Genomic DNA, 57,671 nt, shown 5'->3' with positions numbered 1-57,671 from the left:
GCTTTTGTTGAACTGACCGAAAACATCTCTGACTTGATTCCATTTTCATTGATGATTAATAGCTCTCCTGGCTCAACATCGCGAATATATTCGGCGCCAATTACGTCAAACGCACACGTTTCCGAAGCGACCACATAAGCATCGCCAAGGCAGCCAAGTGAAAGCGGCCGTAATCCATGAGGATCGAGTGCTACCATTAATTCGGTTTCGGTCAAAATCAAATACGCATAGGCTCCTTTTAGCATCGAAAGAGCGTTTTTCACCTTGTCGTTCATGTTCGGAAATCCGCTTCTTCTGATTAAGTGGGCAAGTACCTCTGTATCTGAGCTTGTTTGAAAAATGCTGCCCTGCGCTTCAAGCTGATGTTTTAAAGAATTCGCATTCACTAGATTGCCATTATGGGCAAGTGCAAGACTCCCTGTTTGGGAATGAAACAGGAGGGGCTGGACATTCTCGTAACCCCCGCCGCCTGCTGTTGCATAGCGGACATGACCAATCGCTGTGTTGCCAGTTAACTCTGCCATTCTATCAGCAGTAAAAACTTCTGTAACCAGTCCTTCGCCCTTGACCACTTTCAGTGTATTGCCGTCATTAACGACAATGCCGGTTCCTTCCTGGCCTCGGTGCTGCAGTGCATGCAGCGCGTAATAAGTTAGCTGAGCTGCATCCTTATGGCCCCAAACACCAAAGACTCCGCACTCCTCGTTTAATCCCTTGATTTCAGCAAGCATGGGATTGCCCCCTTCCAGGCAGCTTTTAATTCTTCCACAGACGACTCAAGGACTGTTTGCTCTCCAGATATCACGCTCATTGTTCCTGTATTATTCACTTCGCCGATCAAGGCGGCTTCTACTAAACTTTCAAACTCAGCTTGATGTTCCTTTTTCACAGATAAAAGGAAGCGGGACTGCGTTTCACTGAATAAGGCAGAAACTAGGTTTCCAGCGACATTCACTTTCGCCCCAAGCTGTGGATTTTCAAACAGACATTCTGCTAAAGCAACGGAAAGGCCGCCTTCTGACAAGTCATGAGCAGACTGAACCACTCCAGCACGAATCGCTGCAAGAACTTGCTGTTGTCTGTCTTTTTCGATTTGAATATTTAATTCCGGTGCCTTTCCAAAAACCTGGCCATTGTTAAGGAGCTTTTGCAGCTCGCTGCCGCCAAATTCATCCTTAGTTTCTCCGACTAAATAAATCAGGTCACCACTGTTTTTAAAGTGCTGGGTTGTAATATGATCAAGGTCTTCGATTAGTCCAACCATCCCAATAACAGGTGTCGGATAAATCGCAGTACCGCTTGTTTCGTTATATAAAGAGACGTTTCCGCCGATAACTGGTGTTTCTAATACCCGGCAGGCTTCACTTATACCGTCTGCCGCTTTTTCAATCTGCCAAAATACTTCCGGCTTTTCCGGGTTACCGAAATTAAGGTTATCGGTAATCGCTAGTGGTTCCGCGCCAGAACAAATGATATTTCTTGCTGCTTCCGCCACAGCAATTTGCCCGCCTGTTTCCGGGTCTAAATAGACGAAGCGGGAATTACAGTCAGTTGTCATTGCCAGTGCTTTGCGGGTGCCGCGAATTCTTACTACGGAAGCGTCCGATCCCGGAGCGATGACTGTATTGGTGCGAACCATATAATCGTATTGTTGATAAACCCATTCCTTGCTGGCTACAGTTGGCTGGCTTAATAGTTTTACCAGTGTTTCTTGTAAGTTTTCTACTTGTGGAATTTCGTTCTCCATCGCCTGGAATTCTGCGAAATATGCAGGCTCCATGGATGGCATGTTGTAAACAGGCGCGTCCTCCGCTAAGGAATCGACCGGAACGTCGGCTACTACTTCACCGTGATGAATCAAGCGCAGTTTCTTGTCATCCGTTACCTTTCCAATTGCAACAGCCTCTAAATCATATTTTTCAAAAAGCTCGACGATTTCCTGCTCACGGCCTACTTTCACGACCACCAACATGCGTTCCTGTGATTCTGACAACATCATTTCATAGGCAGTCATGCCAGTTTCCCGCTGCGGAACAAGGTCAAGGTTCATCTCGATACCCATTCCGGCTTTGCTGGCCATTTCAGCAGAGGAGCTTGTAAGTCCCGCTGCACCCATATCTTGAATGCCAACAAGGGCATCGGAATGAATCAACTCAAGACAAGCTTCTAGAAGGAGTTTTTCCATAAACGGGTCACCGACTTGAACTGCTGGGCGGTCTTTATCTGATTCCTCGGTTAATTCTACAGAAGCAAAGGTTGCCCCGTGAATGCCATCGCGGCCGGTTTTCGCGCCGACATACATAACGGTGTTTCCAGCACCGTGCGCTTGGCCTTTTTTAATATCTTTGTGGTCGATAAGGCCAACACACATTGCGTTAACGAGCGGGTTGCCCTCATAGCAATCCTCGAATTGGATCTCGCCGCCAACAGTTGGAATTCCGATACAGTTTCCATAACCGGCAATCCCGGCAACGACTTCTTTAAAAAGGTATTTGACTCTGGAAGAAGAATCCAGCTCGCCAAAACGAAGCGAGTTTAATAGGGCAATTGGGCGTGCTCCCATCGAAAATACATCGCGGATAATACCGCCTACCCCAGTTGCTGCGCCTTGATACGGTTCAATTGCAGATGGATGGTTGTGGCTTTCAATCTTAAATACAACCGCCTGACCGTCGCCAATATCAACGATCCCTGCACCCTCGCCAGGTCCTTGAAGAACCTTTGGGCCACTGATTGGGAACTTTTTCAATACAGGCTTTGAGGTTTTGTAGCTGCAATGCTCAGACCACATGACGGAGAAAAGGCCTGTTTCGGTATAATTCGGTGTCCGGCCCAGGATGTTTTCAACCAAGGCAAATTCGTCATCGGATAAACCCATTTGCTGATATAGTTTTTCTGCTTTAATCTGTTCTGGATTTGGTTCAAGCGTTAACAACATGTACTTCCCTCCAAGCCTTTACGATTGATTGGAACATTTTCAGACCATCCGCGCTTCCAAGCAAGCTGTCAACAGCACGTTCTGGATGCGGCATCATTCCGAGCACGTTTCCTTTTTCATTGATGATTCCGGCAATATCAGCGAGACTTCCGTTCGGGTTTTGCTGATAGGTAAAGACGATTTGGTTGTTTGCCTTTAATTGTTCGAGTGTTGCTTCGTCACAATAATAATTTCCCTCGCCGTGGGCGACTGGAATAGTGATGGTTTGCCCTTGTTCGTATTCACCTGTAAACATTGATTCGTTATTTTCTACCTTTAATTCGACTGGTTTGCATATAAATGAAAGACTTTCGTTTCGTCTCATCGCCCCAGGCAGCAGGCCAGCTTCTAAAAGTATTTGAAAACCATTGCATACTCCCATTACCGGCTTTCCAGCCTCGGCAGCCTTGATGACTTCCTTCATAACCTTACTGAAACGGGCAATCGCACCTGTGCGGAGGTAATCTCCATAGGAGAAACCGCCTGGGAGGAGAATTCCGTCAAATTCATCTAAGTTGTCTGTATCATGCCAAACGTATTCGACTTCCTCACCGAGTTCGTCTTTTACGGCATGGTACATATCGATATCACAGTTGGATCCCGGAAAAACGATGACCGCAAATTTCACTGTGCGACACACTCCTCTACTTCGTATCGGTAGTCTTCGATAACCGGATTGGCGAGCAGTTTGCTGCAAATTTCGTTGATAACTTCATCGATATCGCGTTCTGATTTTTCAAGTGTCAGTTCCATATATTTGCCGATGCGGACATCCGCAACTTCCGGGTAACTTAAAGAGTGAAGGGAATGGGTAACGGCCTTTCCCTGCGGGTCCAATACGCTTTCTCTTAATGTGACGAATACCTTAACTTTATACATGCTGATGTCCTCCAAGTCTTTTAAGAATAGTTTCATAGGCTTCGGTTAAGCTTCCTAAATCACGGCGGAATACGTCTTTATCAAGCTTTTCGTTTGTCTTCTGATCCCATAGGCGGCAGGTGTCAGGGGAAATTTCGTCGGCTAATAAAATTTGCCCATCTTGGTCTTTGCCAAATTCAAGCTTAAAGTCGATAAGATTAACGCCAAGATTATCGAAAAAGTTTATTAACACTTCGTTGATTTGCAGTGCTTTATCTCGTAAAATACTGATTTCTTCAACTGTTGCGGCTTTCAGTTCGAGGATGTGGCTTTTTGTGACAAGCGGGTCACCCAAGTCATCGTTTTTTAAATAAAATTCCACGATTGGCGCTGATAGCGGGCGGCCTTCTTCGACTCCCAAACGTTTTGAGAAGGATCCTGCAGCTGTATTGCGGACGACGACCTCAAGCGGGATAATGGAGACTTTTTTAACTAATTGCTCGGTTTCGGATACGCGTTTGATGAAATGCGAGTCTATTCCTTGTTCTTTAAGTTTTATAAATAGCAAACTAGTAATCTCGTTATTCAAACGGCCTTTACCGGTGATGTCAGCCTTCTTTTGTCCATTAAAAGCGGTGGCAGAGTCTTTATACTCGATTAAAACAATTTGCGGGTCTTCAGTTGAATAGATACGCTTCGCTTTTCCTTCATATAGCATTTCTTTCATCTTGGGTCGCTCCTTATTTTTCAATATTAGGAATCTTCAGTATAGGTAAAGGGGCATAACCATGTTAGTGATGCCCCTGTTTAATTTTTTTCGTGTTAACTTGCTGCCTTACGCATTTAATCCTAATCGATCAAAAATGGTATCCACATGCTGTAGATGGTAGCTGTAATCAAAGCAATCGGCGATTTCCTCAGCAGACAGCTTTGAGGTAATTTTTTCTTCCGCTTCGACTAAGCTGCGGAATGGAACCTGCTTTTCCCATGCTTCCATTGCCTTTGGCTGGACAGTGTCGTAAGCCGCTTCGCGGGATAAGCCTTTATCAATCAGTGCTAGCAGCACGCGCTGAGAGTAAATCAAGCCAAGCGTACGATCCATATTGCGCTTCATGTTTTCCGGATAAACCGTTAAATTCTTAATGATATTTCCAAAACGGTTCAACATATAATTCAACGCAATTGTGGCATCCGGCAGGATAATCCGCTCAGCCGAAGAATGGGAGATATCGCGCTCATGCCATAGTGGAACATTCTCATAAGCCGTCATCATGTAGCCACGAATAACGCGGGCCATCCCTGTCATATTCTCGGAACCAATCGGGTTACGCTTATGCGGCATCGCCGATGACCCTTTTTGTCCTTTTGCGAAAAACTCTTCTACCTCACGCGTTTCACTTTTTTGTAAGCCGCGCACTTCTACGGCAAATTTTTCAATCGAAGTGGCAATTAACGCCAGTGTCGACATGTAATGAGCATGACGGTCACGCTGCAAGGTCTGTGTAGAAATCGGCGCCCGTTGAATCCCTAATTTTTCACAAACGTACTGTTCGACAAACGGATCGATGTTGGCATACGTTCCAACTGCACCGGAGATTTTCCCAAACTCTACACCTTGGGAAGCCTGCTTAAAACGCTCCAGGTTCCGCTTCATTTCTTCATACCAAAGGGCAAGCTTTAAGCCAAACGTTGTTGGCTCCGCATGTACGCCGTGTGTCCGGCCCATCATAACCGTATATTTATGTTCAATCGCCTTATTTCGCAAAATCTCAATAAAGTTTTCGATGTCCTTAAATAAAATCGCATTGGCTTGCTTTAAAACATAGGAAAGGGCTGTATCAACCACATCCGTAGAAGTTAAGCCGTAATGCACCCATTTACGCTCTTCGCCTAGTGTTTCAGATACGGCACGGGTAAAGGCAACAACATCATGTCTTGTTTCTTCTTCAATTTCCTTAATCCGGCCAATATTAAAGGAAGCATTTTCGCGCAGTTTTTGAACATCCTCTTTCGGAATCTCACCTAACTCGGCCCACGCTTCACATGCGAGAATTTCCACCTCAAGCCAAGCGTTGAAGCGGTTCTCCTCCGTCCAAATGGCTCCCATTTCTGGTCTCGTATAACGATCAATCATCTTTTATCCTCCGATCTTCACTGTGGCAGCCGCCCAAATGCTGCTCTTTTGGATTTCGTCAAGGGCATCTTCTACATTATCACGCAAAATAGTAACATGGCCCATTTTTCGCTTCACCTTTGGTTCTTTTTTTCCGTACAAGTGAACCTTCCAATCGTTCATGGCCGGAATTTCTTGATATAAGCTTTCAAGATGCTCCCCTAATAGGTTGACCATTACAACTGGTTTTAATAGCTCAGTGCTTCCTAATGGCCAGCTGCATATCGCGCGGATATGCTGCTCAAATTGCGATGTCTGGCAGGCCTCAATGGAGTAGTGCCCGGAATTGTGCGGCCGCGGTGCCAATTCGTTAATGTAAATTTCACCATCAGCAGTCACAAACATCTCCACCGCAAGCGTTCCTACCAATCCTAGGTAGTCGGCAATCTGTTTCGCCTTTTGAATCGCCAGGGCTTTTGTTGCCTCCGAGATCCGTGCCGGAACAATCGTCTGATGCAATATATTGTCTACGTGAATGTTTTCCGCTACTGGTAAAATCGCTGTTTCCCCATCCAGTCTGCGCGTCACAATCACGGAAATTTCTTTTTCAAATGGGACCCATTGCTCTAGCACACATTCGCCATGATTAATAAGGGCTTCCCCTTTTTCTAAATCACTATGTTCCTTTATGACCAGCTGGCCTTTTCCGTCATAGCCGCCTCTTGCCGTTTTTAATACAGCAGGATAGCCCACGGCTTCAATTTTTAAAAATAAATCTTCCACACTATAAATCTCTCCGTATGGAGCGACTTCAGCCCCTGCGTTCCGAATCGCCGCCTTCTCTGTGATTCGGTTCTGGGTAATGGTCAATAGCTTTGGTCCCTGCGGAACATAGGCTTGTTCGCAAAGCCAGCTTAATGTATCTGCATCAATATTTTCAAATTCATACGTGATCACGTCACTTACCGCAGCTAACCGGCCGATTGCCTCGCGGTCATCATAAGCGCCGATGACTTCCACATCTGCCACTTGCCCGCAAGGAGAGTCCGCTGTCGGCTCTAAAACGGCAATCCGAAAGCCTTGAGCTTTAGCCGCCAACGCCATCATTCTGCCAAGCTGGCCGCCGCCAATAATACCGATTGTCGCCCCTGGTAATATAACTTTATTATTCAAGTTCATCACTGCTTTCTAACACTGCGTTTTTAGTCGCTTCCCGCCTTGCTTCCAATTTGCCCGCTAACTCCACGTCAGTGGCAGCGAGAATTTGTGCCGCCAAAAGCCCGGCATTCATGGCGCCAGCCTTGCCAATTGCAACCGTCGCAACCGGTACACCGCCTGGCATTTGCACGATTGACAGCAAAGAATCGAGTCCGTTTAAAGCCTTCGTCTGGACAGGAACACCGATGACAGGAAGAGTTGTTTTCGCAGCCACCATGCCAGGCAAATGCGCTGCCCCGCCTGCTCCAGCGATAATTACCTTTAAGCCTTTTTGTCTGGCATCTTCTGCGTATGAAAACATCAAATCTGGTGTCCGATGTGCAGAAACGACTTTCTTTTCATATGGGATTTCAAGCTCTTCCAAAATATCGCATGCATGCTTCATAGTTTCCCAGTCCGACTTGCTTCCCATAATTACGCCGACCAAGTTCTTCATTCCGCTGGTCCCCCTATAAAACTTTTTTAGAAAAATAAAATACCCGGACAAATGGTATCTCTAGAAGAGAAAGCCATTTGTCCGGGCATGGAAAATCAAGAACACAAATCTAAGGGGGATGCCCCTTATGTGCCGAACATATTGACTTTCCCTCATAGTCCAATAATTTACGGTTATTGGGTAGAGACTTATGGGCCATATTCCCATTGATATATGAGGGTAAGAATAATTTCGTAATTTCTAAACTTATCTTACCAAGCATTTTAGTAGGCTGTCAACCAATAATCGAACATTATTTTTAAATATTACTGTAATGTTCGTGTTTTACTCGATAATTCTTGCCTCAAAGATAATTTTTCTCCCGGCTGGCTCGTAAACGGTTTCATTGCCTTTCTTGACCTCTTGAAAAATAGGTTTCTCTATTCGGCTTACAGGCGTATACCCCTGCACCTTTATCCGATTTAAACATTCCTCAATACTCTCATTATCCTGTACCTCAAATTGCATCTTCTTTTTGCTCATTTAAATAATTTACCTCGTTTCACGGATTTGACCCAGAAACCGCCATAAATAGTTTTTGGCTCATAGGCAATGATGAAGGCTTTTGGATCAATATTTTTAATCGCATCATATAATCTTAACTCAAACTTTCTTGGAGTGAGAATCTGCAAGGCCATTCGGTTTCCTTCCAGCCCATGCGCCTCCCAGTCGGTCACGCCATAGCCCTTTTCCCTCAAAATCTTCGGCAAATTCTTATCATATTCCGCTGTGATGACATTGACGGTAATATAGCCGAGAGCCAACTTCTCTTCAATTTTCATACCGACAATAACGCCAATCCCATAACCGACTGCATAGGCAACCAGGTTCTGAATCTCATTTAAATTGTTTAAAACCAGACCCAGCCCCATCACATAAATGACTACCTCAATCATGCTAAGGAACGCGGCCAAATACCTCTGCCCTTTTAAAGTTAGAATCATCCTAATAGTAAAAAAAGACACATATACAATATTAATGATAAGGATAATTGCAACCATAACATAACTATTCTCCAACATTGAATGCCCTCCTAAACCGTGCTTCCCCTACTTTAACATATTCATCTATCAAGGTCAGTCAGAAGGGATGTTCGCTTTTTCCCCCGCAAGCCGGTTCGCTGCCTGTTTAATGAACAGCGTATCCTCCGCAAGCATGATGTCATGGTCAAAAAGTGTTTGGGCAATAATCCTTCTTGCCTTAATGCCGGCTTCCCAATAAAAAGCGTCATCGACCAGTCCGGTGATGGTATACTCAATCCCATGATAGTTAGCGTTGATCGCTGTAATGCCAAAAACACTAAAGGGCTCTACAATACAATTTTCTCCGTCCATCTTTAAACAGTCTTGATTAACTTCATTTATTTTTTCACATGCCAGCTCCAAGACCGATAAAACCTCTTCGGGATTCTCCCGATAGCTGATTACCACGTTTTCAATCACGCGCATTTGTTCAATATTATAATTATGAATTTGTTTGATTTCCCCATTGCTGATTGTTAACAGCTTCCCGCTCCACTCTCGGATTTTAATAAACCTAAGGCCAATTTCCTCAACCGTTCCACTGAAAGTGTTATTGATTGTAATAAAATCTCCTTTATGGAGCTGTTTTTCATAAATTAAAAAAGTGCCCGAGAGAAGGTCCCTAATCAGGCTTTGCGCACCAATACCAACAATGACCCCGACCACCCCCGCGCCGGCGAGAAATCTCCCAAAATTATCGACATATTGAGAGAGCGCGTAAAAAATAACCCCAATCGTCGCCAAATACCTAGTAAAGGAGCGGACCATACTCGCAATCGTCTCCTCTTTCCGCTCCTCAATAAAATGCGTCTGCTGAAAAAACTTATGAATAACCCGATTAATCACAAACACACCCAACCAAGCAATCACAGCCGCAAAAAAAATACTCGTCAATCTATACTCATGAAGCCAATCAAACCATGCCATCGTTCCACCTCCAGTGAAGCATGGGGACGGTTCTTATGCATCACTTCATCCCGCCTATCCTTATTCTTTACAAAGAATCGCAGGATTTACTATTTTTAGGGGAAAATATTGAAACATGGGGAAACACAGGTGATGCATGGGGACGGTTCTTGTGCATCAAAAAAGGTGAAAATGAAACATAAGAACCGGCCCTTTGTATCAGATTTAATGGGGTGATTTCGTGATTAGAACCGTTCTGCTAGCCATTTTGCTTTCTTTTACATTCCTAAGTGATGCTTTTGCCGCTGTTCAGGAAAAAGCAGCTTTTATTCGCCAAGATGATTTATGGGTAAAAATTAATAATAAAGAAGGACGGTTAACCAACGGTGAATATGTAAGGTATCCAAAGTGGTCCTATGACGGACAATGGCTTGCCTATTTAAAGGCCGTTAAACAGGATGGAAATATCGTTTATGATGGCGAGCTTTGGCTCTATAATCTTCATACTAATAAACATTTTATGATGGCTTCAAAAGTTAACAAAAACTTTCAATGGTCCGGCCGTGAAAATAACCTAGCTTATCTCGTCAACAAGACTCTTTATGTAGTAGATACTAAACCTTTTAAATCCTTGCTGGCTTCGATGCTGGCTCAAGGAGTGGAGAACTTTTCTTGGCTTCCTAATGGGGATGGTTTATTGATCTCCGCCAAAAAAAGTGAACAGCTTCATTCTGATATTATTTTATCCATGGTTATGTTAGAGGTGGACAGGCAAAGGCCGATTGTAAAGAACCTGTTTACAATACCAGTTGGGGAGGATGAATACTTTGTCAGCACAAGTTCGTTTAAATGGTCATCTGATAAGGGCTGGATTAGCTTTTTATTAATTCCAACTGCTTCCATGTCGGCAGATGCGAATACACTTTGTCTGCTGTCTGCTGACGGGGCGGTTTTTAAAAAAGTGGATGAGATGCTGAATTATGCGGAATGGATGCAGTGGGCGCCCGCCGGAACTAATTTAGCTTATATTGGCGGAGTCGGAAGGGAAGCGACTTATAATAAGCATTTGTTGCTGGTAAGGCCTACTCCTTTGAAAAAAGAGCTTATAACCCCAGCTAAGGGATATGCTGACCGGGATTTAGTTTGGAAAAATGAAACGGTAGTGGTTGTTTCCCGATCAGCCGAAAGTAAGGAGGGCAGACTGGATGAACGGCCTCTTCCTCAGTTATTAGAGGTAAATCTCCTTACCGAGAAACAAAAGCAAATTACCTTTCCTCCAAAAAACAAAGGTGATTTTGTACCAATGGTTAGAAAGGAGCAGCTTTTTTGGATAAGGACTGACCGACAGAAAGCAAACGTACTTACTTCCCACTTTAATAAAAGAGAAAAACATTGGATAAAAAACATTACGGTCCCAGACAGTTATTATGAAAAGTGGAATTGGGATGAGGTATTTGATTTATATACTGGGGTGATGCGTGGGGACGGTTCTCATGCATCATTCAATCCTAAATAGCCAACAAAAAAAGACAACCATTTTCAGGTTGTCTTTTTTTGTTGGCCCGGCAGCGTCCTACTCTCACAGGGACTTGCGTCCCAACTACCATCGGCGCTGAGAAGCTTAACTTCCGTGTTCGGGATGGGAACGGGTGTGACCTTCTCGCCATTGCTACCGGACCTATTGAATTAGAGGTTTCATTCCCTCAAAACTAGATAACGCAGAAGAAGTTTAGTAAAAACGAGTTCACCTTACTTAATTATGACTTGGTTAAGTCCTCGATCGATTAGTATCAGTCAGCTCCACACGTCACCGCGCTTCCACCTCTGACCTATCAACCTGATCATCTTTCAGGGATCTTACTAGCTTGACGCTATGGGAAATCTCATCTCGAGGGGGGCTTCATGCTTAGATGCTTTCAGCACTTATCCCGTCCGCACATAGCTACCCAGCGATGCCTTTGGCAAGACAACTGGTACACCAGCGGTGCGTCCATCCCGGTCCTCTCGTACTAAGGACAGCTCCTCTCAAATTTCCTGCGCCCACGACGGATAGGGACCGAACTGTCTCACGACGTTCTGAACCCAGCTCGCGTACCGCTTTAATGGGCGAACAGCCCAACCCTTGGGACCGACTACAGCCCCAGGATGCGATGAGCCGACATCGAGGTGCCAAACCTCCCCGTCGATGTGGACTCTTGGGGGAGATAAGCCTGTTATCCCCAGGGTAGCTTTTATCCGTTGAGCGATGGCCCTTCCATGCGGAACCACCGGATCACTAAGCCCGACTTTCGTCCCTGCTCGACTTGTAGGTCTCGCAGTCAAGCTCCCTTGTGCCTTTACACTCTGCGAATGATTTCCAACCATTCTGAGGGAACCTTTGGGCGCCTCCGTTACACTTTAGGAGGCGACCGCCCCAGTCAAACTGCCCACCTGACACTGTCTCCCACCCCGATGAGGGGTGCGGGTTAGAATTTCAATACAGCCAGGGTAGTATCCCACCGACGCCTCCACCGAAGCTGGCGCTCCGGCTTCTCAGGCTCCTACCTATCCTGTACAAGCTGTACCAAAATTCAATATCAGGCTACAGTAAAGCTCCATGGGGTCTTTCCGTCCTGTCGCGGGTAACCTGCATCTTCACAGGTACTATAATTTCACCGAGTCTCTCGTTGAGACAGTGCCCAGATCGTTACGCCTTTCGTGCGGGTCGGAACTTACCCGACAAGGAATTTCGCTACCTTAGGACCGTTATAGTTACGGCCGCCGTTTACTGGGGCTTCGATTCAGAGCTTCGCTTGCGCTAACCCCTCCTCTTAACCTTCCAGCACCGGGCAGGCGTCAGCCCCTATACTTCGCCTTGCGGCTTTGCAGAGACCTGTGTTTTTGCTAAACAGTCGCCTGGGCCTATTCACTGCGGCTCTTCGGGGCTATTCACCCCAAAAAGCACCCCTTCTCCCGAAGTTACGGGGTCATTTTGCCGAGTTCCTTAACGAGAGTTCTCTCGCTCACCTTAGGATTCTCTCCTCGCCTACCTGTGTCGGTTTGCGGTACGGGCACCTTTTATCTCGCTAGAGGCTTTTCTTGGCAGTGTGGAATCAGGAACTTCGGTACTATAATTCCCTCGGCATCACAGCTCAGCCTTAAGGTGAACGGATTTTCCTATTCACCAGCCTAACTGCTTGCACGCACATATCCAGCAGTGCGCTTACCCTATCCTCCTGCGTCCCCCCATCACTCAAACGATAAAGAGGTGGTACAGGAATATCAACCTGTTGTCCATCGCCTACGCCTTTCGGCCTCGGCTTAGGTCCCGACTAACCCTGAGCGGACGAGCCTTCCTCAGGAAACCTTAGGCATACGGTGGATGAGATTCTCACTCATCTTTCGCTACTCATACCGGCATTCTCACTTCTAAGCGCTCCACCAGTCCTTACGGTCTAGCTTCAACGCCCTTAGAACGCTCTCCTACCGCGGACACCACAAGGTGTCCACCCACAGCTTCGGTGATACGTTTAGCCCCGGTACATTTTCGGCGCAGAGTCACTCGACCAGTGAGCTATTACGCACTCTTTAAATGGTGGCTGCTTCTAAGCCAACATCCTGGTTGTCTAAGCAACTCCACATCCTTTTCCACTTAACGTATACTTTGGGACCTTAGCTGGTGGTCTGGGCTGTTTCCCTTTTGACTACGGATCTTATCACTCGCAGTCTGACTCCCACGGATAAGTCATTGGCATTCGGAGTTTGTCTGAATTCGGTAACCCGATGAGGGCCCCTAGTCCAAACAGTGCTCTACCTCCAAGACTCTAACTACGTGAGGCTAGCCCTAAAGCTATTTCGGAGAGAACCAGCTATCTCCAAGTTCGATTGGAATTTCTCCGCTACCCACACCTCATCCCCGCACTTTTCAACGTGCGTGGGTTCGGGCCTCCATCCAGTGTTACCTGGACTTCACCCTGGACATGGGTAGATCACCTGGTTTCGGGTCTACGACTACATACTAATTCGCCCTATTCAGACTCGCTTTCGCTGCGGCTCCGTCTCTTCAACTTAACCTCGCATGCAATCGTAACTCGCCGGTTCATTCTACAAAAGGCACGCCATCACCCATGAACGGGCTCTGACTACTTGTAGGCACACGGTTTCAGGATCTCTTTCACTCCCCTTCCGGGGTGCTTTTCACCTTTCCCTCACGGTACTGGTTCACTATCGGTCACTAGGGAGTATTTAGCCTTGGGAGATGGTCCTCCCTGCTTCCGACCGGATTTCACGTGTCCGGCCGTACTCAGGATCCACTCAGGAGGGAACGAAGTTTCAACTACAGGGCTTTTACCTTCTATGGCCGGCCTTTCCAGACCGCTTCATCTACCCCGTTCCTTTGTAACTCCATGTTGAGTGTCCTACAACCCCGAAAGGCAAGCCTTTCGGTTTGGGCTGTTCCCGTTTCGCTCGCCGCTACTCAGGGAATCGCGTTTGCTTTCTCTTCCTCCGGGTACTTAGATGTTTCAGTTCCCCGGGTCTGCCTTCAATACCCTATGTATTCAGGTAAAGATACTGCTCCATTACGAACAGTGGGTTTCCCCATTCGGAAATCTCCGGATCGGCGCTTACTTACAGCTCCCCGAAGCATATCGGTGTTAGTCCCGTCCTTCATCGGCTCCTAGTGCCAAGGCATTCACCGTGCGCCCTTTCTAACTTAACCTAAAAGGTTTTACTTACTCTTAAAAATAAGAGAGAAAAACTAAAATGGCGATTACTCGGTTCTTACTTGGTTACTTCTTCTTTTACGATTATCTAGTTTTCAAGGAACAAAAAGTTTTGAGAGATAATTCCCTCAAAACTAAACAAACAAGAAACAATCAAACAAACATGTATTGTCTGGCTCATATGTCCAGCTTATATCCTTAGAAAGGAGGTGATCCAGCCGCACCTTCCGATACGGCTACCTTGTTACGACTTCACCCCAATCATCTGTCCCACCTTAGGCGGCTGGCTCCTTACGGTTACCCCACCGACTTCGGGTGTTACAAACTCTCGTGGTGTGACGGGCGGTGTGTACAAGGCCCGGGAACGTATTCACCGCGGCATGCTGATCCGCGATTACTAGCGATTCCGGCTTCATGCAGGCGAGTTGCAGCCTGCAATCCGAACTGAGAATGGTTTTATGGGATTGGCTCCACCTCGCGGCTTCGCTGCCCTTTGTACCATCCATTGTAGCACGTGTGTAGCCCAGGTCATAAGGGGCATGATGATTTGACGTCATCCCCACCTTCCTCCGGTTTGTCACCGGCAGTCACCTTAGAGTGCCCAACTGAATGCTGGCAACTAAGATCAAGGGTTGCGCTCGTTGCGGGACTTAACCCAACATCTCACGACACGAGCTGACGACAACCATGCACCACCTGTCACTCTGTCCCCCGAAGGGGAAATTCCTATCTCTAGGAGTGTCAGAGGATGTCAAGACCTGGTAAGGTTCTTCGCGTTGCTTCGAATTAAACCACATGCTCCACCGCTTGTGCGGGCCCCCGTCAATTCCTTTGAGTTTCAGCCTTGCGGCCGTACTCCCCAGGCGGAGTGCTTAATGCGTTAGCTGCAGCACTAAAGGGCGGAAACCCTCTAACACTTAGCACTCATCGTTTACGGCGTGGACTACCAGGGTATCTAATCCTGTTTGCTCCCCACGCTTTCGCGCCTCAGCGTCAGTTACAGACCAGAAAGCCGCCTTCGCCACTGGTGTTCCTCCACATCTCTACGCATTTCACCGCTACACGTGGAATTCCGCTTTCCTCTTCTGCACTCAAGTCCCCCAGTTTCCAATGACCCTCCACGGTTGAGCCGTGGGCTTTCACATCAGACTTAAAGGACCGCCTGCGCGCGCTTTACGCCCAATAATTCCGGACAACGCTTGCCACCTACGTATTACCGCGGCTGCTGGCACGTAGTTAGCCGTGGCTTTCTGGTCAGGTACCGTCAAGGTACCGGCAGTTACTCCGATACTTGTTCTTCCCTGACAACAGAGCTTTACGACCCGAAGGCCTTCATCGCTCACGCGGCGTTGCTCCATCAGACTTTCGTCCATTGTGGAAGATTCCCTACTGCTGCCTCCCGTAGGAGTCTGGGCCGTGTCTCAGTCCCAGTGTGGCCGATCACCCTCTCAGGTCGGCTACGCATCGTCGCCTTGGTGAGCCGTTACCTCACCAACTAGCTAATGCGCCGCGGGCCCATCTGTAAGTGTCAGCCGAAACCGACTTTCAACCTTCCCTCATGCGAGGGAAGAAATTATCCGGTATTAGCTCCGGTTTCCCGAAGTTATCCCAGTCTTACAGGCAGGTTGCCCACGTGTTACTCACCCGTCCGCCGCTAACCACCGGGAGCAAGCTCCCAGTGATTCGCTCGACTTGCATGTATTAGGCACGCCGCCAGCGTTCGTCCTGAGCCAGGATCAAACTCTCCAATAAAGTTGAGTTGATTAGCTCAAAAATGTTACGTTGGCTTCATTTCAAAAGAAATGAATAATTATTGTTTGTTGACGTTTTTGTTTGTTTAGTTTTCAAAGAACTATTTTTTAAAATCGCCTCGTCAGAAGCAACTCTATTAATATATCACATCGTTCTTTCTAAGTCAACAACTTTTTTGAAGTACTCACTATCAATTTGTTGTTAACTCGTCGGTAACGACTGCTTTAATATACTATCACCCTGGATTAAATTCGTCAACTGTTTATATAGATTTTTTTCAAAAAAATAACCGGCCCTTATAAAGAGCCGGTAACTTATTACATTACTTTGTTATTTTAATAATACCTTCTTGCTTTATGTCTACAAGCCCCTGCTTTTCAATAACTACTTTTTCGCCTTCAGTTAAATTAGTAAAGACGATTGGTGTAATCGTTGATTTGGCATGCTCCTTAATATAAGCAATATCAAACTTTAACAGCGGCTGGCCTTTTGTAACACGGTCATTTTCAGACACCAATGTTTCAAAGCCTTCACCCTTCAGGTTAACCGTGTCGATACCTACGTGAACAAGAATTTCACGGCCGTTATCAGAAAGAATGCCTAGGGCGTGCTTTGTTGGGAACAAGTTAACAATTTTACCGTCGACAGGAGATACAACCATGCCTTCCTCAGGAACAATTGCAAAGCCATCACCCATCATTTTACCTGCAAATACCTGATCCGGCACTTCAGTGATTGGTTTGATTTCTCCTTTAATAGGAGAAACAAAAACATCTTCACCCTTATGTTCAGATTGAAGCGCTTCAGGGTTTACCTCTTCAATTTGCTGCTGCACGCCTTTTTCCGGCGCATTGGCAACGGTTGTACGCGGACGCTTTCCTTCCATTATATCCTTCATTTGGCCCTTAATTGTTTCAGAACGCGGGCCGAAGATAGCTTGAATATTGTTTCCGACCTCAAGGACACCCGCTGCCCCAAGCCGCTTCAATTCATTTTTGTCGACATCTTTAATATCATTAACAGATACACGAAGGCGGGTAATACATGCGTCTAAGTGAGCAATATTTGCTTTGCCGCCCATGGCCTCTAATATATTAGAGGCTAAATCGCCTGAGCTTGCTTTGCCAGTCGGCGCCTGGTTTTCTTCTTCCTCCAGTTCGCGGCCTGGTGTTTTCAAATTAAACGTGCGAATCGCGAAACGGAAACCAAAGTAATAAATAACAGCAAACACAAGACCGACAGGAATAACAAGCCAAGCATGCGTTTGCGGGTTAATCAACCCGAATAGAATGTAGTCAATTAAACCTCCCGAGAAAGTCATCCCGATTTTTACATTTAACAGGTGCATCGTCATAAATGACAATCCAGCAAAAATGGCATGGATTCCAAACAAAATTGGTGCAACAAATAGGAATGAGAATTCAATCGGTTCAGTGATACCCGTTAAGAAAGAAGTTAAGGCAGCAGATGCCATTAAGCCCCCGACAAATACTTTCTTCTCTGGTCTTGCTTCATGATAGATAGCAAGCGCTGCAGCTGGAAGACCGAACATCATGAACGGGAATTTACCTGTCATAAACGTACCGGCAGTCAGATTCTTCACGTGGTCTGAAATCTGAGCCATAAAGATCCGCTGGTCACCGTGAACTACCTCACCTGCATGAGTTGTATAGCTGCCAAACTCATACCAGAATGGAGCGTAGAAAATATGATGCAGTCCAAAAGGAATTAATGAACGCTCAATAACCCCAAAGACAAACGCCGAAAGCGTTAAGTTTGCATTTACCATGTTATTAGAGAACGCATTCAATCCGTGCTGGATTGGAGGCCAAATAACCAACATGATTAAACCTAAAATGATAGCTGTTCCTGCCGTAATAATCGGAACAAACCGTTTACCGGCAAAGAATCCCAAATAAGAAGGCAACTCAATTTCATAGAACTTATTATATAATCCTGCGGCGATAATACCAACGATAATCCCGCCAAATACACCTGTCTGGAGGGTAGGAATTCCGAGGACACTAACATAGCTTGTGCCATTAATATCCTTTGCATCAATTCCTAAAACTGTCCCCATTGTGACATTCATAATCAAGTAGCCAATAATCGCTGCAAGTCCAGCTGTACCTTCTCCGCCAGCTAATCCGACAGCAACCCCGACAGCAAATAACAACGGCAGGTTACCAAAGACAATATCTCCGGCATTTTTCATTACATTAGCAACCATTCTGACCCCTTCATTATCTAAGAAAGGTGCCAAATTTAATAAGGCCGGGTTAACAAGCGCTGCACCTAACGCCAGCAGGATCCCTGCAGCCGGCAGTAATGCAACCGGTAACATTAATGCTTTACCGACTTTTTGTAAGACGCCAAAAGCTCTCTTAAACATATTTAAACCTCCTGAAATTATATTCTAGCTCATTAAATGAATGCTTTTTATAAAAAAGACGCAAAAAAGGCATGAGCAAAAGACCAATTGAATGAAGATATGGGTATAGAGTTCCCATACATCCTCATTTCAATCAATTTTTTACTCATGCCTGATCGAATCAGTAACACGTAAATTGATGACTATTTAAATTTGTTTTGCAGCCGCTGCAAATGCATCGTCAGATAGACAGCTTCTGCATCGAACACTTTCATTTTTAAAGCTTGCTGCATTACCTTAATGAGCTTCCAAGCAAGATTATAGCACACCGGATATTCATCCTTCAATAGGGAAGCGATTTTTTCTGGCTCTTCCACTTTTTCCCCATTTCTGACACGTTCTATCGTAAAACGAAGATGGCGGACCAGCCTCATATAATCAATGCTTTCCTTATCAATTTCAACCAGTAACTGCTCTTCCACCATATCCACTAATCTGCTGATCAACTGGGAATGCTGATTAACCTCAGAAAGATTCTTATTCGTTATGGCACTATGAATGTGGAGAGCAATAAAACCAATCTCCCCCACCGAAAGTTCAATACCAGTTTTATCTTTAATCAATTCCACGACTTCCTTCGCCACCTCATATTCATGACGATAGAGCGCTTTCGTTTCAACCAAAAATGGATTGCCCATTTCCATCCCTTGCGAGACACGCGTTAGCGCAAACATTAAGTGATCGGTTAAAGCAACATGAATATGTTCATTTAGCTCTGAACGAGTACGCTGCTTTATTAGGTTAATGGCGGAAATGATTACTTCATGAACATTTTGGTCAATAAAAGGAAGAAGTTTAATATAGTTTTCCTGCTCTTTTTCATTTTTAAGAACAAATAGCTTTTCAACTTTTTCCGTATCAATAAAATCGCCATGTTTACGGTTAAAGCCAATGCCTTTGCCGATAATGACAACTTCCTTGTAGGCAGGGTGTTCAGCAATCAATACATTATTATTTAAAGCCTTATTTATCTGAAGTTTTGCCATACCCTTAATCCTCATTTCGAATAAAAACAATCAGTATTACCATACTAAAAGACGCCCCACAGGAAGTCAACGACAAAAAAGGAACTGTGAAAAATATCCACAGCTCCTTTATAAAGGATTTATTTTAAGAAAATAAAATACAGTAAAAAGATAACAAAGAAAAAGTACATAATCGGATGAATTTCTTTTGCTCTGCCCTTTACCAGCATTGTAATCGGATAGAAGATGAAACCAATCGCGATTCCAGTTGCGATACTGTAAGAAAGCGGCATTGCAATGATGGTTAAAAACGCCGGAACGGCAATTTCAAACTTAGTCCAGTCAATTTTTCCTAAAGAAGAAACCATCAGTACCCCCACAATAATTAATGCAGGAGCAGTAACCGGTGCTGTAATGACTGATAATACCGGGAAGAAGAATAATGATAAAAGAAATAATGCAGCAGTTACCAGTGACGCAAATCCTGTTCTGGCACCGGCAGCAACACCCGCTGTTGATTCGATATACGAGGTGGTTGTTGATGTTCCAAGGACAGCACCGACAGTTGAAGCAACAGAGTCAGAAACCAAGGCTCTTCCTGCATTTGGAAGTTTACCGTCCTTCATTAATCCTGCCTGACCGGCAACCGCAACAAGTGTCCCTGCGTTATCAAAGAAATCCACAAACAAGAAGGTAAGGATAATACCCAGCATAGCTGTTGTATAAAACGAACTGTCTCCAAAGGAAGAAAACGCAGCACCAAAGGTTGGTGAGATACTTGGTACATGGCCAATAACTTTGTCAGGAACTTTAATTTCGCCAAAAATCATTCCTACGATTACCGTGATGATCATTCCGTAGAATACCGCACCACTAATTCCTCTTGTCATCATGATAACTGTTACTAAGATACCAAAAATGGCCAATAATGTCCCTGGGGCTGACAAATCTCCCAGACCAACAAGTGTTGCATCATTGTTCACGATAATTCCAGCACTCTGTAATCCGACAAAGGTAATAAATAAACCGATACCAGCACCAACTGCATGTTTCAATTCAATTGGAATGGCATTAATAATTTTCTCCCGAAGACCTGTCAGCGTCAGTAAAAAGAAGAATACTCCGGAAATGAATACAGCACCCAAAGCATGCTGCCAAGGAATTCCGCTTCCTAGTACCACTGTATAAGCGAAGAAAGCATTTAATCCCATCCCCGGTGCTAACGCTAGCGGATATTTACCAAGAAGACCCATAATAATCGAACCTAATGCCGATGCTAATGCTGTAGCTACAAACACTGCTCCATAATCCATTCTCATTGCATCAGGAAGATCTTTAACAGATGCAAGTGACAGCGTTAATGGGTTAACAACCAAAATATAAGCCATTGCTAAAAACGTAGTCAGCCCGCCCATAAATTCGCGGCGATAATTTGTGCCTACTTTTTCAAACTCAAAGTACTTTTGCATTTTTATTCCCCCTGTTTTTTCCCTTTATTTTATGCAAAAAAACGTTCCGGCATTCTACCGGAACGTTGACTCTTGGCAGGTGAAAACAGAGAAAAGAATAAAAATGCCTCTCTATTAAACACTGCCTCGTAGTCAAGCCATTTACGGTGGCTCGGTAGAAACTTTTGGGCCATATCCCCAATATTATACGACGCAATTCGACAATATCTTCATTTGACTTTTTTATTTTAACAGCGTTTTTTATGTTTGTAAACAATAAAAACGAACGATACTAAAAAATATTTTTAGTATCGTTCGTTTTTTTACTTCCTCTTATTCCCATTCAATTGTTGCAGGTGGTTTGCTGGTGATGTCATAGACAACGCGGTTGATGTGCGGGACCTCGTTTACGATTCTTGTCGAAATGACTTCAAGGACATCCCACGGAATCCGTGCCCAGTCAGAAGTCATACCGTCAATCGAGGTGACTGCGCGAATCCCGATTGTATAATCATACGTACGGGTATCTCCCATGACACCGACGCTGCGGATATCCGGAAGCACGGTGAAGTATTGCCAAATATCGCGGTCAAGCCCTGCCTTTTTAATTTCCTCGCGGAGAATCCAATCTGATTCGCGGACGATTTCTAATTTATCTTCCGAGATTTCACCAAGGACACGAATACCAAGGCCCGGTCCCGGGAATGGCTGTCTCCAGACAATTTCATCTGGAATTCCCAGCTCGGTACCTAAGGCACGTACCTCATCTTTAAATAAAGTGTTTAATGGTTCGATTAATTTAAATTGCATGTCCTCAGGAAGCCCGCCAACATTATGGTGGGATTTAATCGTTTGCGCTGTTGCTGTACCGCTCTCGATAATATCAGTATAAAGCGTTCCTTGTGCTAAGAATTCAATGCCCTCAAGCTTGGCCGATTCATCATCGAACACATAAATAAATTCATTGCCGATAATTTTCCGTTTTTTCTCAGGGTCAGAAACACCTGCTAACTTTGATAAGAAACGGTCTTTAGCATCAACCTTGATAACATTCATATGGAAACCTTCAGTGAAAGTCTTCATAACGCTGTCTGCTTCGTTTTTCCGTAATAAGCCGTGGTCGACAAAAATACAGGTTAACTGGTCGCCAATAGCTTTATGAATTAATACGGCTACAACCGAAGAGTCTACCCCTCCGCTAAGCGCGCAAAGAACCTTTTTATCTCCAACAGTTGCGCGGATTTTTTCCATTTCCATTTCAATGAAGTTCTCCATTGACCAATCGCCGCTGCAGTCGCAAACGTTGAATACGAAATTCTTCAAAAGGTCATTTCCGTAAACTGAATGGCGCACTTCCGGATGAAACTGAACTGCATAAAGTCTTCTGTCAGCATCGCTCATCGATGTAATCGGACAGGACGGGCTTGTTGCATCAATAGTAAACCCTGCCGGTGCTTCTACAACAAGGTCACCATGGCTCATCCAGACAACCTGCTCTTCCGGCAGACCGCCAAATAGAGCTGATTGGTTCTCTACCTTCATTGTAGCTTTTCCATATTCACGATGCTTCGCTTGTTCAACCTTGCCGTTAAAATGAACAGTCATTAACTGCATTCCGTAGCAAATCCCAAGAATCGGCAGACCCATTTCAAAAATTTCTTCGTCACAACGGAAGGAATTTTCATCATACACGCTATTCGGGCCACCGGAAAAAATGATTCCCTTCGGATTCATCTTGCGGATTTCTTCTGCTGTAATTGTATGCGGATGAAGTTCGCTGTAGATACCAAACTCACGAATTCGGCGTGTGATTAATTGATTATACTGACTCCCAAAGTCTAACACGACAATCATATCTTGCTTTCCAGACAACATGCCCACCCCTATTTTTATAAAATTTAATTTAGTTTTCCCGTTTTTTCACAAAAAAATAAAAAAACTAGAATTCCCGCCCATAAGAAAAAGGAAGGCAGAATTCTAGTTTTCTCGTAAAAGATTATACTAAACCAATTCTGCCTTCATAGTCAGGCCATTTACGGCAGCCCGGTAGAGACTCTCGAACCCTATCATCGAGGATATATGAAGGTTTACACCTATTAAATTACACCATATTGTAACAATAGGTTGATTTTTTGGTCAAGCGATTGTCTTTTTAATTAAATTTTCCCACAATTCCCGCGCTTCCTTCCAGCTTCCCTCGGGCAGGCTTTGATTGTATATATACTGCTCATAACGATGCGTTAAGCGCGTCATTTCCCTCGTCGAGAAGAACGTGTCGATATAGCGGGCATAGTTACGAAGTGTTTGATTTTCCTTACGTTTTAACCCGTAACGATCGAGCTGACTTAGTAAAATCAAGTAGGCTGCACCAATGGTTTCATCCTTTTTCCTAAAACGGTACCGCAGCATGACGAGATAAGGGAACCATTTGCCGCGAATTCGATACAAAAGCGCAATAACAGCTGCAGCAAGCACGCCGCCAAACACAATCCATTTCCACTCATTTTTAAAGAACAACTGAATATTTCTCCAGATATCCCTGATATCAAAAGAGTTATCCTTCTTTACATTTGCTGTTTCTTCGAGCGGCTTCTTTTCCGGTTTTTTAACAGGTGCAGGCGCAGGGGTTTGCGTATTTGTGGAAGTCTGCCCTGATGTAAAGTTAATGTTAATACTGTTTGAGAATCCTTTTGTCGGTTCAAAGGGAATCCAGCCTTGAGTCGGGATAAATACCTCTACCCAGGAATGAGCATTATTATTAGTGATTGTGTAAAGCTCCTTCGTTTCGTCATCCCGGCTGTATTCTAGGAACTCTCCTCCCGTAAATCCCTTTACCCAGCGGGTTGGAATGCCAATCGAGCGGAGCATGACGGCCATTGAGCTGGAAAAATTATCGCAGTACCCTGTTTTCGTATCGAATAAAAATTGGTCCACATAATCGTCTTTTCCCCCTGGGATCGAAACATTTTTCTGGTCATAGGTGTATTCTGTATTTCCAAAATACCGCTCGACCGCTCTTGCCTTATCGAACCAATTCGTTTCGGAAGCGGTGACCTCTTCTGTTAATTGTTTGATTCTTGGCGGCAGTTCTTCCGGAATCTGGGTATACCTTTTGTAGAACTCTTCGTTCATCACAGCCGGGTCATAGCCTGTCGTTTTTCTTAAATCTACGGCTTTGTATTTAGGCACTTTAAAATCAACGGTATAATCCACATTGCCGATATTTCTGATTTTCTCCGTATTTGTATCAATTTGAATCGGATACTGTTCAGGCAGCTTTGGTTGGAAATCGATGAACTTTTGAATTCCGGCCGGATAAACAACAAAAGAAACAAACTTCCCAGCTGGATTGACTTTAGCTGTTTCATTTGTTGTTTCCACATTACTTGGTATAGATAATACCGGCACTAAATCAGTCTGTCTAAAATCAATGGTTGTCGATCCCGATGCAAGCCAGCCCTTTCCGGTATACACATCCTTCGTTTCAACCTTCCAATAGTTCTTGCCATTCGACTCAACCGTAAAAACAGTGGTATCATCCCCAATAAACGGACCGCCCAATCGGGAGTCATTCGTTCCATAGCCAATCCGGCTGATACCGCCGATGCCATCTCCGCCTCCCTTGTTACCCGCCGCTTTTAAATAAGGAACCGGGTCAGGCCAAATCGGCGCTGCCTTCGGAGCAGCAATTCCAACAATCACACTTAAGGCAACCATAATAACAAGCGGCACCATCCATTTTTTCATAAATGCGGAGTCGCTGTTGATATTTTCTCTTCTGTTGATGCGAAAAAAAGTCAGCATGCCCATCACAGCAAATCCAGCTGCCACAGTCCGGACGATGGCAAATTTGGCATCATAGATGGTAAACGTATCGAGAACCGTGATATACAGTAACGTCATAAAGAAAAAGATAAAAATCCGCTGCTGCCTTAGTAGCCAATAATGGATGAGGTAGACCATGATCCACATTAGAATAAAAAGCAGCAGGGTGCGGAATTCGTTTGATAATTCGTTCCAGTTTCTCGCCACAATGAACCATAAGTTATTAATGATATCTTCGGAAAAGGACCCTAACCAACCGGAGTGAAAAAAACCTCCCTCGTAGTGGAACCGATTAATCGAAAAAAGAATGAAAGCAATCTTAATCAACCATTGCCAAAACCATCTCATTTGCAGATAGGACAGGGCAAAAGCAATAATCAAAAAAACAATAAATGTTTCGATATGGTCCGTATCTGTTAATTGTTCCACCGGCCTAAGCCATTCCCATAGAAGCAAAAATCCAAAGGTATATAAAAGAAGGGTTGGGAAATCTCTTTTCATTAATATAACGTCACCTCCGAGAAGGCAGCTTCGAATTGACCGTCATGAACCAATATCACTCGGACGCCGCGGGCGTTTGCAACTCCAATGAGCGCTCGTTCATTGCCGTCGGGCGCTTCATGTTCACCTTTGATAAGAAAAAGGGTAATCGCCCCTTTTCTTTGGCCGTGAAAGCTGGCTTTTTCAATCAAAGACTTGGTTAACTGGGCTGTGACGAGCATGAATGAAACGGTTTGCTGAATAAATAGGCCATCTGCTTCAATGACCTTTTCTAGGGGTGAAAAGCTTTTTGCCTCGATTTTGGCGAGATGATAGAAAAGCTGCTGCAGCTGCTGTTCCCCGCCTCTGATTGGAAACGAAGCTCGTTCCTTGCTGATGGTAAGAAGGCCTGTTTGCGCCCCTTTTTTCAAAACAGCCCTTAGTAAAGAGGCCGTGAACGAAACTACTGCTTCAAAGCGTTTATCCGGTACACAGTCCATCACCACAAATACATCATGAGACTGCCTCTGTTCAAACTCCTTTGTCATAATCTCATTCCGCTTGGCAGTTGCCTTCCAGTTAATCCAGGAAAATCGGTCGCCCGGCTGGTAGTCCCTGACGCCGACCGCCATGGTCGTATCGCGCTGGACCCGTTCGCGGGATGCTGTCAAACCTTGGTCATACTGATGCTCAAAGGGACGGTAAAGGAGCTCGGTATAGGCCGGATAGACAATGATTTTCCCTTCAGCTGGGTGTGTTTTTTCCTTTTCAAATAAGCCGAGCGGGTCGCCGGCCCTAAGGGTAAAAGTTTGAAAAAAATGCTCGCCGCGCGGCAATTTATCGATGGTATATTCATAGGTAAACTCTTTTTTAAACCCGGGAAACAGAATGGCCTTCGGGGAACTGGCTTTATCGGCATATTCTAATGATTGGTCCAGGTTATCTTGGACGATTAAATAAAATAACGGAAAACCTTTCGACCTTTTTATCTGGACGGTTACTTTTAACGGCTCCCCGGCATTGTAATTCGTTTTGGGCAGAACCCTTTTGACTTCCAATTCGTTCAAAGAATAGAAGGAAAGTGCAACGCAATAAATCGCAAACGGCAGGAAGCTGTAAAACAGAAACCAGCTGACAAATCCCCCTTGGAACATTGCATATGAGAAGGTCAGGAAGATCAAGAAAAATAACAGGATAAACTTCCAAGCCCTTTTAGTGAATTTCCATAGTTTTTTCATTTTACTTCACAAGCCTTTGGACAGGAACGGGAACTCTGTTAACTACACGGTTCACTACTTCCTCCGAGGTGATCCCTTCAAATTTAGCTTCCGACTTTAAAATAATCCGGTGCGACAGGACGTATGGCGCTAAATATTGAATATCATCCGGCAGCACATAGTCACGTCCAAAAATAAAGGCATAGGCTTGCGCAGCTTTCATCAGAGCAATGGATCCCCTTGGGCTTGCGCCGAGGTATACACTTCCATACCCCCTTGTCCGGTTAACGATTTCCACGATATAACGCTTGATCGTATCATCGACAAAAACCTCTTTGACCTCTTGTTGTAGCGCCCGCAGGCCCTCCAGATCAATAACAGGCTGAAGGTCCTCGATTGGCGGCACCTTTTGAGCCCGGTTCAATACCTCAATTTCTTCCTGAATGTCCGGGTAGCCCATCTTCATTTTTAATAAAAAGCGGTCAAGCTGTGCTTCCGGAAGCGGATATGTACCTTCATATTCTATTGGGTTTTGCGTCGCCATGACGAAAAACGGTTTTTGGAGTTTGTGGGTCACTCCGTCAATCGTGACACTCGCTTCCTCCATGCCTTCAAGTAGTGCCGACTGCGTCTTCGGCGAAGTCCGGTTAATCTCATCCGCGAGGATAATATTACCCATCAGCGGGCCAGGGCGAAATTGAAACTCCATTTCCTTTGGGTTATAAATGGACACCCCGGTTACATCTGATGGCAGCAGGTCCGGGGTGAACTGAATTCTCCGAAAGTTAGCATTAACTGATTTAGCTAAGGCACGGACCATCATCGTTTTTCCGACACCAGGCACGTCTTCAAGCAGAACATGGCCTCCTGCCAGCAGCGCGACAAGGCTTAGTTCCGCGACATTTCTTTTTCCAATCATAACCTTTTCAATGTTCGCGAGAATTTTATCTATTGTGGGATTCCATTGTTCATGGGCCAAGGCTGACTCCTCCTTATTTTAAAAACCAAATAATTACATTCCATCTATGTATTCGATTTTTCTCCGAAAAATTCCTGTGAAAAAGACACAGATATTTCAACTATTAGACGGATGATAAGGAGGAAATGTTTCTTACCTTTCTGTTAAATTGTAAGTGTACGTTTTAACAAGTTTATACACATAACTCTGGCCTGCTGTTTCTGTATCGGGGTTGTATTTTTCACCGTTTACAATGTTATTAGAGACAATTCGAATCCCCAAAAACGGGACTTGGAAGCTTTCTGCAACTTGGGCTGATGATGCTGCTTCCATTTCTTCCACAGAGGTGCCGAATAGGCTGTTCAGCCAATTAATTCGGTCCACTTCATTATTCCATACATCCGATGAACCGATTGTACCTTCGACAACTTTTCCTTTGTGATACTGGTTACTTACTTTCATAGCATTAACAAGCAATGCTTGGTCCCCTTCGAAGTAGCGGATTTGCCCCGCCTTCACCTCTTCTTCACTTTCCTCTGAAGCGGTTAAGTCCATAGGCATCCACCTAGTCGGGGTAATCCCTTGATTTTTCCCTCTTATTTCTGTTTTAAACGAGCCGATATTGGTCACTCTTTTACCGACAACAATATCAAATACATGTATATTGGGAACATGGCCGCCTGACGTACCTTGATTAATAATGGCAATCGGGTGATATTTGACGATGGCAATGGCCGTAGCCGCCGCGGCATTTTCCATTCCTTTTCCTGTTTTTGAAACGATAACCGGATAACGGTTGATTTCGCCTTTGTAAAAAACAAACGATCCATACTTTTCTTTTTTAACTTTTTCTAATCCCTGAATTAACTGGTCAACCTCGACCGGCATGGCCCCTTGTATAACTATCGGCCTTTGTGCTGATTTTGCGTGTACTTCTATTTCGCACATTAAAAATAGGTTTAACAAAAATAAGGCTGATGGAATTATTTTTTGAACAATCACTTCTGGCATCTCCTTTTCATAAAATCAACAAAATAACAAAAAGACTACCTCCTTATTATCAGGAAGTAGTCTTAGATTAATGAATTATAATGCCTTTTTTTCAGGAGATGATGTTCTTTCTATATTCTTACTAGTATTTGAGGTATGAATTAATTCGCTTTTAAGCCCTTTAAAGGTCGAATAACACATGACTAACATTAAAATAGCTAGCGGAATGGATGTTGCGACCAAAGCAGATTGCAGCCCCTTTAATCCACCAGTTAAGATAAGAACAGAAGATACTGCGGCAATGATGACGCCCCAAATAATCTTGGTGAACTGTGTGGGATTTGGATTACCATTTTCACTGATCATTCCCAATACAAAAATAGCGGAATCTGCAGATGTAATAAAGAAAATAATGACGAGTACCATTGCCAGGACAGATAAGAATGAGCTCATTGGGAAGAAATCAAAAAACTTAAATAAGGCAGATGTTACATCTGTTGAGACAGCTTCAGCAATTGCTGTTTTACCATGATTTTGAATAAGATCAAGGGCTGATCCACCCATAACAGCAAACCACAAAAAGGAGCCGAGAACCGGAATAAAGACAGCACCCATCATAAATTCTTTAATAGTTCTTCCTTTTGAAATCCTCGCTACAAAGCTTCCTACAAGCGGAGCCCAGGCAATCCACCAGCCAAAATAGAACAGCGTCCAACTACCAATCCATTCACCTTTCCCCGCATTATACGGCTCCATGCGAAAGGACATGCCGATAAAGTTTTGGGCATAATCCCCAATTCCTTGTAAAAAGATTTTAAAAATGGATTGTGTAGGTCCAAGAATCAACATAAATCCTAATAAAGCGAACGCTAGCAGCATATTAAGATTGGACAAGTGTTTAATACCGGCCTGCAATCCAGAAACCGATGATGAAAGATAAAGAATCGTTGTAATAGCAATGATGATAACCTGAATATAAAAACCTACTGGAATACCCCAAAGATAATTCATCCCGCTGTTTACTTGCAATGTTCCAAAACCTAGGGAAGTGGCAATTCCAATAACAATTGATAAGGTTACAATAATATCAATGAATTTACCGAAAGAACCCTTAATCTTGTCACCAACTAATGGATAAAAAACAGAACTTAAAGATGATGGCAATTTCTTTCTAAACTGGAAAAATGCTAAAGAAACACCTACAACGGCATAGCATGCCCACGCGGAAACTCCCCAGTGCAGATAAACAATTTGCATAGCCAGCTTTGCTGACTGCTCAGAAGATGCTTTTCCAAACGGAGGATCAATATAATAGGAGACAGGTTCAGCAACACCCCAAAAGACAAGGCTGATACCAATCGATGCACTGAAAAGCATGGCGATCCATGTGGCTGTTTTATATTCCGGACGATCGGAATCATCACCTAATCGGATATGACCAAATTTTGAAATGGCAATATACATACAAAATGCAAAGAAAACAAACACACTTCCAAGAATAAACCAGCCTAAGTTGTTATAAATAAAGCCTAGTGATGAATTTGAGAAGTTCTCCAGTTGCTTCGGAGCAAAAATACCAACGCTGATTAACAACAGACTCAGAACTAATGAAATATGGAAAACAGCTTTCTTACTGCTCATCTGAACACCCCTTTAATGTAAATAAATAGTAAATAACGTGTAAGCGATTTCGATTCTCAATATAAAAAAATCGGTTTGGATAATTGAATATTCTAACAAATAGAATGATAGATCCACCTTTGCTGGGACAGGTTTCACTCTATTAAAACTATCAACATTTAGGGCGAGGCGGGACTGTTTATATAAAGTTCCCACCTTCGCACCAGTATTCAACATTATTTTACCATTAACGATAATCCAAGTAAGTTGACAATACTTGCCACCCTGTCCCCAACTTCAGATGTCGAAGCTCTCCCCTTCATATCAGGCGTTAAAGTCTTACCTTCGACCAGCAGTTCCTCGATGGCGCCAAGAACCAATTTGCCATAGTTCTCATAGCCTAAATGGTCAAGCAGCTGACTCGCTGACCAAATCGTTGCCAGCGGATTAGCCAATCCTTTACCTGCAATATCCGGTGCAGAACCATGAATTGGCTCAAACATCGATGGGAAGTTTCTTTCTGGATTAATGTTTGCACCGGCAGCCAGTCCAATTCCGCCAGCTAAAGCTGCACCTAAATCTGTTAAGATATCACCAAATAAATTTGAAGTAACCACTACCTCAAATCGTTTCGGATCGGTAATCATCAGCATCGCTGCTGCATCAACGAGATAGGAAGCCGTTTTCACATCCGGGTAGTCTTTGCTGACTTCCTCAAATACTTGGTCCCAGAAAACCATCGAATAGTTTAAGGCATTTCCCTTACTGATACTAGTTAGAGATTTACCTTCTTTTCTTGCTGTTTCAAAAGCGTAGCGGATCACCCGTTCAGTGCCTTTGCGGGAAAACACTCCGGTTTGCAGCACGACTTCATTTTCTTGGCCCTTAAATAACCAATCACCAGCCCCGGCATACTCCCCTTCACTGTTTTCACGGATAAACAGCATGTCCACATCTCTCCGATTAATATCTTTCAATGGACATGAGGCGCCATTGATTAACTTAATTGGACGGATATTGATGTATTGGTCAAAGCTTTTTCTGATTTTCAACAACAAGTCCCATAAGGAAATATGGTCAGGTACACCCGGAAATCCGACTGCACCTAGAAAAATGGCATCAAAGCCCTTTAGCTTTTCAATTCCATCCTCATCCATCATGACACCGTGTTTAGAATAATACTCACAGCCCCATGGAAAATATGTGTACTCGAACTTTAGGCTGCCGTCTAACTCTGCAATTTTATTTAAAACCTTTATTCCTTCCTGCAATACCTCGGGGCCGATTCCATCCCCGGGTATTACAGCAATTTTATATGTGCTCATTATTTGTCTCCTCGGTTCCAAACAACTAATTTCAATTCTGTCATTTCCTCAACTGCATATTTGATCCCTTCGCGTCCAGTTCCGCTTTCCTTCACACCGCCATATGGCATATGGTCTACCCGGAAAGTAGGAATGTCGTTGATCATCACAGCCCCGACTTCTAGCGTTTCGCTTGCAAGCAAAGCCTTATCAACATTTTTTGTATAAACCCCAGCCTGGAGCCCGTATCTTGAATCATTTACATATTCAATTGCTTCTTCAACGGAACCTACCTTATTCACAATCACAACCGGAGCAAATACTTCCTGGCAAGACACCTTTTGTTTCGGGTCAACATTGGTTATAATAGTCGGCTCTAAAACCCCATCTTCTGTAAGCTTACCGCCAGCTGCTATCTCTGCGCCATTTTGCTTCGCTTCTTCAATCCAGTATGCCGCGCGCTCTGTTTCTTTTTTGGAAATTAACGCTGATATATACGTATCAGGGTTTAACGGGTCACCTATTTTTAATAGTTTTGCCGCCGCCGCAAACTTTTCAACAAATTGATCATACACATCTTCATGGGCATACACACGCTGTAAAGAAATACATACTTGGCCTTGGTTGGAGAAAGCCCCCATCACACAGCGGTCGATGATTTGATCAATATTTGTGTCTCTATCCAAAATAACTGCTGCATTAGAGCCAAGTTCTAAAGTTGTTCTTTTCAACCCCGCCTTATTGCGAATCGCAATTCCAACTGCCGGGCTGCCGGTAAATGTAATCATCGCAACTCTGTCATCGCGGATGATCGCTTCCCCTACAACCGAACCAGAACCTGTTACCACATTTAATACACCGTCCGGAAGGCCTGCCTCTTTGAAAAGCTCTGCAATGTAAAGAGCGGATAATGGTGTTTGCGAAGCCGGCTTTAACACAATGGAATTGCCTGATGCAATCGCTGGTCCTACCTTATGGGCCACTAGATTCATAGGGAAGTTGAACGGCGTAATCGCACCGATCACCCCAATAGGCTTGCGGAGAGTATAACCGATTCTTCCTACACCGCCGGGAGAGGCGTCAAAAGGAAGAGTTTCCCCGTGAATTCTTTTTGCCTCTTCCGCTGCAAATTTATAGGTTTCGATTGTTCTTGAAACCTCTCCTCTCGCAAAAGAAATCGGCTTAGCTGACTCACTTGAAATAACTTCTGCCGCTTGCTCTAACCTTTCTTCTAATAGTTTTACGACATTCTCCAAAATGGCTGCCCGCTGATAAGACGGCATTTTTGAAATTACTCGAAATCCGGCTTGAGCTGATTTTATGGCGTCCTTTGTCAGTTTTTCATCTGCCATCGCAATCTCCGCAATCAGTTCTCCAGAATATGGGGAGTAAAGAGGGGCATATTCTGCCGCCTCTACATCTGCTCCATTAATAAACAAATGCTTTTTCTCAGCTGCTGTCACCTTACTCATCGTCCTAACGCCTCCAACACCATGTCGTGGAATTGTACAATTGCTTTTTCGGAGGAAGAATAAACTCCTTGGTTAAAGGCACGGGAACGGAATCCAATCTGCTCCAACTCTACTAACTCCACATCTTCTTGTCTTACTTGCTCGGCAAATGTGACAAGGTCCTGTTCTTCTTGGGATAAATTCTCATCCCTGAAATAGTAAGTGTATACTCCTAAAGTTGTTTCGTGGTCAATCGGAACCATTTGAATGGTTGCCATATTGGCAGGTCCTGGATAGATCGTTACCATAAGGTTTGGCCATAACCAGTAGAACTCCCCGCCTTGGAATTCTGCTTCATTTAAGTCAGTTGTCCCCATTGTTTTATCCGGTTTAACCACTGATGCTTGAACGGAATAGTTTTGGCAAGTAACAATTTGATAGTTTTTCATATCAAGTGTTGCTACAAAGCTAGGGTGTGCAACATGGCAGTGGTCACACTCTAAATAGTTATCGATAAACGCCTTCCAGTTTGCTTTAATCACACGTGTTTTTTGGTTAATTCTCTTAAGTTCGCCTAAGAATGGGAACTTTGCTAGACGATCGAAGAAATCGCCGTACACTTCAGCTAAAGGTGCAGCATGATCATCAAGATTAACGAAAATGAGTCCCTCTCCAATTTCCATTCTTACAGATCGTAAGCAGCGGTCGCTGACACAATGGGCATCTTCGCCAGTGAAGTTTGGTGCCTTATTCAACTGCCCATCTAAATGGAATGTCCAGCCGTGGTAGCCGCAGGCAAAAATTTTCTTGGTTCCAGCGTCTTCTTTTTCAAGTTTTGTTGCACGGTGCGGGCAGACATTGTAGAATGCACGAACCACTTCGTCTTTGCCGCGGGTAACAAGAATTGGCTCGCCTGCAACTTCACAGGTAAAGAACTGGCCGACTTTCTCAACTTGGCTTACATGACCGACTAACTGCCATGACTTAGCGAACACATCATTCATTTCCTGCTGATACACCTTTGGGTCTGTGTATAAATCATAAGTTAATGTTCTTTCATAGACTTTGTTCGACTTGTTTACGACTGGATTATAAGTAGCCATACTAATTCTCTCCTTTTATTCTTAAAATTTTTTATTAACAAGATAAATTGCTATGAATCTTCCAGATTACTAGATTGAGTCAGAAACAATTCATCTTACTTGTTCCCCAAAACGGGTGAATGCAGAATAAACCGTTTACAAAGGAACGAATAATTTGTTAAATTGTATTAGTGTGATTTAAATCACTTATCTTTTCTTAATGCAAGGATCGTGCCAATTATGAAAAACGCGTAATAATTAGGAAAAGTGTCAATTTTAATTCACATCTCAGCCTGAAATCGAGTTGTTTCCAACTCATTCGAATCATAACCAACTCAAACCAAGTAAGGAGCTGTCCTCCTATGCTAGATGATATACAAATACCCGAAATAACAGGTGAAACATTAAGAAAGATCTTAGACCATTCCTCTGACGAAATATTTGTCATTGACCGGGATCAAAGGATTATTTTTGTTAATAGTGTTTGCGAAAAGCATTACGGTTTAAAGCCGGAGGATGTGGTTGGAAAACTAAATGCGGAATTATTTGATATGGGGTATTGGAAGCCCTCGATTGTTCCTTTGGTATTTAAGGAAAAAAAGCCAGTAACCATCCGGCAGTCCACCTATATTGGGGCTGAGCTATTAACGACGGCAGTTCCCATATTAAACGAGGATAATGAAATTGAACTAATTGTCACTACCTCACAAGAGATGCAAACGTTTAAGCAGATTAAAAAAGAAAGAGAAAATCATCCAGCAGAATCTTCTCACTCCACTCCAATCACGAATTGTCAAAAAATGAAGGACATTCTGAAGGTCTGTGAAAAAATTGCGAAGGTAGATTCCACCATATTAATTCAGGGGGAATCCGGAACAGGAAAAGGCGTGCTGGCTCAGTACATTCATGACATAAGCAAGCGGAAAAACAAAACATTTCTGAAGCTTAACTGTGCAGCCCTGCCTGAAGACCTGCTCGAATCAGAGCTTTTCGGTTATGCCGAAGGAGCTTTTACCGGTGCCAGCAAGCATGGGAAAAAGGGATTACTGGAGATAGCGGATCAAGGGACATTGTTTCTGGACGAAATTGGTGAGCTTCCTTTGTCGCTGCAAGCAAAATTATTGCAGGTCATCCAGGACAAACAATATCTGCCGATTGGCGGTTACGAAATGAAAAAAGTGGATGTCCGGATTATTGCCGCAACAAACCGAGATTTAGTTGAAATGGTGGGGAAGAAAGATTTTCGCGAGGATTTATTTTACCGTTTAAATATCATCGATATTCACCTTCCACCGCTAAGGGAGCGCAGAGAAGACATTATTCCTCTGACTTATAATTTTTTATATAAATTTAATAAAAAATATGAGATGAATAAAATTATCTCTCAAGAATGCATGAATATCTTTTATGGATACTCTTGGCCAGGCAATATCCGCCAGCTTGAAAATGTAATGGAAAGGCTAGTTGTCACCAGCGACTCTACCATCCAGAGATATGACCTGCCTGAGCTCATTTCGCAAAACATCCAGCCGCAAACTCAGTACAGCCTTCCCGCAAAACTTGACGATGCCATTGAGCAGGTAAAGAAAACGTTAATTGCCCAGTCGTATAAAAAATATAAGAGTTCGAGAAAAGTAGCAAAGGATTTAAATATCAGCCAGACCAGGGCAGTAAAGCTAATCAGCCAGTATTGCGGAGAAGTTGAGGAGTAATTGATAGAGGATTTATTCAAAAAAAGGTTGCGGGAGTTCTCCCGCGACCTTTTTCGTAGCCAATAGGCATTATTCTGCTAAGCCATGGTTTTCTAGAGCGGCCTCAAGCTGCAATTTTTTTCTGTACACAATTCTAGACAGTGATACGCTCACTTCATATAGAACAAGCAATGGGACAATCACCAGAACATCCGAGAGGAAATCTGGCGGAGTGATAAGAACGGATACGACAATCAGTCCAAAATAGGATAGTTTCCTCGCCTTGGCCAGCCTAACCGGATTGAGAATCCCTAGTCTTGTTAAAAACATGACAACAAGCGGCATTTCAAACAGAAATCCAAACGGAAGTGTAAGGTTGATCATGAACCTGAAATATTTTTCCGCGGTGAACATCGTTTCAAATTGTCCAGCTGACAGTTTGGTTAAAAATCCGAGAACGATTGGAAAAAGCACAAAATACCCGAATGAGATCCCCGCTATAAACAACAGGAATAGCCCAGGTATGAACCTTAAGGTTATTAACCTTTCTTCACGATGCAGTGCGGGTGCAACAAAGCGCCAAATCTGGTAGGCAGCAACCGGAATGGCTGCCGCGATTGCAAATACGGCTGCAATCATCATGTAGACCCAAAGGATGTCACTTGGACCAAGGACTGCCAGTTTTCCATCGAGATCTTTTACAAGCCATATATATATATCCTGCGCAAAAATAAAACTGGTGATAAGAAAAGCAATAAATGCTAGCAACGTGATAATCAGCCGCCGCCGAAGCTCCTCTAAATGATCTCCCAGATGCAGCTCTTTGTTTTCCATCCTTTGAACCCTCCTATTTTTCACACAGAAAGAGAGCGGACGTGTAGCCTCGCCTGCTCTCTTTCCATTAGTTTTCTTTTTTTACAGCTGAAAGCGCGGGTTTTTTCGCTTCCTCTTTGTTGTCATCAGATACTAATTCCTTTGCCGCACTTTTGAATTCGGTTAATGTCCGACCAAATGCCCGGCCGATTTCCGGCAGCTTGGATGGCCCAAATATGATCAGAGCGATGACAAGCACTAAAATTAATCCTGGAATACCGATATTGGACAGCATTTTGAATCATCTCCTTTTTACGTAAATGGCAGCCACCAGTTTGTTGCAAATAACTATGTGCCATTCATCCATTTTTCTGTTTGATTTAATTAGGAACGGCTTCTTTTTTGCGCTTTTTCTCCAATTGAATTTCATGCGCACGGGCGTGGGCACGGTGGCGGTCTTCTTCCACTTCTGCAGACATTTGGACACCCATAGGCACCGTAGTGGTTGCTATTTCCTTAAGCCCGTTCTCGTCTTTCTCATAAACAAATGATGCTCTTGTTGAAATATCTGCTCCCAGCTCGGTCACGAACGGAACGACACGATAATCGGTGCGCCATTGTTCTGGAGTAACCTGGCATCGAACGTAACCGCGGTAATTATTAAAGAATTTGATGTGCGGGTTGTCCGCTAAAGTTTTCGCCGTATCGGCACGCAAATCGGAGCCGTTTCCACCGGAAGTAATCGAAGTCCCGACAAACTCGGCGCCAAAAATTGGAGCATCAGGATTGTTATAATCAGTAGTCAGGTTGCTAGCCCAGCTTGCATGAACGTCTCCTGTAAGAACAATTACGTTATGCATGTTCTTGCCGGCAATAAAATCTGTCACACGTTGGCGTTGGGCCGGATAGCCGTCCCATGAATCCATGCTGAACTTCGGCGGAGTACTTGCAGATTTGCGCTGTGCAAAGAAAATCTGCTGAGCAAGTACGTTCCAATGAGATTTCGAGTTTCCTAGATTGTCAAACAGCCATTGTTCCTGTTGAGCACCAAGAAGAGTCCGTTTTGGATCTAAGGATTCAGGTGTATGAGCTTTCGATCCATCGCCATTCGCCTGGTCATCACGGTACTGGCGTGTATCAAGGACAAAGAAGTTTGCCAAATCACCATAAGCGAAATCCCGGTATAATTGCATGCCGCCTTCTTGAGGCAACTGCGACCTGCGAAGCGGCATATGCTCGTAATAAGCCTGATAAGCAGCGGCACGACGCTTGATAAATGCTTCAACAGATTGTCCTTTTTCAGGGGTAATATTTGCGTAATTGTTTTCCACTTCATGGTCATCCCATGTCACCACCCAAGGGAAGGCAGCATGCGCAGCTCTGAGGTGTTCATCGGAACGATACTGGGTATAGCGGTTGCGGTAGTCTTCAAGAGTGATTATTTCGTCACCTTGATGGGCACGGACATTACCCGTAGGCGAAAGATATTCATTTGTGCCGTATTCATATATGTAATCTCCGAGATGGAACACAAGATCTAGGTCCTCTTTGGCCAAATGCTTGTAGGCCGTATAATAGCCGTGTTCAAACTGCTGGCAGGAAGCGAATGCGAATGTCATGCTTGCTACACTGGCACCTGCTGCAGGAAGTGTCTTTGTTTTTCCAACAGGGCTTAGTTCATTTCCACACTTGAAACGGTAATAATAAACCGTTTTGGCCTTTAGGCCGCTCACTTCAACGTGAACAGAGTGTCCGAGACTAGGTGAAGCATGTTCTGTTCCCCGCCCGATGACGTTGCGGAAATTTTCATCAGTAGCAAGCTCCCAATTGACCGGAACGACATGAGACGGCATTCCTCCGCCATTCAATGGATCCGGAGCCAGTCTTGTCCACAAAACGACGCTGTCTGACAGGGGATCGCCAGAAGCAACACCAAGGGTAAATGGATAGACACTGAAATTTGGAGCAGCTTCTACCTTAAATCCGCCCAATGAATTAGCAATGGCCAGTCCCAGGGACACCCCCGCTATCTTGCCGGCTCCATGAAGGAAACTGCGGCGGTCAATATTTTTCTTCATACTATCTTCCGTAAACTTCCTTACTAGTTCGTCCAATGCTCTCTCATTTGTCATGATTTTTCTCCTCTCAGGATTAAAATTCTGAACCACAAATTTGATTATATTTGGCATTTGTTAATGGTGTATAAAGATATGTAAATAGATGGATATTCCGGCGAAGCCCCCCATTTTATAATAATTAGACTTTCAGATGATAAATGGCTGGATGTTCCTCAATAAATGGGGTTATCTCTTTAATCAACGGGAAATTATCCTAATTTTTCATAGTCCTATTTTCTTGGTTTTTTTTATTTTATTTTCAAAAGAAATTTACAAACAAAAATATGTATTGATCGACATGAGGCAGAAGTTAGTAAATTAACAAAAAATAAAAATTATTTTCTCTATTGTGATAAAATGTTTACATTGATTGTTTAGGAGGTAAACCAATGAAAAGAAATAAGTTAGTTGTAGTAGGTGTGGGCCATGTCGGCTCATATGTTCTGGCAGATGCCATGAAATTAGGATTATTTGCGGAAATTGCAGTCATTGATAGCGATAAGGATGTTGCTTTTGGCGAAGCGCTTGACCAAGCGCATGCAACCTCTCTTACCTATATGTCGAATACAACGGTCCGTTCCGGTGATTATTCCGAATGTGCCGATGCGGACGTGATTATCTGCGCTGCCGGCCCGAGCATGCTGAAAAGCGAAGATGATAAGATGCCGGACAGAGCCCAATTGGCAGCTGTTAATGCAGAGGTCATTCGTGAAGTCATGACGGGAATCACGAAATATACAAGAGACGCCATCATTATTTTGATTACAAATCCGTTAGATACTATGGTCTACATAGCAGAAAATGAATTCGGCTATCCGAAGGGACGGGTATTTGGAACCGGCACGATGCTTGATTCTGCCCGCCTTCGTAAAATCATTGCCGACAATTATGACATCGATCCAAAAAGCGTAACAGGTTATATGATGGGTGAACACGGCCATACCGCTTTCCCTGTGTTAAGCCGCTTAAATGTGCAAGGATTTGGCGAAAAAGAATTAGACCAAGTTTTTCAAGGTAAAGAACCATTAAGTCGTGAGAGAGTTAAGCAGCAGGTGGTAAAAGCAGCCTTTGATGTGTTAAATGGTAAAGGGTGGACCAATGCCGGTGTTGCCCAGGCCGCAGTTACACTAGCTAAGGCGGTTATGCTGGATGAACGCAGTGTGTATCCTGTTTGCACAACCTTACACGGACAATATGGCTATGATGGCGATGTTGCCTTAAGTATGCCATGCATCGTCGGCAGAAATGGTGTGGAGCAGCAATTGGAAATTTCAATTGATTCTCAAGAAATGGAATGGCTGCATCAATCGGCTGAGTATATTAAAGAGGCGATGAAAGTAGCAAAGACGGGTAAAAATTCGTAATAACAATAATAAAACCACTTCCTTGTTGATGATGGGAAGTGGTTTTTTCAATTGATTATTTAGTATAGTAACGCTTTCTTTGTTTTTCCTTTGAAGCGGCATTATAATTATTTAATTTTGTAAAACGTTTCTTCTTTTTTACGTACTTTTCATTAAGTACAACCACTTTCCGGTTTTCTGTGGTCATGTATTTTCGGTAAATTGATTTATATTTTTCGATTCCGAAATGACCTACTATATAAATTGGGAGGATCATGCATACGTGGATGACCAATTGCAGAATTAAGTCGAATTCAGTCCCAATGACGTATTTAGTCATTACAGCATGGGCCAAAAGAGAAGCCATTAAAATGATTACTACATTACAAATATGGAAAGGGACAGTATCTGTCTTTTCATGTAATACCCGCTCTAGTTCGGACTTAATATAAAGAGTTGTAAATACTGATATCACAATCACGAACAGGGAAACAAAGTATGTAAGAATAGTGTACATTTTTTCCGATCCCCCCACTCTCATGTTCTGAAACGAAAACTATATTTCCATTGTAACACAAGAAATGGAAAAAGAAGCTTCTCGAAAGTGTACTCAAACTTATGAAAAGCTTCTATCCTATTCATGTTAGCCCGTCCAAAAAGGACACTATCTAATAATATTATTTTGTCTTAATAATTGAAGAGCTTTTTCCACATCGGAAACGTTCAAAATGATTGAATTAAGTTCTCCTGCGTATATAGCTTTCACTTTTACAAAACGAAACAGAGCATCATAAATACGAGCTAAGACCCCTGGTACACCGGTTTGAAAACTGCGAAGTTGTATTACTTTCTCCTCTTGGAACCTTACTCCCTGTGAGCGGAGAACCTCTCGGACAACCCGGTTAGCCTCTGGGCTATTTGATTCTGGAGGGCCTACAACAATTTTCACGAAATTTGTGTTGTTTTTCAGCTTGGTTATCGTAAATGCAGTGAAGCTTACTCCTCTATTAGAAATATTTCTTAAAATCGTGTTCAAGTTTTCATCGTCTGCATTAAAGGTAAATTGCTGTCTTATTTGAGAAGTTAGCCCTAAGCTTGTACTATCCATTGATTTCACTCCTTTCTAATTTAAGGAACCTTCAAATATATACTATGTTGATTACGGACAAGTGCTAGGGAGGGTGTCCTATTACGGGTAAAAATGAATAAAATGTCCAAAAAAAAGCCCCCATCAGTTAAATAAACCGATGAAAAGACATTGGGGTCAGTCCCTCAGTGTGCTGTATTTCCCTACCAATCTCCTTCCCCTGCATTCAAATCTAATACAAAACCACTAGGAATATTCCGCCCATAAGACGTATTCTGGACCAAATCACTAATTTTGGGCGGATGCGGCGAATCTACTACAAATTTCAATAGATTCTCATGCACTCGATCATACGAATATTTTTGTAGAACCATATGCCAAGCATCCAGCTTCTGTTGATCAAAATGAAACTTTTCATAATAAGTTTGAATAAGTACCATCAACATATAAATCTCTTTCTTAATCATCAAAGTTAAAATCCTCCTCAGTCATTTTCTTCTTTTCTTCCTGCTGATTGAGATAAGCTTCAAATTTGGTCCCAAACAATGTCTCCGGCCGCAGGAACTTATTCCAATAAGGATCAGGCTTCCATTCAGTTGACTTTAAATCGATGACTCTAGTAAAATCCTCAAGGGTAAAACCTTCTCCGTATCTGGCATGAATCAGTTCTCTCGTTTTAATAGAGCTTAGTTTAAAGTTCTTTTCAGTCTTCTCATTCAAATAGCGGATAATTTCAGCATATGGAATCTCCTTTTTCACAGGAGAAGGGACAGCAGATTCCTCCGTCTTTTCCTGATCCTCCTCAGGTACATGTTCCTCATTAGGATGAGCTTGGCGTTCAAGTAGGCTACCTTCAAGCTCCTGCAACTTTTCATAATCAATGGTGTACCATTTAGTCTTATCCATTTTCATTTGATTCCAATTTTCAGATATAAGTAATCCCAGCATCTCTAATGAGCGAATCGTCCGCTTAATTGTACTCACTGACCAAAATGGCAGCTGCTTCTGCCACTCTTCATATGTATTATATACCCAAGTTCTCCCCTCAATTTTATGCTTGCTGACTCCAAGCCAATAATGTATTTGCTGCAATACCACTGTCTCATTTAAACCAATTTCAGCTGCCAAACTAGGAATAATCATTACAGGACTTTCATTGATTAATAACCTACTCATCTGAACCTCTCCTCTATTGCACTTTTATAAAGGAACCTTGATTCGGTCGTAAGACGCGAGTATCTAACCGATTGGTTTAATCCCTTCAACATGTATTTATTAATAAAATCGCAAAAAGGACAGGGTATAATAAAATAAACTTTTCCTTGATGGAAATTGATATGGAAGAGGCAGAGGGCATATTATTAATTCTTTGAAGTAATTTTTGAAGTACTCTAATGAAGAAATCTATGGTATTGCTTGGGTCAACAAGAGTATCTCTACGCGTCATTCTGAACTCAACTACACGTCAGGATGATCGATTCAGCTGGGTCATTTTGCGCTGATGCAGGTACCATCAAACCTGTCATTTAAATAGCCTTTATTAATAACACTTTCACTTACATTTAAGTAAAATAACAAATAAGCGCCTTTCCAATTGGAAAGACGCTAGCTGCTTCAAAATTGGTGAGTATATAAAATTGTAATAAACCCGAAAGAAAAACTTATTTATTCAATAATTAAATTCACTTCATATAACGATACTCCATCAAACTCCTCAAAGCAGAGACTTCCTTTAATAATTCCTTCCCTACATTTGTTTCCAGTACCATTTTTCTTTCTACCACTTTGTCCACTATTCTTTTCATTGATAAAACATCCATGCCACTATGCAAGACAAATTCTTTGCAATTAGAATATTGATGAGCAACCAATTTCATACCGAATGAATTGTATAATAAAGTATATCCCGCAATCCCGGTAGTTGATTGATAGGCCTTTGAGAAGCCACCGTCGATAACAAGCATTTTTCCATTTGCTTTAATCGGGTCTTCCCCTTTAATTTCTTTAACAGGCGTATGCCCATTTATGATATGACCATCATCGGGATTTAGATTAAATTCTGCTAAAATTCTTCGGCAGATTTCTTCCTTTTCCCGTAAATAGTAATATGGATTCTTCCTCTCTTTATGAGTTTCTTTATCTTTAATAAAATACCTTTCAAATGTTGTCATTTCCCTCTTGCCAAAGAGTGATGAATATTCGCCTGTCCATAAATACCAGACCATATCTGTCGAAAGATCATCGGTTTCTTCACGGTGTGCAAAAGAGTATCGTAAATGATGTTCAAAGACATCCAATAACTCTCGACCATTATACGTTGTATTTTCAATCACCATTTTTTCCATATTTCCTTTATCATCTAAAGGAATGCAGCCATGTATCAATAAGTTACCATTATACTTCAAATATAGGCTGCCTTTCTTCATAAGGAAATTCATATGTCTGGCCAACTTTTCCGAATGTTGAAGACAAAATAATAATTTATCCATCACCTGCTGTTCTTCCTCTAACAATTGACTTGGGTTTTCTGGATTAATAGTTGCAAAGCAGGTATTTTCCAGTGGATATGTCTTTCCATGAAGCACTATTTCGTTTTTTTCATAATCAATTTTCTCAAGTAATAACCTTTCTGACATATTAAAGAATGGTCGTCTCTTAATGATGGGAATTTCAAGCTTGAACTGAATCATAGCAATTGCTTGATGAATTTTTGTAATTTGTAATTCTTCTTCCTCCGTTAGATTGTTTCCGGAAGTTTTCTTTGGTCTAAAAGCCGGGTTATCCTTATAGTATTTCTCAGCTAAATTTAGAAGTGGTCGAAGATTGATTCCATACACATCTTCAATAATATCTAAATTATTATACCGGGCACTAATACGGAGAATATTAGCTAGACAAACCTTGGAACCGGCATACGCACCTATCCATAATACATCATGATTTCCCCACTGAATATCAACAGAATGATAATTAATGAGTGTATCCATAATTTGATCAGGCTCAGGTCCGCGATCATATATATCCCCCACTACATGAAGATGGTCCACTACCAATCTCTGCGTGCAATATGCAAGACCAATAATAAGCTTATCAGCCTGATTAAGTGATATAATTTGCTGAACAATTTTGGTGTAATAAGGTTCCTTATTTGTGGATTCTTCTTCCGTTTTGTATAATAACTCTTCTATAATATAAACAAACCGTTCAGGCAATGCTTTACGTAATTTGGAGCGTGTATATTTGGAAGAGGCAAAAGAAACGAGCTTAATCATATGTTTAATGGTTGTGGCATACCACCCGTTTAACTCCTGTTTATTGTCAAAGCTATTCTTAATTAACTGTAATTTATCTTCAGGATAATAAACCAATATCGTCAATTCATTGATATCCTTCTCAGATAATATATCCATAAAAAGTTCTTCGATTTTCTCTTTTACTCTCCCAGATCCATTTCTCAATACATGTTGAAAAGATTGGAATTCCCCATGCAAGTCACTGACAAAATGTTCTGTTCCCTTTGGTAAATTAAGGATTGCTTCAAGATTAATAATTTCTGTTACTACTTTTTCTTCACTATCATATTTTTGGGCCAGCAAATCTAAGTATTTATTTTCCAAATTGATATATCCTCCTAAAAATATGTACCTTTGTTAGTCTCACTTTATTTCTAGATTATAAAAGTGATACAGAATATTTAATACCAATCCAGTTGAATCAATTTCATAAATCAGAACCCACCGGGTTCAAGGATTTTTTTGAACCAAAAAAGGAGTACCTTTCCAAAATGTCGAAATCAGTAGTCACCACTACAAACATATAAGACTGAAGAAAGACTCCCGTGGCTATTAAACGACACGGAAGCCTATTTGATATACAGAATTATATGATTTAGAAATTCATTGGCACTTTAATATTCTTAGTATCATCTAGTTGTAAATCTTTTACCTTTATCTATCTACAATAGAGTTATCTTATCCCTATCCAAGGTAATGTATTTATTCAGTCATTCCGAGAAATAACCCATTCTCGATAACGCCAGGAATTAGGTTAAGCTTACTTTCTAATTAGTAAAGACTTTATCTTTGCAAAAATGGAACGGCAATATGGTTATCCCATTGTCATTAAAACTTTTCAAAACAGAATGGCAAGACTACTTAGAATTGCTAGCCTAAATGCTGAGTTAACACCGCATTCGTTAAGGCATACACATACGTCTCTTCTTGCTGAGGCTGGTGTCTCACTCGAACAAATCATGGACAGGCTTGGTCATACCCGATTATCAGATTACGAAAAATGTATACCTTCACGTAACCGAAGAAATGAAAAAAGAAGCCTCCCAAAAGTTCAGTGAACTTATGAGAAGCCTCTTTTTAATTTACATTATGTTAGCATTTAGTTAGCAAATTACTCAAAAACCCTTACATATCAAGGGGTTTGGGCGATGATTACATCATGCCGCCCATTCCACCCATACCGCCCATGTCAGGCATACCCATGCCGCCACCAGCTGGTTCTGGCTTGTCAGCAACAACTGCTTCAGTTGTTAAGAACATAGCTGCAACAGATGCTGCGTTTTGAAGTGCAGAACGTGTAACTTTAGTTGGGTCAACGATACCAGCTTCGATCATGTTTACCCATTGGCCGCTGGCAGCGTTGAAGCCTGTACCTACTGCTTCATGCTTTAAGCGCTCAACGATAACAGATCCTTCAAGACCAGCGTTGGTAGCGATTGTGCGGACTGGCTCTTCCATCGCACGTAAAACGATGTTGATACCTGTTTGCTCGTCGCCTTCAGCTTGAAGCTCAGCCACTTTGCTGTATACGTTAAGAAGGGCAACACCACCACCGGATACGATACCTTCTTCAACTGCAGCACGAGTTGCGTTTAATGCGTCTTCGATACGAAGCTTACGCTCTTTTAATTCTGTTTCAGTTGCAGCACCAACTTTGATAACTGCTACACCGCCAGCCAATTTAGCAAGACGCTCTTGTAATTTTTCCTTGTCGAATTCAGAAGTAGTTTCTTCTAATTGAACGCGGATTTGGTTCACACGTCCTTGGATTGCTTCAGTGCTTCCTGCACCTTCAACAATTGTTGTGTTTTCTTTTGTGACAACGATTTTAGCAGCGCGTCCTAAAGATTGAATTGTTGCGGACTTAAGGTCACGGCCAAGCTCTTCAGTGATCACTTCAGCACCAGTTAGAGCAGCGATATCTTCAAGCATTGCCTTACGGCGGTCACCAAAGCCAGGAGCTTTAACAGCAACAGCATTGAAAGTACCGCGAAGCTTGTTCAGTACTAAAGTTGCAAGTGCTTCACCTTCAACATCTTCAGCAATTAGCAATAATGGCTTGCCTTGCTGTACCACTTGCTCAAGAACAGGCAGGATTTCCTGAATGCTTGTGATCTTCTTATCAGTGATTAATACAAATGGATTGTCTAAGATAGCTTCCATTTTGTCAGTATTTGTAACCATGTATGGAGAAGCATAACCACGGTCAAATTGCATACCTTCAACTACATCCAATTCAGTAGTGAAGCCTTTAGATTCTTCGATTGTAATAACGCCGTCGTTGCCAACGCGCTCCATTGCTTCAGCGATTAATTGGCCAACTTCTTTGTCATCAGAAGAAATAGCGGCAACTTGAGCGATCGACTCTTTGCCTTCAATTGGTTTAGAAATAGCTTTAAGCTCTGCTACAGCAGCAGTAACTGCTTTTTCGATACCTTTACGGATGCCCATTGGGTTAGCGCCTGCAGTTACGTTCTTTAAGCCTTCGCGAATCATCGCTTGAGCAAGAACTGTTGCAGTTGTTGTACCGTCACCGGCAACATCGTTTGTTTTGCTTGCTACTTCAGCAACAAGCTTTGCACCCATGTTTTCAAAAGCATCTTCTAATTCGATTTCTTTTGCAATCGTTACACCGTCATTTGTAATTAATGGTGAACCGAATTTTTTCTCAAGAACCACGTTGCGTCCTTTAGGTCCAAGAGTAACTTTAACTGCATCTGCAAGTGTATCAACACCGCGAAGCATTGCGCGGCGAGCGTCTTCACTAAACTTAATCTCTTTAGCCATTGTTAAAAAACCTCCTCTTATAATTAAAGCTAGTTATTTTTCTTATTCTCCAACTACAGCAAGGATGTCGCTTTCACGTAAAATTAAGTATTCAGTACCTTGGTATTTCACTTCAGTACCAGCGTATTTTGAGAAGATGATGCGGTCGCCTTCAGAAACTTCAACAGCTACGCGCTCGCCATTGTCAAGCACACGGCCAGTACCTACAGCAACAACTTTTCCTTCCTGAGGCTTTTCCTTTGCTGTATCCGGTAATACGATACCGCTTGCAGTTTTTTCTTCTGATTCAACGAGTTCGATGATGATGCGATCACCTAATGGTCTTAACATTCAAACAACCTCCTCAAATATGTGTTATTCGGTCATTTATTAGCACTCGACTATGATGAGTGCTAACACAATTATTATAATAATCAATCTAAAAATCTTTTGCAAGTCTGATGCATAAAATTTATTAAAAAAAGTTACCCTTTTTTTCCACCTTATAAAGTATGGATAAAATCCATATTTCTATTCAATTTTTTCAAAGCAGGCATTCAAAATTGAAACTAATTTGTCATTAAAGGTAGAATGAAGAATAGTGATTGATTACATTTCGATTGGAAAAAATAGATGGAAAAGGAGTTTTGATTTGAAAAAGGAATACTGGATTGTCCTTATTGTTTATATTGCCATGCAGCTTTCCAGCTTTGCCGGGATTCCTGCATTTATGTTTGGATTTCGCCTTTTTGGATGGAGGCAGGAATTTGTGGTACCGGTTTGGCTGATCACAAGTTTCACCCTTGCCTTCCTCATCATTCTTGTTATCCTAAGAAAAGAAATGAAGCCTGGGGGCCATAGTGAAAGAAACACTTCAATCGGTCATTCGATAAAGTGGGCGATTTTTGGGGTTTTCCTTGCCCTATTTGCCCAATATACGGCTGCCATCATTGAGCGCCTTATTGGGATTGAATTGGGCTCTAAAAATACACAGGAAATCCTCACGATCATTAATGCCTTTCCCTTGGCCATTCTTGTAACGAGTATTATCGGCCCTATTTTAGAAGAAATTGTGTTTCGAAAAATTATCTTTGGGGCTTTTTATAAACGGTTTAATTTCTTTATTTCTGCCCTAATCAGCTCGGTGGTCTTTGCGCTTGTCCATATGGAGCCTGAGCATCTGCTGATATACTCGGCGATGGGCTTTACCTTTGCTTTTCTTTATGTAAAAACCAAACGCATCCTGGTGCCGATTTTCGCCCATGTATCCATGAACACGATGGTCGTCCTTGTTCAGTCGGTCTATAAGGATGACATTGAGCGGCTGATGCGTGAGGCAGAGGCAGTTCAAAACTTTATCGGAGGATTTCTATGAGACGTTCACCTTTGTTTTCCGGTTTGATTTATTTAATACTTGGTGTCCTGTTCACCTATTTTGCTATCGATGATGTCCAAAACAATGGCTGGGGCTTCTTCAGCTACCTTTTGGTCATCCTCGCAACCTTTGATTTTGGATCAGCCTTAAAGATGATTGTTTTTCATTTTAAGTATAAGGGGCAAATGAAAAAATGAGGCTGTCACATTAAACAGCCTCATTCTTATTAATCTTCGATTTCCTTTAGCGCAGTCTGCTGATAAATTTTAAAGAATGAATCACAGAATAAATCCCATTCGGCAGCGGCTTCCATCGAGGCCTCGCTTACTTCGCCTAAAACAGGCCGCCCCAGCAGGTCTTCAATCTGATCAGAAAACTTTTTAATTGTCTCCGCAGCGGCTCCCTCAAGAACGCTGGCCACAAACTCGGCAGGTGAATACCAATCAGAAACCCTGCCTAAATCGCGGTAAATTTGCGTTAACAGCAGATTACGCGGACCCTCCCATTGTTCGTTTACGACCACATCGCGGAAGATACGCGGCAGCGACGAAAATTCCTCCATCACTCCATGGCCGGCAAACACGGAGATAGCCTCCCGTAAAATTTCCGCTCCCTCATTCGTTGCACAGATTTTCTGCAGCAAGACAAGTTCACGCAGATTAAATAACTTTTTCCTAACTTCAATTGGATGGTCCGATTTAATTCCTGGATTCAGCGGCTTATCCAGTTGCAAGAAAAGATTATAGATTTTGAATGCCCCCGCCATCGTTCGCTCAGCGGCATGCTGGATTCGTTTCAACTTGCTTGCTGCGAGTGGATAGTCTTTTACCTTCTTTCCAAAAACACTTCGGAAATCACTGTACAAGTTTGCCTCCCGAGAGGCCCTCAGCATAAACCCGGCACAGGCAATCCCAATTTCCAGTCTCGACAAGGTCAATACAATTCCGACTGCAACTGCAATCCCCTTATCCTTTGGACCGATTGGATAGGCACGCGCCCCCTTATATTGAATCTCCCCAGTTGGCAGCTCGGCTGTTCCCAGCTTCCATTTGATCCGATTAATCTCGTACCCGTTGCGTTTCTCCTTCTCCTTATCCCCCGGAAGCCAGGATGGTACGATAAATGTCGAAACTTTGTCAGTTCCCGATATTTTTGCCGTCACCACAGAATAATCGGCATGAGCCGCAGAACAGAAAAACTTATTCCCATACAAACGATAATATTTTCCTTCCGGAACCGCCTCCAAAACATTAGCCGGCAAATCAGAACCACCCTGGATTTCTGTCATAAATTGAGCGCCAATGGCAAATTCGCCGTTTAGCCCTTCTTTTGTATGATGTAATATATCTTGAAGTTCTGGATATTCTTCATCCGGAAATTGGTCAAGCAAAGCCACTAAACCATGTGTACATGTCAGCGGACAGGTCACTCCTGCCTCACCCAGCTGATGGATCAGCATTCTTTTCACAAAGCTTTCCCAAGGTGTCATGTTACTGGAAAAAAGACCTTCTTGGAAAATTTCATTCTCTAATTGATGAACTTCTTGAGGACGAACAATCCGGTCAATCCGATGATTAAAAGCATCAAAGTGAAGCATATAGGGGCGGACTTCCGGTCTGGCAATTCTTTCGGCTAACCGGTTCCATTTTGCAGATACTATTCGTGAAAAGGATAATAGTTTTTCGTGGATTTGGCTGTGCTGAGAACCCGTAAATTTCTTGACCGCTTTTTGTAAAAAAGGTTCATCACGGTACCAATCAAGGTTGTCACGTTTTTCGAGAAATTCATCAAAGCTGTAAGAATTTTTTCCTCCTGCTTCTGTCTCTTGGGAAACAAGCTTCATAAAAACGCCACTCTCCTCATGAATGATAATTCATAATTTTCAATTTAATTTTAAATGTAAGGATATGGAAGCGTCAAATATAAGCAGAAAAACAAAAAAGAGGCTGAATAATTCAGACCTCTTCATTATTGGTGCGCCCTTCTATAACGGTATTGGTTCCACTGAAAATGAATAAAGCATCCGATGCAAAAACCTAGAATGGCCACAAAGGCAGCCACCGCGACAAGAATCGTGACCACATAGCCAACACCATTCCATCCCAGCAGGAATCCTACAAATCCAATTCCCAAACACGATACGGCAATTTTTTGATTAAATTGCTGCTGCTCCCAATCCTCAGGGATATAAGCCTTTGGGTCCTTTCTTAAAAATAGTTTTGCTATTTGCATAATCGGATTAAATCCGAATAAAAGACCAGACATACCGGCAACAAATGGCACTAACAAAAACCATTCCTGTCCGGATAACCATGTTAACACAACACTTAAAACAATTGTCCACTGGTTTATTTTCACGAGCGGACGTGGGATTGAACGAACTGTTTCTGTCATTTTAATCCCAACCTTTCCTATTGGATTACAATAATTACTTGTGTAATCATTTTACCCGCTTCAACTCCCTTTGTATAGTGATCTGTTTAGGAAAAATGTTTCAAAACGAAAAATGGGCCTCTCACCATTTTGGCGAGAAGCCCATTGATTATTTATTCTTCTACTTCGTCGTTTGGATAATGCTTTAAAAAGTAAACAAGTGATTGCAGCTCCACCGCCAGGTCAATATGATGCACGCGAATCGATGAAGGTACATTCAGTCTTGCTGGAGTAAAATTTAAAACCCCTTTTACGTTCGTTTTCACAAGTTTATCTGTGATTTGCTGAGCAACCGGAGCAGGCACCGTCAAAATCGCCACCGAAATATTTTCATCGATCAAATACTGTTCTATATCGTCCATCGAATAAACGGGAACATCGCCTATCGAACCGCCAATTTTTCCGGGGTCCACATCGAAGGCGCAAGCGATTTTTGTATTATTATTTTTTAAAAAATTGTAGTGTAAAAAGGCTGTGCCGAGGTTACCCACCCCGATTAACGCTACCTTTGTTAATTCATCTTGATCAAGAGTTTTTCGGAAAAACGATAACAAATAGGTTACGTTATAGCCGTACCCCTTTTTCCCAAGGGCCCCGAAATAAGAGAAATCCCTGCGAATAGTGGCCGAGTCCACCTTTACTGCTTCACTCAATTCTGCAGATGACACCCTCTGCTTGCCAGAAGAATGAAGGTTTTGTAAAAATCGATAATATAAGGGCAGACGCTTTGCTGTTGCCTGTGGTATTTTCATCGTTTCATTGGACATATTTCTCCCACCCTTCAATTTTAATGGATATATTAGATTTCTCTTCTAAAATCACCGTTTTTGCCGCCGGTTTTTTCCACCAGAAAGGTTGGTCCAATCACCATCCCTTTATCAACTGCCTTACACATATCATAGACGGTCAGGGCACAAACAGAGGCGGCTGTTAGCGCTTCCATCTCAACCCCCGTACTGCCTTTGGTTTTAACTGATGCAGTTATATGCAGTGTATACTGTTCCTGCCCGGCCTGCTCCCACGAAAAACTAATATTGATACCTGTTAATGGAATCGGGTGGCACATTGGAATGATATCCCATGTCTTTTTCGCTGCCATCACTGCAGCAATCTGGGCAACTGCTAAGACATCGCCCTTTTTCATTTCGTGGTTTGTGATTTTTTCATAAATTTCAGTGCTTACTGTTATGCTAGACTGGGCAATTGCCGTACGTGCCGTTTCCGGCTTATCGCTGACATCGACCATCTTGGCCCGGCCTTCTTCATTAAAATGAGTAAATTCAGCCATAAAAAAAATCCTCCTACAAAAAATAATACAATATTTTTATGTCCATGTGTGTGAAACTTTGAACTATCAGTATATTTTTTTATAATACCATTAAAAACTTCACTTCATTGCCGACATTCGGGTAATACGGTAAACTAGTCGTAAGGTAATAGAGGTGAAAAAAATGATTTTATTACAGGTTAACCAACTACAAAAATATTATGGTGCTGAACTTATTTTATCGAATATAAAACTGGAATTACAAACCCGTGACCGTGTTGCCCTTGTTGGACGCAATGGAGCGGGGAAATCAACGTTATTGAAAATCATCGCCGGCGAAATGGGCCATGACGGCGGGGAAATCATCAAACCAAAGGATGTTACCGTTGGTTATTTGGCGCAAAATACGGGTTTGGAGTCCAATTTGTCCATTTGGGAGGAAATGCTGACGGTTTTTGAGAACCTGCAGGCGATGGAAAAATCGCTCCGGAAGCTGGAGAAGCAAATGGCCGATCCTGCTGTTTTCGGGGACCCAGGAAAATACGAGCGGGTATTAAAGGAATATGATGAATTGCAAATAAAGTTTAAAGAGCAAGGCGGCTATCAGTATGAAGCCGATATCCGCTCTGTATTGCATGGGTTAAATTTTTCCGATACTACGTTAATGATTTCAAGTCTAAGCGGCGGACAAAAAACGCGTCTTGCGCTAGGCAAACTATTGCTGACAAGACCTGATATTTTAATTTTGGACGAGCCAACCAACCATTTGGATATCGAAACCCTTTCCTGGCTGGAGCAATATCTGCAGGGCTATGATGGCGCAATTTTAATTGTTTCGCATGACCGCTATTTTTTGGATAAAGTGGTTACAGAGGTGTATGAACTATCACGCCGCCTGATTCAGCGATTCACCGGTAATTATAGCACTTATCTTGAGCAGAAAGCTGCCAATTATGAACGCGACATGAAGCTTTATGAAAAGCAGCAGGAGGAAATTGCCGCGTTAAAGGATTTCATCCAGCGCAACATCGCACGGGCCACTACTACTAAGAGAGCGCAAAGCCGTCGGAAGAAGCTTGAAAAGATGGAAGTCATGGACCGCCCATCAGGGGATGAAAAATCCGCTTCCTTCTCATTTGAAATTGAGCGGCAAAGCGGCAATGATGTACTGACTGTTGATTCTCTTGCTGTCGGCTATGATGGAGAGAAGGTTTCCGAGGATATTTCCTTTCGTGTGTATAAAGGCGACAGCATTGCCCTTGTCGGCCCTAACGGAATCGGGAAGTCGACACTTTTAAAAACAATTATTAAAAAGCTTCCCGCTTTGGCTGGAACTATTCAATACGGAACCAATTTGTCCATCGGGTATTACGATCAGGAACAAGCCAACCTAACCTCCAATAAACGGGTCTTAAACGAACTATGGGATGAATATCCACTAAAACCGGAAAAGGAAATCCGTACAGTGCTTGGGAATTTCTTATTTTCCGGTGACGATGTGCTTAAAAACGTTTTGTCATTAAGTGGCGGCGAAAAAGCCCGCCTAGCCCTTGCTAAGCTAATGCTCGAGAAAGCAAATTTATTAATATTGGACGAACCTACCAACCATTTGGATTTGGACAGCAAGGAAGTACTTGAGAATGCCTTAATTGATTATCCAGGTACTATTTTGTTTGTCTCACACGACCGTTATTTTATTAACAGAATCGCAACCAAGGTACTAGAATTGAGCCCCGAGGGCAGCACTGAATACCTCGGCGACTACGATTATTATGTGGATAAAAAGCTGGAGCAGGAGGAACTTACGGCACTTGCATTGACTGCCTCCCAGAAGAAGGTTTCTGCTTTAGAGCCTGCTGAAAAAAACAGTTATCAACAGGATAAAGAAACGAAAAAACTGGAACGCCAGCGAAAACGCAAATTGGAAGAAATCGAGGAACGCATTTCGGAGCTTGAAGAAGAGATTCAGAATTATGATCAGCAATTATGCGAGCCAGAAGTTTTTCAGGACCATGAAAAGGTTTTAGAGATTAATTTAAAAAATGAAAAGGCTAAGGCTGAGCTTGACGAATTAATGGAAGAATGGGCCGAACTGGCAGAATAATGTGGATAACCGGACTGTTGGAGTCCGGTTTTTTAATGTGCTTGTAATCCAAAAGGCCTAATTTTCCACAGAATTATTCACATTGTAAATGCCATTATTTCAGTTATCCAATTAACTTTTCCACATTATCCACAAAAAAATGTCGATTTATCCACATTATCAACATTACCCACTGAATTATCCACAAGTCATTTGAATTTTCCACTTTTTCAAAAAAATTTTATCCACAAAATTGCTGTTTTTATATTAGCCAAAATTTAATCAAATGTTTGTTTAACTCTTAAAATGCCTATATTTTAAGCAATTGCCGTTTTCAATCAATCGTTTGATTAGTTTATTGCCCATATCAATTAAACGTTTGATTAGTTTATCAACCAAATCAATCAAACGTTTAATTAGATTTTTTTATAAAGAAAACTCGCCGATTGGCGAGCCCCTAAGGGCGAAGACAGAGGCGTAGTTGCACTTATGCGTTAAGGAAGTATAAAGCTTTCGACAGAAAGTTTATACTTTCTTATTAGCTTAAAAAAACCCTTCCTTGTTAGGAAAGGTCAGGTGTTATATGTTTCAATATCCAATCCAGGTATTGCGTTTAATGATAAGTCTCCTCTAATACCTTTTTCAAACATGACACTTCCGGCAGCAGCTATCATGGCTGCGTTGTCTGTGCATAAGGATAATGGGGGAATGACTAATTCAACATCCGCCTTATCTGAAAATGCCTTTTCCAGGGCAGCTCGAAGCCCCTTATTGGCCGCTACTCCTCCGGCCAATAATATTTGGTTGACACCATATTCTGCAACGGCTCTTACGGTCTTCGTCACCAATACGTCAATGACACTTTCCTGAAAGCTCGCGGCCAGATTCTCTGGAGCAATCGTCTCACCGCGCTGCTCGGCATTATGAACCGTATTAATGACCGCTGATTTTAAGCCGCTAAAGCTAAAATCATAGGAGCCTTCCTCCAGCCAGGCACGGGGCAAATCAATAGTCGGACTGCCTTCATGGGCCAAACGGTCAATATGCGGACCGCCTGGATATGGCAGATTCAACGTTCTCGCAACCTTATCATAGGCTTCACCCGCTGCGTCATCCCTTGTTTCGCCAATTACCTCAAATTTTCCATGCTCTTTCATGCAGACAAGCTCCGTATGGCCCCCTGAGACCACTAAAGCCAACAAAGGGAATTTCAGCTCTGTCACCAGCCTGTTTGCATAAATATGACCGGCAATATGATGGACCGGCACAAGCGGTTTATTATGAGCAAACGCGAGTGCTTTGGCGGCATTGACGCCAATTAATAGGGCACCTACCAGACCTGGCCCTTCCGTTACCGCAACGGCATCAATTTCAGCAAATGATAGATTCGCCTGCTTTAATGCCTCTTCTATCACGATCGTGATCTGTTCAACATGATGGCGTGAAGCAATTTCCGGAACGACCCCGCCAAACCGTTTATGACTTTCGATTTGCGAGGCAACCACATTGGCCGTTATCTCTCGGCCATTTTTGATAATCGCCACCGCCGTTTCATCACAGCTTGTTTCAATTCCTAATATCAACTGATCTTTTTTCATAAATTCACCCACATTACCAGCGCATCCTCCAAATTATCTGAGTAATAATTTTTCCGGATTCCGCCATTTTGAAACCCTAGTTTGCGATAAAGAGACTGAGCGACATGATTCGTTACCCTTACCTCTAAGGTCATGCTTCTTGCACCCCTCTCACGGCAGACGGATATCAGCTTTCGCATCATCATCTCCCCAAGCTTTTTGCCGCGGTATTCAGGAAGAATCGCAACATTCGTCACATGACCTTCATCAATAACAACCCAAACTCCACAATAGCCAATAATTTTATTTTCATGTTCGAGGACGATATAAACAGCAAAGTTATTATTGTGCATCTCATTATAAAATGCTTCCCTGCTCCAAGGGGTTGTAAATGATGCATGCTCAACCTCTAATACTTGATCGATATCCTCTTCCCTCATGTAGCGAAAAACATAAGAATCTTCCATCTTTCTCTATCCTTATCTTTATAAAGTTTTCCCTTGCGCCTCTAACCACTTTGCTTCCGCTTCTGCTAACCGAATGTAATTAGGGACAAAGGTGTGTACGTCTTCCCCTTGTTTGTCTTTTCCCAGCATGGCCAGCTCGGACGGACGGGGATTGTTTTCTGTTATGCTTGAAAAAACGGCCTGAGTACCAAGTCTCTCTGTTATTCTTTCACGGTGAATTGACAGATCATTGCCGACAAATAGAACCGATTTGTCCAATTCGGATAACTTCCCTGCCCAGTCGACCGCCATTGTTAATTGATCAGGCTCAATTACTTTTAGCTCTCCATTCTCGACTTGATACAGACCTGTATAAACCTGTCCCCGTCTCGCATCGAATATCGGGGAAATAAGCCCGTCAAAATATCGCCCGGGCCCTGCTGCCAGAATTTCAAGGCTTGATATTCCAACAAGTGGAATGTTTAAAGTCCATGCTAGCGTTTTTGCTATCGTAACGCCGATTCTAACGCCTGTATAAGATCCTGGGCCTTTGGCGACGACGATTTTTGTTAAGTCGGACGGCACCCTTTCACAATCCTTCATTAACGTCTGAATGGCAGGCATGATCCGGACAGAATGGTTCTTTTTTAAATTTGTTATGTACTCGCCAAGTACTTCTTTCTCTTCTAAAAGTGCTACTCCTAAGGCATAATTAGACGTATCAATTGCTAAAATGGTCATGCCAAAATCTCCTTACATAATTGCTCATACCGCTCACCTTTTGGTACCAATACCAATCTTCTATGGTCTTCCCGCTCGCGATATAAATAAATAGTCAGCAGTTCCCCTGGCAGCTGGTCTTCAATTAAATGAGCCCACTCAACCACTGAAACCCCATCGCCTTCAAAATATTCATCAAAGCCCAGGTCTTCCATGGAATCTGCTACCCGATAGACATCCATATGATATAATGGCAGCTTGCCTTTATATTCTTTAATAATCGTAAATGTTGGACTGTTAACAGTTTTTTGTATATCTAAACCTTTTGCCAAGCCCTGGGTAAAGGTGGTTTTTCCTGCACCCAAATCACCCTCAAGTGCAATCACATCACCCGGCTGCAAAAGCTCAGCCAATCTTGCGGCAAAATGTCCAGTTTCCTCCGCATTAGCTGTCTTCCATTCAAATTGGTTCATAGCATCACCTTTTAACCTTACCATATCTATATCTTCATTTTACCTTAATTACGTGCAAAAAAAACCTTAGGAATCTTCCTAAGGGTGTAATTATATATGTATGAAACAAAAATAGGCATAAAAAAAGCCGAAACATTGTTTCGTGCTTGTTTTTACGTATAAATGGCGGTCTGGACGGGACTCGAACCCGCGACCTCCTGCGTGACAGGCAGGCATTCTAACCAACTGAACTACCAGACCGGATTGCGGGGGCAGGATTTGAACCTGCGACCTTCGGGTTATGAGCCCGACGAGCTACCGGACTGCTCCACCCCGCGATAATAAGAAATATAAAGTGTTTAATTTAATAAACAGCCTGGCAGCGTCCTACTCTCACAGGGACTTGCGTCCCA

General features: G+C 42.9%; 49 protein-coding genes, 2 tRNA genes, 4 rRNA genes and 3 riboswitches (2 of these 58 only partly in view). Of the genes, 8 read left to right on the top strand and 47 right to left on the bottom strand.

Features of this window, described 5'->3' with window-relative positions; genetic code table 11:
* The 11 genes from purF to V5M37_RS01580 form a co-directional block, all read right to left on the bottom strand.
* On the bottom strand, positions 1-731 hold the 5' portion of the coding sequence (gene purF / locus V5M37_RS01630) for an amidophosphoribosyltransferase (protein WP_423800454.1). It extends 679 nt beyond the left edge of the window; 731 of the gene's 1,410 nt are visible here — the first part of the coding sequence; the start codon lies at positions 729-731; its stop codon lies off the left edge, out of view.
* Complete coding sequence (gene purL / locus V5M37_RS01625; protein ID WP_423800453.1) at positions 707-2,938, bottom strand: phosphoribosylformylglycinamidine synthase subunit PurL; 2,232 nt, start codon at positions 2,936-2,938, stop codon at positions 707-709. The genes purF and purL overlap by 25 nt, the downstream gene beginning before the upstream one ends.
* The gene (purQ, locus tag V5M37_RS01620) at positions 2,922-3,605 is read right to left on the bottom strand and encodes a phosphoribosylformylglycinamidine synthase subunit PurQ (RefSeq protein WP_423800452.1); all 684 of its coding nucleotides are present in this window, start codon (positions 3,603-3,605) and stop codon (positions 2,922-2,924) included. Before purQ ends, purL begins: the two co-directional genes overlap by 17 nt.
* On the bottom strand, positions 3,602-3,856 hold the full coding sequence (gene purS, locus V5M37_RS01615) for a phosphoribosylformylglycinamidine synthase subunit PurS (protein WP_213147789.1): 255 nt from the start codon (positions 3,854-3,856) through the stop codon (positions 3,602-3,604). Before purS ends, purQ begins: the two co-directional genes overlap by 4 nt.
* A complete protein-coding gene (purC, locus tag V5M37_RS01610; protein ID WP_423800451.1) occupies positions 3,849-4,562 on the bottom strand; it encodes a phosphoribosylaminoimidazolesuccinocarboxamide synthase in 714 nt (237 codons plus the stop codon). Before purC ends, purS begins: the two co-directional genes overlap by 8 nt.
* Before the next feature lie 108 nt (positions 4,563-4,670).
* On the bottom strand, positions 4,671-5,969 hold the full coding sequence (purB, locus tag V5M37_RS01605; protein ID WP_423800450.1) for an adenylosuccinate lyase: 1,299 nt from the start codon (positions 5,967-5,969) through the stop codon (positions 4,671-4,673).
* Positions 5,970-5,972: 3 nt separating this feature from the next.
* Positions 5,973-7,127 carry a 5-(carboxyamino)imidazole ribonucleotide synthase gene (purK, locus tag V5M37_RS01600; protein WP_423800449.1) on the bottom strand — a complete coding sequence of 385 codons (1,155 nt, stop codon included), beginning with the start codon at positions 7,125-7,127 and terminating at the stop codon, positions 5,973-5,975.
* Positions 7,114-7,602: a 5-(carboxyamino)imidazole ribonucleotide mutase gene (purE, locus tag V5M37_RS01595; RefSeq protein ID WP_423800448.1), complete on the bottom strand. Its 489-nt coding sequence runs from the start codon at positions 7,600-7,602 to the stop codon at positions 7,114-7,116. The genes purK and purE overlap by 14 nt, the downstream gene beginning before the upstream one ends.
* Positions 7,603-7,737: 135 nt before the next feature.
* Positions 7,738-7,839, bottom strand: a riboswitch (purine riboswitch).
* An 87-nt stretch (positions 7,840-7,926) separates the two neighbouring features.
* Positions 7,927-8,124, bottom strand: a complete 198-nt coding sequence (locus V5M37_RS01590) for an NETI motif-containing protein (RefSeq protein ID WP_423800447.1) — start codon at positions 8,122-8,124, stop codon at positions 7,927-7,929.
* Positions 8,121-8,663: a DUF2179 domain-containing protein gene (locus V5M37_RS01585; RefSeq protein ID WP_423800446.1), complete on the bottom strand. Its 543-nt coding sequence runs from the start codon at positions 8,661-8,663 to the stop codon at positions 8,121-8,123. Before V5M37_RS01585 ends, V5M37_RS01590 begins: the two co-directional genes overlap by 4 nt.
* 54 nt (positions 8,664-8,717) lie before the next feature.
* Positions 8,718-9,590 (bottom strand): mechanosensitive ion channel family protein, encoded by an 873-nt coding sequence (locus tag V5M37_RS01580; RefSeq protein WP_423800445.1) that lies wholly within the window; start codon positions 9,588-9,590, stop codon positions 8,718-8,720.
* A 35-nt stretch (positions 9,591-9,625) separates the two neighbouring features.
* Here V5M37_RS01580 and V5M37_RS01575 point away from each other — a divergent pair, with 35 nt between their 5' ends.
* Positions 9,626-9,772, top strand: coding sequence for a hypothetical protein (locus tag V5M37_RS01575; protein WP_423800444.1), 147 nt, complete (start codon positions 9,626-9,628; stop codon positions 9,770-9,772).
* 38 nt (positions 9,773-9,810) lie between these two features.
* Positions 9,811-11,085: a translocation protein TolB gene (locus V5M37_RS01570; protein WP_423800443.1), complete on the top strand. Its 1,275-nt coding sequence runs from the start codon at positions 9,811-9,813 to the stop codon at positions 11,083-11,085.
* A 44-nt stretch (positions 11,086-11,129) separates the two neighbouring features.
* Here V5M37_RS01570 and rrf (V5M37_RS01565) read toward each other — a convergent pair.
* The 15 genes from rrf (V5M37_RS01565) to V5M37_RS01495 form a co-directional block, all read right to left on the bottom strand.
* Positions 11,130-11,246: ribosomal RNA gene (gene rrf / locus V5M37_RS01565) — 5S ribosomal RNA — on the bottom strand.
* Between the two features lie 87 nt (positions 11,247-11,333).
* Positions 11,334-14,268: ribosomal RNA gene (locus V5M37_RS01560) — 23S ribosomal RNA — on the bottom strand.
* Positions 14,269-14,474: 206 nt separating this feature from the next.
* Positions 14,475-16,024 (bottom strand): 16S ribosomal RNA (locus V5M37_RS01555).
* The 16S, 23S and 5S rRNA genes sit together here, the layout of an rRNA operon.
* A 322-nt stretch (positions 16,025-16,346) precedes the next feature.
* Positions 16,347-18,416: a glucose-specific PTS transporter subunit IIBC gene (ptsG, locus tag V5M37_RS01550; protein ID WP_423800442.1), complete on the bottom strand. Its 2,070-nt coding sequence runs from the start codon at positions 18,414-18,416 to the stop codon at positions 16,347-16,349.
* A gap of 182 nt (positions 18,417-18,598) precedes the next feature.
* Complete coding sequence (glcT, locus tag V5M37_RS01545; protein ID WP_423800441.1) at positions 18,599-19,441, bottom strand: glucose PTS transporter transcription antiterminator GlcT; 843 nt, start codon at positions 19,439-19,441, stop codon at positions 18,599-18,601.
* Positions 19,442-19,560: 119 nt separating this feature from the next.
* Entirely contained in the window at positions 19,561-20,889 is a 1,329-nt protein-coding gene (locus tag V5M37_RS01540; RefSeq protein WP_423800440.1) for an NCS2 family permease, read from the bottom strand.
* Positions 20,890-20,998: 109 nt separating this feature from the next.
* Positions 20,999-21,100, bottom strand: a riboswitch (purine riboswitch).
* Between the two features lie 101 nt (positions 21,101-21,201).
* Positions 21,202-22,743, bottom strand: coding sequence for a glutamine-hydrolyzing GMP synthase (guaA, locus tag V5M37_RS01535; RefSeq protein ID WP_423800439.1), 1,542 nt, complete (start codon positions 22,741-22,743; stop codon positions 21,202-21,204).
* 126 nt (positions 22,744-22,869) lie between these two features.
* A riboswitch (purine riboswitch) is annotated at positions 22,870-22,971 on the bottom strand.
* Positions 22,972-23,004: 33 nt separating this feature from the next.
* On the bottom strand, positions 23,005-25,194 hold the full coding sequence (locus V5M37_RS01530; protein ID WP_423800438.1) for a transglutaminase TgpA family protein: 2,190 nt from the start codon (positions 25,192-25,194) through the stop codon (positions 23,005-23,007).
* Positions 25,194-26,411, bottom strand: coding sequence for a DUF58 domain-containing protein (locus V5M37_RS01525; RefSeq protein WP_423800437.1), 1,218 nt, complete (start codon positions 26,409-26,411; stop codon positions 25,194-25,196). The genes V5M37_RS01530 and V5M37_RS01525 overlap by 1 nt, the downstream gene beginning before the upstream one ends.
* Before the next feature lies 1 nt (position 26,412).
* Positions 26,413-27,369: an AAA family ATPase gene (locus V5M37_RS01520; protein WP_423800436.1), complete on the bottom strand. Its 957-nt coding sequence runs from the start codon at positions 27,367-27,369 to the stop codon at positions 26,413-26,415.
* A gap of 132 nt (positions 27,370-27,501) precedes the next feature.
* On the bottom strand, positions 27,502-28,359 hold the full coding sequence (locus V5M37_RS01515) for a 5'-methylthioadenosine/S-adenosylhomocysteine nucleosidase (RefSeq protein ID WP_423800435.1): 858 nt from the start codon (positions 28,357-28,359) through the stop codon (positions 27,502-27,504).
* A gap of 75 nt (positions 28,360-28,434) precedes the next feature.
* Positions 28,435-29,979, bottom strand: a complete 1,545-nt coding sequence (locus tag V5M37_RS01510) for a BCCT family transporter (protein ID WP_423800434.1) — start codon at positions 29,977-29,979, stop codon at positions 28,435-28,437.
* Between the two features lie 215 nt (positions 29,980-30,194).
* A complete protein-coding gene (locus V5M37_RS01505) occupies positions 30,195-31,283 on the bottom strand; it encodes a tartrate dehydrogenase (RefSeq protein WP_423800433.1) in 1,089 nt (362 codons plus the stop codon).
* On the bottom strand, positions 31,283-32,734 hold the full coding sequence (locus V5M37_RS01500; RefSeq protein WP_423800432.1) for an aldehyde dehydrogenase family protein: 1,452 nt from the start codon (positions 32,732-32,734) through the stop codon (positions 31,283-31,285). The genes V5M37_RS01505 and V5M37_RS01500 overlap by 1 nt, the downstream gene beginning before the upstream one ends.
* Entirely contained in the window at positions 32,731-33,816 is a 1,086-nt protein-coding gene (locus V5M37_RS01495) for an aromatic ring-hydroxylating oxygenase subunit alpha (protein WP_423800431.1), read from the bottom strand. Before V5M37_RS01495 ends, V5M37_RS01500 begins: the two co-directional genes overlap by 4 nt.
* A 341-nt stretch (positions 33,817-34,157) precedes the next feature.
* Between V5M37_RS01495 and V5M37_RS01490 the strand changes: the two genes are divergently transcribed.
* Positions 34,158-35,507, top strand: a complete 1,350-nt coding sequence (locus V5M37_RS01490) for a sigma-54 interaction domain-containing protein (RefSeq protein ID WP_423800430.1) — start codon at positions 34,158-34,160, stop codon at positions 35,505-35,507.
* A gap of 69 nt (positions 35,508-35,576) precedes the next feature.
* Here V5M37_RS01490 and tatC read toward each other — a convergent pair whose 3' ends face one another.
* The 3 genes from tatC to V5M37_RS01475 all read right to left on the bottom strand — a co-directional run bounded on the left by tatC (position 35,577) and on the right by V5M37_RS01475 (position 38,431).
* Positions 35,577-36,320: a twin-arginine translocase subunit TatC gene (gene tatC / locus V5M37_RS01485; RefSeq protein WP_423800429.1), complete on the bottom strand. Its 744-nt coding sequence runs from the start codon at positions 36,318-36,320 to the stop codon at positions 35,577-35,579.
* 67 nt (positions 36,321-36,387) lie between these two features.
* A complete protein-coding gene (locus V5M37_RS01480; protein ID WP_423800428.1) occupies positions 36,388-36,594 on the bottom strand; it encodes a twin-arginine translocase TatA/TatE family subunit in 207 nt (68 codons plus the stop codon).
* 85 nt (positions 36,595-36,679) lie between these two features.
* The gene (locus tag V5M37_RS01475; RefSeq protein ID WP_423800427.1) at positions 36,680-38,431 is read right to left on the bottom strand and encodes an alkaline phosphatase D family protein; all 1,752 of its coding nucleotides are present in this window, start codon (positions 38,429-38,431) and stop codon (positions 36,680-36,682) included.
* Positions 38,432-38,805: 374 nt separating this feature from the next.
* Here V5M37_RS01475 and V5M37_RS01470 point away from each other — a divergent pair, with 374 nt between their 5' ends.
* Positions 38,806-39,780, top strand: a complete 975-nt coding sequence (locus V5M37_RS01470) for an L-lactate dehydrogenase (protein WP_423800426.1) — start codon at positions 38,806-38,808, stop codon at positions 39,778-39,780.
* Positions 39,781-39,835: 55 nt separating this feature from the next.
* Here V5M37_RS01470 and V5M37_RS01465 read toward each other — a convergent pair whose 3' ends face one another.
* From V5M37_RS01465 to V5M37_RS01445, 5 genes are all read right to left on the bottom strand, one after another.
* Positions 39,836-40,276 (bottom strand): hypothetical protein, encoded by a 441-nt coding sequence (locus tag V5M37_RS01465; protein WP_423800425.1) that lies wholly within the window; start codon positions 40,274-40,276, stop codon positions 39,836-39,838.
* Between the two features lie 147 nt (positions 40,277-40,423).
* Positions 40,424-40,867, bottom strand: a complete 444-nt coding sequence (locus V5M37_RS01460; protein ID WP_423800424.1) for a hypothetical protein — start codon at positions 40,865-40,867, stop codon at positions 40,424-40,426.
* Positions 40,868-41,049: 182 nt separating this feature from the next.
* Positions 41,050-41,313 (bottom strand): hypothetical protein, encoded by a 264-nt coding sequence (locus V5M37_RS01455; RefSeq protein ID WP_423800423.1) that lies wholly within the window; start codon positions 41,311-41,313, stop codon positions 41,050-41,052.
* Complete coding sequence (locus V5M37_RS01450) at positions 41,306-42,022, bottom strand: conserved phage C-terminal domain-containing protein (RefSeq protein ID WP_423800422.1); 717 nt, start codon at positions 42,020-42,022, stop codon at positions 41,306-41,308. The genes V5M37_RS01455 and V5M37_RS01450 overlap by 8 nt, the downstream gene beginning before the upstream one ends.
* A gap of 506 nt (positions 42,023-42,528) precedes the next feature.
* The gene (locus V5M37_RS01445) at positions 42,529-44,463 is read right to left on the bottom strand and encodes a fructose-1,6-bisphosphatase (protein WP_423800421.1); all 1,935 of its coding nucleotides are present in this window, start codon (positions 44,461-44,463) and stop codon (positions 42,529-42,531) included.
* Between the two features lie 473 nt (positions 44,464-44,936).
* On the opposite strand from V5M37_RS01445, the gene V5M37_RS01440 reads away from it, so the two are divergent.
* Positions 44,937-45,197, top strand: a complete 261-nt coding sequence (locus V5M37_RS01440; protein WP_423800420.1) for a tyrosine-type recombinase/integrase — start codon at positions 44,937-44,939, stop codon at positions 45,195-45,197.
* A 94-nt stretch (positions 45,198-45,291) separates the two neighbouring features.
* On the opposite strand, the gene groL is transcribed toward V5M37_RS01440, so the two are convergent.
* Positions 45,292-46,926, bottom strand: a complete 1,635-nt coding sequence (gene groL, locus V5M37_RS01435) for a chaperonin GroEL (protein ID WP_423800419.1) — start codon at positions 46,924-46,926, stop codon at positions 45,292-45,294.
* Positions 46,927-46,968: 42 nt separating this feature from the next.
* Positions 46,969-47,256: a co-chaperone GroES gene (gene groES, locus V5M37_RS01430; RefSeq protein ID WP_213148367.1), complete on the bottom strand. Its 288-nt coding sequence runs from the start codon at positions 47,254-47,256 to the stop codon at positions 46,969-46,971.
* 301 nt (positions 47,257-47,557) lie between these two features.
* Between groES and V5M37_RS01425 the strand changes: the two genes are divergently transcribed.
* Positions 47,558-48,280, top strand: a complete 723-nt coding sequence (locus V5M37_RS01425; protein ID WP_423800418.1) for a lysostaphin resistance A-like protein — start codon at positions 47,558-47,560, stop codon at positions 48,278-48,280.
* Positions 48,277-48,477: a YdiK family protein gene (locus V5M37_RS01420; RefSeq protein WP_423800417.1), complete on the top strand. Its 201-nt coding sequence runs from the start codon at positions 48,277-48,279 to the stop codon at positions 48,475-48,477. The genes V5M37_RS01425 and V5M37_RS01420 overlap by 4 nt, the downstream gene beginning before the upstream one ends.
* A 29-nt stretch (positions 48,478-48,506) precedes the next feature.
* Here V5M37_RS01420 and V5M37_RS01415 read toward each other — a convergent pair whose 3' ends face one another.
* The 4 genes from V5M37_RS01415 to moaC all read right to left on the bottom strand — a co-directional run bounded on the left by V5M37_RS01415 (position 48,507) and on the right by moaC (position 52,001).
* Positions 48,507-50,123: an acyl-CoA dehydrogenase family protein gene (locus V5M37_RS01415; protein WP_423800416.1), complete on the bottom strand. Its 1,617-nt coding sequence runs from the start codon at positions 50,121-50,123 to the stop codon at positions 48,507-48,509.
* A gap of 125 nt (positions 50,124-50,248) precedes the next feature.
* Positions 50,249-50,674 (bottom strand): DUF4395 domain-containing protein, encoded by a 426-nt coding sequence (locus V5M37_RS01410; protein WP_423800415.1) that lies wholly within the window; start codon positions 50,672-50,674, stop codon positions 50,249-50,251.
* A gap of 152 nt (positions 50,675-50,826) precedes the next feature.
* Entirely contained in the window at positions 50,827-51,480 is a 654-nt protein-coding gene (locus V5M37_RS01405; RefSeq protein WP_423800414.1) for a redox-sensing transcriptional repressor Rex, read from the bottom strand.
* A 32-nt stretch (positions 51,481-51,512) separates the two neighbouring features.
* Positions 51,513-52,001 carry a cyclic pyranopterin monophosphate synthase MoaC gene (moaC, locus tag V5M37_RS01400; protein WP_423800413.1) on the bottom strand — a complete coding sequence of 163 codons (489 nt, stop codon included), beginning with the start codon at positions 51,999-52,001 and terminating at the stop codon, positions 51,513-51,515.
* Between the two features lie 163 nt (positions 52,002-52,164).
* Here moaC and V5M37_RS01395 point away from each other — a divergent pair, with 163 nt between their 5' ends.
* On the top strand, positions 52,165-54,084 hold the full coding sequence (locus V5M37_RS01395; protein ID WP_423800412.1) for an ABC-F family ATP-binding cassette domain-containing protein: 1,920 nt from the start codon (positions 52,165-52,167) through the stop codon (positions 54,082-54,084).
* A 551-nt stretch (positions 54,085-54,635) separates the two neighbouring features.
* On the opposite strand, the gene tsaD is transcribed toward V5M37_RS01395, so the two are convergent.
* The 7 genes from tsaD to rrf (V5M37_RS01360) all read right to left on the bottom strand — a co-directional run.
* A complete protein-coding gene (tsaD, locus tag V5M37_RS01390) occupies positions 54,636-55,661 on the bottom strand; it encodes a tRNA (adenosine(37)-N6)-threonylcarbamoyltransferase complex transferase subunit TsaD (RefSeq protein WP_423800411.1) in 1,026 nt (341 codons plus the stop codon).
* The gene (gene rimI / locus V5M37_RS01385; RefSeq protein WP_213148376.1) at positions 55,658-56,107 is read right to left on the bottom strand and encodes a ribosomal protein S18-alanine N-acetyltransferase; all 450 of its coding nucleotides are present in this window, start codon (positions 56,105-56,107) and stop codon (positions 55,658-55,660) included. Before rimI ends, tsaD begins: the two co-directional genes overlap by 4 nt.
* 18 nt (positions 56,108-56,125) lie before the next feature.
* Complete coding sequence (tsaB, locus tag V5M37_RS01380) at positions 56,126-56,827, bottom strand: tRNA (adenosine(37)-N6)-threonylcarbamoyltransferase complex dimerization subunit type 1 TsaB (protein ID WP_423800410.1); 702 nt, start codon at positions 56,825-56,827, stop codon at positions 56,126-56,128.
* Positions 56,824-57,279, bottom strand: a complete 456-nt coding sequence (gene tsaE, locus V5M37_RS01375) for a tRNA (adenosine(37)-N6)-threonylcarbamoyltransferase complex ATPase subunit type 1 TsaE (protein ID WP_423802556.1) — start codon at positions 57,277-57,279, stop codon at positions 56,824-56,826. The genes tsaB and tsaE overlap by 4 nt, the downstream gene beginning before the upstream one ends.
* 163 nt (positions 57,280-57,442) lie before the next feature.
* Positions 57,443-57,519: transfer RNA gene (locus tag V5M37_RS01370), tRNA-Asp, on the bottom strand.
* Between the two features lie 3 nt (positions 57,520-57,522).
* Positions 57,523-57,596, bottom strand: a tRNA-Met gene (locus V5M37_RS01365).
* Between the two features lie 36 nt (positions 57,597-57,632).
* Positions 57,633-57,671 (bottom strand): 5S ribosomal RNA (rrf, locus tag V5M37_RS01360); it runs 78 nt beyond the window's last position.

This window comes from Neobacillus sp. SAB-20_R2A (assembly GCF_049568635.1).
In the GTDB taxonomy this organism is placed as follows: Bacteria; Bacillota; Bacilli; order Bacillales; family Cytobacillaceae; genus Neobacillus; species Neobacillus citreus.
This window is presented reverse-complemented; position numbering and strand designations above follow the sequence as displayed.

Coding starts and splice junctions, on each gene's coding strand:
- V5M37_RS01470 (WP_423800426.1), top strand. CDS start 38,806: ATGAAAAGAAATAAGTTAGTTGTAGTAGGTGTGGGCCATGTCGGCTCA.
- V5M37_RS01465 (WP_423800425.1), bottom strand. CDS start 40,276: ATGTACACTATTCTTACATACTTTGTTTCCCTGTTCGTGATTGTGATA.
- tsaD (WP_423800411.1), bottom strand. CDS start 55,661: ATGAAAAAAGATCAGTTGATATTAGGAATTGAAACAAGCTGTGATGAA.
- V5M37_RS01440 (WP_423800420.1), top strand. CDS start 44,937: ATGGAACGGCAATATGGTTATCCCATTGTCATTAAAACTTTTCAAAAC.
- V5M37_RS01500 (WP_423800432.1), bottom strand. CDS start 32,734: ATGAGTAAGGTGACAGCAGCTGAGAAAAAGCATTTGTTTATTAATGGA.
- V5M37_RS01505 (WP_423800433.1), bottom strand. CDS start 31,283: ATGAGCACATATAAAATTGCTGTAATACCCGGGGATGGAATCGGCCCC.
- tsaE (WP_423802556.1), bottom strand. CDS start 57,279: ATGAACCAATTTGAATGGAAGACAGCTAATGCGGAGGAAACTGGACAT.
- purB (WP_423800450.1), bottom strand. CDS start 5,969: ATGATTGATCGTTATACGAGACCAGAAATGGGAGCCATTTGGACGGAG.
- guaA (WP_423800439.1), bottom strand. CDS start 22,743: ATGTTGTCTGGAAAGCAAGATATGATTGTCGTGTTAGACTTTGGGAGT.
- V5M37_RS01510 (WP_423800434.1), bottom strand. CDS start 29,979: ATGAGCAGTAAGAAAGCTGTTTTCCATATTTCATTAGTTCTGAGTCTG.
- purE (WP_423800448.1), bottom strand. CDS start 7,602: ATGAAGAACTTGGTCGGCGTAATTATGGGAAGCAAGTCGGACTGGGAA.
- V5M37_RS01490 (WP_423800430.1), top strand. CDS start 34,158: ATGCTAGATGATATACAAATACCCGAAATAACAGGTGAAACATTAAGA.
- V5M37_RS01480 (WP_423800428.1), bottom strand. CDS start 36,594: ATGCTGTCCAATATCGGTATTCCAGGATTAATTTTAGTGCTTGTCATC.
- V5M37_RS01450 (WP_423800422.1), bottom strand. CDS start 42,022: ATGAGTAGGTTATTAATCAATGAAAGTCCTGTAATGATTATTCCTAGT.
- V5M37_RS01525 (WP_423800437.1), bottom strand. CDS start 26,411: ATGAAAAAACTATGGAAATTCACTAAAAGGGCTTGGAAGTTTATCCTG.
- V5M37_RS01540 (WP_423800440.1), bottom strand. CDS start 20,889: ATGCAAAAGTACTTTGAGTTTGAAAAAGTAGGCACAAATTATCGCCGC.
- V5M37_RS01495 (WP_423800431.1), bottom strand. CDS start 33,816: ATGGCTACTTATAATCCAGTCGTAAACAAGTCGAACAAAGTCTATGAA.
- V5M37_RS01530 (WP_423800438.1), bottom strand. CDS start 25,194: ATGAAAAGAGATTTCCCAACCCTTCTTTTATATACCTTTGGATTTTTG.
- V5M37_RS01475 (WP_423800427.1), bottom strand. CDS start 38,431: ATGACAAATGAGAGAGCATTGGACGAACTAGTAAGGAAGTTTACGGAA.
- V5M37_RS01585 (WP_423800446.1), bottom strand. CDS start 8,663: ATGTTGGAGAATAGTTATGTTATGGTTGCAATTATCCTTATCATTAAT.
- V5M37_RS01410 (WP_423800415.1), bottom strand. CDS start 50,674: ATGACAGAAACAGTTCGTTCAATCCCACGTCCGCTCGTGAAAATAAAC.
- V5M37_RS01395 (WP_423800412.1), top strand. CDS start 52,165: ATGATTTTATTACAGGTTAACCAACTACAAAAATATTATGGTGCTGAA.
- V5M37_RS01515 (WP_423800435.1), bottom strand. CDS start 28,359: ATGCCAGAAGTGATTGTTCAAAAAATAATTCCATCAGCCTTATTTTTG.
- V5M37_RS01460 (WP_423800424.1), bottom strand. CDS start 40,867: ATGGATAGTACAAGCTTAGGGCTAACTTCTCAAATAAGACAGCAATTT.
- purL (WP_423800453.1), bottom strand. CDS start 2,938: ATGTTGTTAACGCTTGAACCAAATCCAGAACAGATTAAAGCAGAAAAA.
- purS (WP_213147789.1), bottom strand. CDS start 3,856: ATGTATAAAGTTAAGGTATTCGTCACATTAAGAGAAAGCGTATTGGAC.
- V5M37_RS01420 (WP_423800417.1), top strand. CDS start 48,277: ATGAGACGTTCACCTTTGTTTTCCGGTTTGATTTATTTAATACTTGGT.
- glcT (WP_423800441.1), bottom strand. CDS start 19,441: ATGGCAAAACTTCAGATAAATAAGGCTTTAAATAATAATGTATTGATT.
- V5M37_RS01580 (WP_423800445.1), bottom strand. CDS start 9,590: ATGGCATGGTTTGATTGGCTTCATGAGTATAGATTGACGAGTATTTTT.
- V5M37_RS01575 (WP_423800444.1), top strand. CDS start 9,626: ATGCATCACTTCATCCCGCCTATCCTTATTCTTTACAAAGAATCGCAG.
- ptsG (WP_423800442.1), bottom strand. CDS start 18,416: ATGTTTAAGAGAGCTTTTGGCGTCTTACAAAAAGTCGGTAAAGCATTA.
- moaC (WP_423800413.1), bottom strand. CDS start 52,001: ATGGCTGAATTTACTCATTTTAATGAAGAAGGCCGGGCCAAGATGGTC.
- V5M37_RS01590 (WP_423800447.1), bottom strand. CDS start 8,124: ATGAGCAAAAAGAAGATGCAATTTGAGGTACAGGATAATGAGAGTATT.
- V5M37_RS01405 (WP_423800414.1), bottom strand. CDS start 51,480: ATGTCCAATGAAACGATGAAAATACCACAGGCAACAGCAAAGCGTCTG.
- tatC (WP_423800429.1), bottom strand. CDS start 36,320: ATGGAAAACAAAGAGCTGCATCTGGGAGATCATTTAGAGGAGCTTCGG.
- V5M37_RS01415 (WP_423800416.1), bottom strand. CDS start 50,123: ATGAAGCTTGTTTCCCAAGAGACAGAAGCAGGAGGAAAAAATTCTTAC.
- V5M37_RS01455 (WP_423800423.1), bottom strand. CDS start 41,313: ATGATTAAGAAAGAGATTTATATGTTGATGGTACTTATTCAAACTTAT.
- rimI (WP_213148376.1), bottom strand. CDS start 56,107: ATGGAAGATTCTTATGTTTTTCGCTACATGAGGGAAGAGGATATCGAT.
- purC (WP_423800451.1), bottom strand. CDS start 4,562: ATGAAAGAAATGCTATATGAAGGAAAAGCGAAGCGTATCTATTCAACT.
- groES (WP_213148367.1), bottom strand. CDS start 47,256: ATGTTAAGACCATTAGGTGATCGCATCATCATCGAACTCGTTGAATCA.
- tsaB (WP_423800410.1), bottom strand. CDS start 56,827: ATGACCATTTTAGCAATTGATACGTCTAATTATGCCTTAGGAGTAGCA.
- purK (WP_423800449.1), bottom strand. CDS start 7,127: ATGAACTTGAATAATAAAGTTATATTACCAGGGGCGACAATCGGTATT.
- groL (WP_423800419.1), bottom strand. CDS start 46,926: ATGGCTAAAGAGATTAAGTTTAGTGAAGACGCTCGCCGCGCAATGCTT.